This window comes from Paracoccus homiensis, assembly GCF_900111675.1.
GTDB classification, from domain to species: domain Bacteria; phylum Pseudomonadota; class Alphaproteobacteria; order Rhodobacterales; family Rhodobacteraceae; genus Paracoccus; species Paracoccus homiensis.
In genome coordinates this window covers 1-47,768 of record NZ_FOHO01000021.1, presented here as the reverse complement: position 1 = coordinate 47,768, position 47,768 = coordinate 1, and the positions used below count along the sequence as shown (strand labels likewise).

Here is a 47,768-nt window from a genome sequence, read left to right as displayed (position 1 = left end):
ATCATGTTCGGCAGGCTCAAGGACTGGAGGAGGGTTGCGACCCGCTATGATCGCTGTCCGCAAACCTTCTTCTCAGCAATAGCTGCGACCGTAATCTTCTGGCTTTGAGAGAGAACGAGCGCTGACCCTAGGCCGAAGTCCGTTCGATTGGGCTTGCCTTGGCGATTGCGCTGCCCCTTCACGGTGACGCGCACGATCCAGCGCCGGGCACCGGATGGGTCGACGACATGGTAGAGGCCATTGCCGTCGCCGTGCCGCCCTGGGCCGAGGGTGCGCACGAGATTCTTGGTCAGTTTGCCGAAGGTGAAGGCCATCGGACGTACCACCTTTCATACCACGGAACGAATAGAACCGAGCGCAATCGAAGTGAAAAGAACGCAATCAGCGAACGCGAATAAGCGAATAAGCCCATAGACTTATACGCTAGCAAGCCCCCCTAGGCCATTCAATGAAAATGGTGGGTGGCGGAGACGAAGTGACTCAGGTCAGTTTCGATGCCCCATAAATGCAATATAATTCAGTTACTTGCAACAGGTGCTCCGCACCTTGCGTGTCTCTGGCGCGTGTTTTGTGTAACCTCTCGGGCGGTGCGTTTCGTCGCTGTATCGGTGCTTTCGCTGCCGCTTGTCCTTTTTGAAGAACGCCAGAGCCTCGATAACGAACAATAACAATAAGCGACCATAACCCCGGTTTTTTGAAGTCGGTCTTCCGAAGCCCATACCCCCCTTTGGGACCCCTATGGATTTCATAAGGGGGTCGGGCCGGGTTTGCCCGTTGGGTGCGCGCTCTTGCCCCTGTCCGGTGATCTGCCATTAGGTCCTGCCCCTGTGGCACTGACCTGCCGTGTCATTTTGAGCGGACAATGGAGTGGGTTTTGGCTTTTGGCAGCCCGTCGCTCCGTACCTTTTACACCCTATTGGCAGGAGAATGACCATGACGGCAATCGTCGGATATGCCCGGACCAGCACGCTTGAACAGGTGGCAGGCTTTGAGGCCCAGCTGCGGGAACTGGCTGCGTCCGGATGCGGCAAGATGTTTCGGGAACAGGTCAGCTCCGTTGCCTCGCGCCCCCAGCTTGCCGCCTGTCTGGACTATCTGAGGGAGGGCGACACGCTGGTTGTCACCAAGCTTGACCGTCTGGCCCGCAACGTCGCCCATCTGGGGCAGCTTGTGGCAACCCTCAGTGGCAAGGGCGTCAGCCTGCGCATCCTCGATCTGGGCTTGGACACCAGCACCCCGACCGGTGAGTTGATCCTGAACATGATGGCGTCGGTTGCCCAATTCGAGCGGCAGATGATGCTGGAACGGCAGCGGGAAGGCATCGCCAAGGCAAAGGCTGACGGGAAGTATAAGGGCCGTGCTCCGACCGCCATGAGGCAGGCCCTGAGAGCCCGAGAACTGGCCGCTGAGGGGCTTCGTCGGTCAGAGATAGCCGTAAACCCTAGGGATATCGGAAAGGTCCGTCTACAGGGCTCTGAGAGGCTGAGAGAATCAACCAGAGAGGTGGGTGTTGCGGGTCTAGAGCCGCCGTTTTGCTTCCAACGAGATTCTGTAACCACTAGCGGCCCACATAGAGAAGGATGAATGCTTCCTTCTTCTTCCGCCATCAGGCGGTAAGACCACCTTTAAATCAGAACATGATGATGAAAGAACCCACCCGACTGCGCGCGGGGGAACGGCTTTGTCCTGCCTGCCGGTCTGGCTTTATGCCAAGCCGCAAGGATCAGAAATTCTGTTCCCCCGGATGCCGCAAGACCGCGTTTTCCCGGAAGGATCGCGAAAAGAATCCGCACAATTCCCAATGCAGCCCGACCAAGTGGCGTGAAAACCTTGATCTGTTCGACCGCAACATTCGCCTAGTTGATGTGATCGGAAAAGAAAAAGACCCGGAAAAACGGGGTGCAATAATCGAGCGAATAATAACGCTGGCAGAGAATGGCCACGGGCAAATCCGCTCACTGCTGACAATCAAGATATTTCTCTACCCAGACAGAACGAACAAGCTGCTGTTCTGTCCCGGATACGAACACATGGGTACGATAGCCCAGATTGCCAACAGATATAGTTGGACGATGTGGGGGTGCTCAATCACCGAAGTCCTGACAATCAAGAAAGTGAACGCTCAATGAATGATGAAGATAGTTTCATCAACGGACATTTGAACGAAATGCATAAGAGCAAGGAGGATCAGGCAAGAGCAAAAAGAAGGAAACTCAAATGCTACATCGAGTTCGGAGGCAAGCTTTCCAGACTGGCCGATGAGATTCCTTCAACGAAACTGAGGGGACCTGTGATCGCCAAGCTTTTCCCGGACAGCAAATGCTTGGACCCGGCGTTGAGAAGCAACTGCAAATGGTTGTACGAAGCATTGAATAAGCCGGGTCACGAAGCGGCCGACATTCTGACGGTGCTTAACGTCGAGTCCATCTTTGATCTGGGCTCAGAGAACCCGACCGTCATCCGCCGCCGTTTTCTTGCTGCCAAAGCCTGATAGCCGCTGACGCAACATCCTCGCCCATCCCTTCGTTTCTGCTTTGGTACAATCCAATGGAGAGCAAGGGGATGGGCATCCCAAAGCGTCTGCCCCATACTATATTACCCTTCGGAACGAACCTATCGAGTGATCTAAGAAGAACACCAAAGGTTCATAACTCAAAGAGTTCGCTCAGTTGCAGTAGCTGCTGCAAGTCACAGAGACACAGAATCCCCTTTCCGCCGTCGATCCATGACAGCATCATCGTTCCCGAGAATGACAAGAACATCGGGCGTATGTGTCTGTCCGGGGCGTTCAACAGAGTGGTCGGGCGAACCCCGGTGAGTGAGATGAAGAGCTAGAAGGGGCCGTGGCTGGCTACCGTGATGGCTATGATATTTGATGGATATCAGCAGCTAATGGGTGGATGCCCTTAGCAGGATTTAGGGGGAGCTTGTGGCATTACTGTGAACGCTAATGAGGGCGGAAAGCGCTCGTTCGCTGCGCCCCGAATGAACGGCAGCGAAGCGCAGAAACGTGGACCTTGGACAGCGCCCTCCAATCGCACGACTGCCTGTAGGAACGGAAAGTCTCTCGCATGTTTCCAACCGGAGAAAAACCGACCCACCCTAAATCAAGGGCCCGCCCTAACTTTCCCAGTCGACGAGTTGAACTCAACACTACGATCCGAAAATTACCTCCTCAGCATATTCAATAGCTCGCGGCATTCGGCTTCCACACTTTTTGACATACGTATTCCGATGAAGCTCTTCTGGAGCATCCTTGAGGAAATCTACTACTTCCCGGCAAGAGGCAACAAAGTCATTAAGGTCGTCGTTTGTCATATTGCGTTCATATCGCTCGACAAAATCCAAGTATGCACAAGCCACCCTAAAGGGATAGTGTCCTTGCTTCTTTGAAGCCATTTGTGCAGAAAGAATTTCGTGAGCTTTACCGAAGTTCTCGCGCGCCAGCTCCCAATCCCCGGAGTTTAGAGCTGATTCAATTAGAAACCGAGCGTAGTGATTGTCGATCTGGTAAGTATCGTAGTCAGTCATCCGCTCAGACTTGGCATAAGCGGTGTCAAATAGATCGCTGGCTAAGGGGTAGTCCTCGAAAGACATGCGAGCAATGGCATACTGGAGCCAGAACTGCGGATTGTTCAAACCCAGTCCATTTTGTCGAAGCGCCTCATAGTACTCTACTAATTTCTCCCTCTTTCCTCTTTCCGAAAATAGTCGCTCAATGAAGGCGTACCTCATCGGAAAGTTCTTAAGCTTTGAAAAATTCCTGTTGCTCTGCGCTGCATGGTCGAGTTGCATCGCCAACTCGGAAAGTTCATCAATAATTTCGCGATCAGCTACAAATTCTCTAAGGAGGTACTGGGCGAATATTGACGACGTGACTTTTCGACGACCATTTTCAAGTGCCAAGAGTTCATATGTCCACCTTGCCCGCCCTAAAGCAACTGTCCTTGCAAACTTAAGACCCAGTATCTCTTGAACTTCAGAAAATGAGGGATCATGGTTGGAGGAGGTAATTGCGAGATACTTCACTAGTTGAGCGGAAGAATCAGCGCCCTCCCGCTTGGCATCCAGGAAGACCGATCTAATCTCTTCCTTGATCGCCTCTTGGTCAAAGAGAAAGAGCAAAAGATCACGCTGCCTAGCACGGCAACTGATTTTAATAAATTTCTGCCGGTCGAATTCAGATTTTCCGGCATTTTCTCCCCACAAAGCGTTGCTGTCCAGAAGCCTATCCCATGCCCGGATTTCCTCAGCGCTTAGCGTCTCAAGTGAAACAACTATTACACTGCTGTCACCGTCGAACGGTTTAGTCCTGCTCAGCTCCAGGGCAGCAATGGTACTGGTCGTTATGAGTGTGGCCTTAGGTACACCTGCCCTAACTAGATTTATTAAACCCTCATGGTTATAATAGTCCGGGAAGACTATGAGAACGTCACCATTGTCACTTGCGTGACTGAGGTACTCTATGTCGTCGGACAAGTCCTCTGAGAGACCGTCAAACCGAAAGCATCGAAATTGCTCTTGGCTATATCGCAGCACAACCTCCTCAAGGAATACTTTTTTCCCACTACCGATGTCTCCAGAGACGATTACTGTAGACCCCAGCGGGAGATTGTTTGGGGAAACTACTTCGACCGCAGGGCGTTCGACGCGATAGTCTTGTTCTCCTTGTGAGATATCCCAAGAGAGGCAGTCTAGGTCTACTGTCCCCTTTGTCAGGAAGGGCCGCATCACCTCGATGCTGGGTCGCTTGGGTTGGGTTTCGTAGACCTCTTCCTCTCGGAAGTTCGCGAGAAAGCCGTGCTTGAGGCTATCGTCGGTCGACCTCACCCTCCGCCCAATCAACGTGGCAAACTCTTCGACGCCAATCCTGTGAAGCTCACCAAACCTTTCGAACTTTACTTTCTGAGATCTCCTGAGCTTATCATGCTGGATGAAGAATATCTTCTTTCTTGATGCAGCACTTTCAAATAGCACCTTTGAAATATCGAAATCGTACAGGGAATAACCTACGAAGAATATATTTCGAGCCGAATGGAAGTCTGACCTCAACCTTGCAGCCCAAGGACTGTCGCGAAGTTCATTCGTAAAATACTGTACGTCTGTAAGCATTATTTCGTCATCGAAACTCCCCTCATGAGAATTTTCGATGAAGCCGTTGAGGTGAACGCAGCACGAGCCGGCTGTCATTGCCTTTGGGTCATGGGTTCTTGTTAAGCTGATCAGGCCAGGCTTCTTTTGGGATTTCTCCACTACGTTGTCGTAGTTAGTTGTGTATATCCTCCGCCAAGGCGCATTAGCTATTTCAGTTTGGGCGGGAGTAGGCTCTACACAGGTAAACATTCCCTTCAAATGAGCGAGAAGGTCCGCGCGACTGTGATCCTCCAAATAAAGCCCGCTAATTTCCTCAAGACCCGTCTCCTCATCCTCCCCAATTTTCTCAGCGAGTATCGAAGCAAGCTTGTTGGCGGACGGCATCTTTTCGTTGTCAGCATTGGTGGCCCCCATGCTAAAACCGGCGCCGAGTACGAGGATGGATCTGCCGTCATCAATCGTGCTTAAGGCTTGGTTAAGGCGGTCGGTCGGTTGGTTTGTGGACATGGTGGTTCCTGAGCTGTTTGGAGCATGAGAGTTTCCATAGCTGCCTGATGTCAACGAAATTCACGAGGTTGATTTGTTGGTCGCGTGGTTCGCTTCTGAGACTGAGCCGCTCCGGGTTCGCCAGAGCGGCTCAGTCTTCGTCGTCCTTAGCTAGGTGAGGACATCGACTAAGGCGGCGTGCATCTGCGGTGCGCTGTGGGCTAGGGGTGTTTGTCACGTCACGCCCTTGACAAAGCCGACCACCTTTCTCTGGATGTCGCGGTTCGGTGCAATTGGCATGACCGGTAACTCTAGACTGGAAACCAGCCATCCATTGAGACTCCCACGAACGGCAGCTATGGGCCGATCCCGGGCCACTCCACACCACGCAGTGTCCGTGATCCCAGGATCAAGGCTACAGCTTGTCCATATACTCCTTCAGCTTCGCCAGTTCATACCCGTCGCCATAGCCATCCCCGACACTCTGCCTCGCCCAGCCTCCGATGGCGTCGGCAACTTCTTTAGGTGCCTCGACATGTCTCAGACGGTCCCGCATGGTGTGGCGAAAGCTGTGGATGGTCTGGCCTTCTCGGACCAGTTTATTATCCTTTAGCCACTTGTTGAGGGCTGCCGAGGCCGATGCCGCGTTGACCGGGCTGTCAGGTTGGCGCGGGGCGAAGTCAGGGAACAGCAGGTCGCCAGCAGTTTGCATCCCTTGCTGTGCTGCCCAGAGGGCCTCACCGATAAGGGGAACTTTGCGTTTGGAGGCTGGAGTTTTCAGCCGTCGCTGGGGATGGCCGGTAATGACGATATGGGGGACCGGGTCGTCTAGAACCACATCCGATTTTCGCAGCCCGACCACCTCGGCAAGCCTTGCACCCGTGTCCGACAGCATAGCAATTGCCCAGCGCCTCTGATCGTTCTTGCCCCGGCACGCCTCTTGGATCGCCCGCAATTCAGCTGTGCTGAACGAGGCGCGGGGCTTCCTCTGACCCTCGGATTTATTCGGGATGGTGACACCGATAAAAGGATTCGTGATCGGCAGCTCAAACTCCCTGATCGCGGTGGTGATCACCGGGCTGACCTGCTTCAGATAGCGTTCGACCGTGGCAGGGCCATTGCCGTCCGGCCCCTTGCCCCGGCTGATGACGGCCTTGACGAAACGGTTGGCGTGATCGCGCCTCAGATTGTCCAGCGTTATATCCCCGGTTACGCTCATAAGGATGTTCCAAGCCCGTTCAAACTGTTGGATCTGCTTGGGTTCCTTGGACAGCTTGCCCAACTCGATATGCTTATCGCGGGCATCGCTGAGCGTCCGTGGACCTGTCCCGTCATCAGGATATCGTAGGTCATCTGCTGCTGTGGGGTGGGTAGGGGGCGTTCTTCGTGCGGATCATAGCGGCCCAGCAGATCGTCCACGAAATCGGTAACAGGATCGAGATCGGGGTAGGCCTTACCATCGCCCGGACGAAGCCCTGCAGCCTCAAGCCGCGCCAGCGAAATCTTGGGGTCGATGTTGCCGTTCCTATGGGCCATCCACAGTGCATCCAGCCGCCGCGTGTGGCTGACGGCAAGCTTAGTGGCTTCAGTTTTGCTTGAGGTTTTCAGCGAAAAGTAAATCTGGTCAGGCTTCTTGCCGGTGGCAGGGTCCCGGTGCAACTCGCGACAGTACACTGGAATCCGCCGCCGGTAGTACCACCTGTTTTTCTTCGGCTCGATGTGCTGACACATGACCCGGATCGCTCCGATTTCGTAGACTAAAACCACGCTGTGTAACCTCGTGTGTAGCCTGAGGCAGCAGCGACTTCAGCCTAACTATCTGAAATTAAACAATAGATCAGAGTGGTATGGCGGAGACGAAGGGATTCGAACCCTCGAGACGGTTTCCCGCCTACTCCCTTAGCAGGGGAGCGCCTTCGACCACTCGGCCACGTCTCCGTCGACGCGTATAGCCAATGGAATGTGCGGGTTACAAGGCGAAACTGTCGGTTCGAGCGAAAAAAGCCACCCTAAATGAGAGCGCGGTTCGAGATGTCTGTTTCTTTGGCGCTGTGGCAGAGGATTAACCTGCCTTCAGGGCGTCGTTGCGTCACCGGGTTGGGGCTACAGCTTGGGCTTGGGAGTGAGAGCCTGACACCATCCGGAGGGACGACTGGTCACGCCGCGATGGCCTAATGGTACGCCCGGATCGTTGTCGCGATTTCAGTCCGACACTGTCAAATGCCAGAGAAGGGACGTCGCCAAGGAAACCTGCCTTTGCCAAGCTTCGCCGCGGGTCGCGCCGCGGGGGCGTGACGCGACCCTTGCAACTGCGAAACCATCTTTCGGCCAACAGAAAAGCCCCCCTAGCATCGCCAGAGGGGCCCGAAGTCGTCATGTTCGCAAGTTTTACTCGCGGTTGCCCATGAATTGCAGCAGGAACATGAACAGGTTGATGAAGTCCAGATACAGCTGCAGTGCGCCCATGATCGCGGCCTTGCCGATGAAATCGGCATCCGAGTTGCGCATCTGCAGGTAGGTGTTCTTGATGTTCTGCGTGTCATAGGCGGTCAGGCCAGCGAAAATCAGCACACCCAGCAGCGAGATGGCGAATTGCATCGCCGAGGACTGCAGGAAGATGTTGACGATCGAAGCCACGATCAGGCCGATCACGCCCATGATCAGGAAGCTGCCCCAGCCCGAGATGTCTTTCTTGGTCGTATAGCCCCACAGCGACAGGCCCGCGAAGGCGATGGCCGTCACAAGGAATGTCTGCACGATCGAGAACGGGGTGTATACGAGGAAGATCGAGCTGATCGACAGGCCCATCAAGGCCGCGAAGCCGTAGAACAGCATCGTCGCGCCCTGGACCGACAGGCGGTTCAGCGCCGCGCCGAAGGCAAAAACGACCAGCAGCGGGGCGAACATGATCACCCATTTCAGCGGTGAGGCATAGATCGCCATGCCAAGCGAGGTCAGCTGACCGCCGGCATCGACCGCCGCAGTGCTGATCCCAAAGGCTGCGACGGCGGTAACACCCATGCCGACCGCCATCAGACCATACACTTTGTTCATGTAGGCCCGCAGGCCTTCATCGTACACCGCCTGCCGGGTGCCGACGCCCTGCGCGGTACGGTAGTTGTTGTAATCTGCCATCGAAGTCTCCCTTTAGGATGGGTCGGCCACGCTGACCCTTATCGCCTATAATATTAGTCAGGTCGGGGCGCGTTTCAACGATTCACACCGGACAAAAGCGCGCACTCACAAGGTGATTATCACTTTCCCGACCGCTTTTCGGTCGCGCAGCAGCTGATAACCCTCGGTCAGGCGTTCAAGCGGCAGGCTGGCCCCGGCGACGGGCTTCAGGCGGCCCGCGTCGAACATCTGGAACAGGCCCTGCAGGCTGCGGCGCAGGGCAGCGGGATCGAGGCTGCGGTAGCCGCCCCAGTAGAAGCCGTGGATGGCGATATTCTTGACCAATGCGTGGTTCAGCGGCAGGCGCGGGGGCTTGCCGCCGGCAAATCCGATCACCAGAAAGCGGCCCCCGCGGCGCAGCGCACCAAAGGCCTGTTCGCCGGGTTCCGATCCGACCGGATCATAGATCACGTCGACGCCGCCCAATTCGCGCAGCGCCGCACGCAGATCGGTGCAGCTGGTGCTGTCGATCACGGTTTCTGCACCCGCGGCGCGGACGGTTTCCGCGCGATCGGCCCCGCGGGCAATGCCGATGACCCGCGCACCCATCGCCGCGCCGATTTCCACCGCAGTCAGGCCAACGCCGCCCGCAGCCCCCAGAACGGCCAATGTCTGACCGGGTCGCAGGTCGCCCGGCCCGGCCAGTGCAAGGTGACTGGTGCCGTAGGCGACCTGAAAGCCCGCGGCCTGTTCAAAGCTCATGCTGTCCGGGATCGGGATCAGCGCGGTCTCCGAGGTCACGATCAGATCCGCCATCGTGCCGGGATGCGAGATCGCGACACGCATACCCGGCGTCAGGGCGCTGTCGGCAGGGGCCTCTACCACCTCGCCCGCGGCTTCCAGGCCGGGGATGAAGGGCGGATCGGCGGGTTCCTGATACTGTCCCTTTGCCTTCAGAAGATCGGCAAAGTTCAGGGCGGCCGCCCTGACGCGGACCAGAACCTGATCATCCTGACGTTGTGGCGCGGTTTCATGCCGTAGAACGGGATCCTGTTCCAGCTTTTCAACCCTGGCGATTCGGATCATTTCGGTCATCCCGTTCTCCTGAAAATTTGAATGTAACTTCATCGCTTTGTCAGAACCTAACCGAAAGGTCAGGTAGCCAGCCTCCGGCACCTGTCTTTTTGGTCAGGAACGCCCCCGTTAACCATGATGACACTGTATAATTGAGCGGCCATGGGTTAACTCCGTTTAGGATTGTAACGAGGTGCAGTGATGAAACATGGTGTAGATGTACATGTCGGCAAACGGATTCGCCATCGCCGTTGGATGATCGGCATGACGCAGCAGCAGCTGGCTGACAAGGTCGGGATCAAATTCCAGCAGATCCAGAAATACGAAACCGGGATGAACCGCGTCTCGGCGTCGCGTCTGTGGGATATCGCCCGCGCCGTCGATGTGCCGGTCAGCTTCTTCTTCGAGGGTCTGCACGAAGGCGCAATGGCCGAAGCTGTCGAAGGTGACATTCTTGCCGACAAAGAGGCGCTGCAACTGGTTCGCGCCTACTATGCCATGCCCGAGGCACAGCGCCGCCAGATCTTTGAACTGGCGCGGGTTCTGTCCGACGCCGCCTGATTTTCCGGGCACGGACAAGGTATCACGGCTGTCAGGGCGCCTGCTCTGGCAGCCGTTTGCATTAAAAGCTACACCTTGGCCGAACGGATGCAAACGGGGGCGGGATGCAGGACGCACAGCAGATCATCGACACGGCGCATGAGATGGCCGATGCCGCGCGCGCGGCGATCCTGCCGCATTTCCGCGCCGATCACCTGGCCACGGACAACAAGCGCCCCGCCGATTTCGACCCGGTGACCGAGGCCGATCGCGCCGCCGAACGCGCCATGCGCGACGTGCTGGCCCGGCGCCGCCCGCAGGATGCTATCCTTGGTGAGGAATATGGCGCGACTGAGGGGCGCAGCGGCCTGACATGGATCCTTGATCCCATCGACGGAACCCGGGCGTTCATCTGCGGCGCGGCCAGTTGGGGTGTCCTGATCGGCCTCAGCGACGGGACGGGCATCCGCTATGGCCTGATAGACCAACCCTATACCAAAGAGCGGTTCGAGGGCGGTCTGGGCCGCGCGCGCCTGTCGATGGCCGAAGGTGGACGTCCGCTGGCCGTGCGTAAGGGTATCGCCCTGTCGCAGGCAAGCCTGATGAGCACCTTTCCCGAAATCGGCACGCCCGACGAAGCCGCCGCGTTTCGCCGGGTCGCAGAGCGCGTGCGCCTGACGCGCTATGGGCTGGATTGCTATGCCTATGCCCTGCTGGCGTTGGGTCAGATCGATCTGGTGATCGAGGCGGGCTTGCAAAGCTATGACATTGCGGGCCCGCTGGCCGTGGTCGAGGCTGCGGGCGGTGTGGTCACCGACTGGCAGGGTGGCCCGGCCATGCATGGCGGGCAGGTGATTGCCGCCGCGACCGCTGATCTGCATCGTCAGGCGCTTGATCTGTTGAACGGCTGATCGACCCCGCATATTGAGGGGCAAGCACGACAGCAAGGAGCGCCGCCATGGACGACAAAATCCCCGAAAACGCGGATCAGGTCGTCGATCAGGCGTCCGAGCGCGACGAAGATGATTTCCAGCCCCGGCGCGAATTGCTGGCCCGGATCCACTTTGCCATCGAGGCCGAGGATGGTGCGACGCTGAACGCGTTGCTGGACCCGATGCACGCGGCCGATATTGCCGATATCATCGAAAACATGGACAGCGCGGATCGGCGCGTCTTTCTGCGGCTCTATGCCGGCGAGATCGACGGCGAGATCCTGTCGGAAATCGACGAAGGCATCCGCGAAGAGGTGCTGGAACAGCTGCCGCGCGAGGTTCTGGCCGAAGCCGTCCGCGAAATGGACAGCGATGATGTCGTCGACCTGATCGAGGATCTGGACGAAAGCGACCGGGCCGAGATTCTGGCCGCGCTGGACGATTCCGACCGTGCCGCGGTTCAGCAGTCGCTGGCCTATCCCGAATATTCGGCAGGCCGCCTGATGCAGTCCGAGGTGGTCACGGCCCCCGAACACTGGACCGTGGGCGAAACGATCGACTTCCTGCGGAACGAGGAATGGCTGCCCGAACAGTTCTATCACATCATTCTGGTCGATCCGCGCCGCCATCCCATCGGCTATGTGACGCTTGGGCGCCTGTTGGCGTCGCGGCGGGATGCGCCGCTGCGTGACCTGTCCGAAGACAGTTTCCGCACCATCAGCGCCTATGCCGAGGAAGGCGATGTGGCCTATGCCTTCAATCAGTATCACCTGATCTCGGCGCCCGTCGTGGATGGTGACGATCGTCTGGTCGGCGTGATCACAATCGACGACGCGATGTCGGTTCTGGACGAGGAACACGAAGAAGACATCCTGCGATTGGCTGGTGTGGGCGAGGATTCGGCCATCACCGACACCGTGGTCGAAACCCTGCGTCAGCGCCTGCCCTGGCTGATGGTCAATCTGGCCACCGCCATTGCCGCGTCGCTGGTCATCGCCGTGTTCGAGACCACGATCCAGCAGGTTGTCGCGTTGGCGGTGCTGATGCCGATCGTTGCGTCGATGGGCGGGAATGCGGGCACGCAGACCCTGACCGTCGCGGTTCGCGCGCTGGCCACCAAAAGCCTGACCGGCAGCAATGTCTGGCGCGTGGTTCGACGAGAGGCGATCGTGGGCCTGTTGAACGGGCTGGCCTTTGCCCTCGTGATGGGGGTGGTCGCCTATATCTGGTTCGACGGTGTGTCGCTGGCCGCGGTCATCGGGATCGCGATGGTCGTCAATCTGGGCATCGCGGCGCTGGCGGGCATTCTGATCCCTCTGGGGCTGGAAAAGGTCGGCGCGGACCCTGCGTTGGCCTCGGGGACATTCGTGACGACCGTGACCGATGTGGTCGGCTTTTTCGCCTTTCTGGGCCTTGCCTCGGCGGTGCTGCTGTGAGCGCGATCGAGAAAGCCACCCTGCGTCAGCAGGCGCTGGCGCGGCGGCTGGAACAGGGCGGCGACGCGGCGGCCGTCACCCGCAACCTGATCGCTGCGCTGGCACCGCATCAGGAACAGCTGCTGGCCGGCTATTGGCCGATGCGGGGCGAGGCCGATCCCCGCCCGGCCATGGCCCGTCATCAAGGTGGTGTCGCATTGCCGGTGGTGCCGGGCAGGGCGATGCCGCTGATCTTCCGGGCATGGGATGGTCATCGCCTGGAGCCGGGGCCTTTCGGCACCTCGCACCCCCCGGCAGACGCGGCCGAAGTGATCCCGCAGGTGGTGATCGTACCGCTGGCCGCCTTCGATGCGGCGGGGAATCGGATCGGCTATGGCGGGGGATTCTACGATCGCAGCCTGCAGATTCTACGGGCGCGGGGGTCGGTGACGGCCATCGGTCTGGCCTTTGCCAGCCAGGAACTGCCGGTGATTCCCGCCGAAAGCTTTGATCAGCCGCTGGATCTGATCGTGACCGACCGCGAGACCCGGTTTTTCCAACGATAACAGCGCCGAAAACCCGCGATTGTTGCGTTTTTGCATCGGCTGTGCGCAAGCCGGGGATGGTTTCGGGATAACCCTGTGGAAAACCTATGGAGGGTGTGTCCCAGGCGTCTGATATCAATTGATAATTTGCTGATTTCGGGCGCCTGGACATCCTTGCGCGGCGCAACTTGTGCACGAATCTGCGCGCCGCCCGTGGGTTGCGCTGTCAACGGCGATCAGCGTCATCGGCGTGCAATAAATCTGTTGAAAGCCTGTCAGACTCGGGTCAGTTTGTAGGGGCGCGACGGGTCCGCACAAGATGTAGTAGTCAAAGCATCGGTGACCACGACGCGACCCAAAACTGGTTCATGGAATTCGGCGATCTTCGATCCAGCCAATCCCGGTTCTTCGCCGGGAGGGTCGGGCTGTCGCGCGGCGTTCAGGAACCTGTCGGGGGATGAGGGACAGTGGACGCAGCACCGGAGACGCAGGCATGAAGATCGAACGTCGCTTTACGACCAAGGATGGCGGAGCCTACGGCGATATCGCCTTTGCCACCACCAGCAGCGAAATCCGCAATCCCGATGGTCAGACCGTGTTCTGCAACGATCAGGTCGAGATCCCCGCGGGCTGGAGCCAGGTCGCAAGCGACGTGATCGCGCAGAAATATTTCCGCAAGGCGGGTGTGCCGGCCATCCTGAAGCGGGTCAAGGAAAAGGGCGTTCCCGAATTCCTGTGGCGCAGCACCGCCGACGAGGCCGCGCTGGACAAGCTGCCCGAGGATCAGCGGTTCGGGGGCGAAACCAGCGCCCGTCAGGTCTTTGACCGACTGGCCGGGGCATGGACCTACTGGGGTTGGAAAGGCGGGTATTTCTCCAAAGAAGAAGATGCCCGCGCCTATCACGACGAGATGCGCTTCATGCTGGCGCGCCAGATGGCGGCGCCCAACAGCCCGCAATGGTTCAATACCGGTCTGCACTGGGCCTATGGCATCGACGGTCCGTCGCAGGGCCATTTTCATGTCGATCATCAGACCGGCAAGCTGGTCAGATCTGCCAGCGCCTATGAGCATCCGCAGCCGCATGCCTGCTTTATCCAGTCGGTTTCGGACGATCTGGTGACCGAGGGCGGGATCATGGATCTGTGGGTGCGCGAGGCGCGCCTGTTCAAATACGGCAGCGGGACCGGCACCAATTTTTCCAGCCTGCGCGGTGAGGGCGAAAGTCTGTCCGGGGGCGGCGCCTCCAGCGGCCTGATGGGCTTTCTGAAGATCGGTGATCGTGCCGCCGGGGCGATCAAGTCGGGCGGCACCACGCGGCGTGCGGCCAAGATGGTGATCTGCGACATGGATCACCCCGATATCGAGCAGTTCATCAACTGGAAGGTCATCGAGGAACAGAAGGTCGCGTCGCTGGTGGCGGGATCGCGGATCCATGAAGAGAAGCTGAACGATATCTTCGCAGCGATCCGAAGCTGGGACGGTTCAGACCAGCATGCGACCGATCCCGCGGCCAACCCTGCGCTGAAAGCCGCAATCCGGTCGGCAAAGCGGGCGATGATCCCAGAAACCTATGTGAACCGGGTGCTGCAATATGCGCGGCAGGGGTTCGACAGCATCGAGTTCAAGACCTATGACACCGACTGGGACAGCGAGGCCTATGTCAGCGTGTCGGGGCAGAATTCCAACAACTCGGTGCGGGTGACGGATGCGTTCCTGCGTGCCGTGCGCGAGGATCTGCCGTGGGAATTGCTGCGCCGTACCGATGGCAAGGTCGCCAAGACCGTCAGCGCGCGTGAATTGTGGGATCAGATCGGACATGCCGCATGGGCCTGTGCCGATCCGGGGATCCAGTTCCATGATACGATCAATGCCTGGCATACCTGCCCGGCGGATGGGCCGATCCGGGGTAGCAACCCGTGCAGCGAATACATGTTCCTGGACGACACCGCCTGCAATCTGGCGTCGATGAACCTGCTGGGCTTCTGGACCGGCGAGCGGTTCGATGCGGATGCCTATGTCCATGCCGCGCGGCTGTGGACGCTGACGCTGGAGATCAGCGTGCTGATGGCGCAGTTTCCGTCGAAGGAGATTGCGCAGCGGTCCCATGATTTCCGCACGCTGGGGCTTGGCTATGCCAATATCGGCGGGCTTCTGATGAATATGGGGCTGGGATATGACAGCGATCAGGGGCGTGCGATCTGCGGGGCGCTGACCGCGATCATGACCGGCACCGCCTATGCCACCTCGGCCGAGATGGCGTCGGAACTGGGCGCCTTTCCGGGCTATGGGAAGAATGCCGATCACATGCTGCGGGTCATTCGCAACCATCGTGCGGCGGCGCATGGCACCGACAATTACCACGGGATCAATGTGCGGCCCGTCGGGCTGGATGCGGATAACTGCCCCGACCCGCGACTGGTGGCCATTGCCCGGCAGGCCTGGGACGAGGCGCTGACGCTGGGCGAGGATCACGGGTTTCGCAATGCGCAGGCCACGGTGATCGCCCCGACGGGCACGATCGGGTTGGTCATGGATTGCGACACGACCGGGATCGAACCGGATTTCGCATTGGTCAAGTTCAAGAAGTTGGCCGGTGGCGGCTATTTCAAGATCATCAACCAGTCGGTGCCGGCGGCGCTTCGGGTGCTGGGTTATGACGAGGCCCAGATCGCCGAGATCGTCGGCCACGCCGTGGGTCATGCCTCGCTGGCCGATGCGCCGTCGATCAATCATGACGCGCTGACCGGGCACGGCTTCGGGGCCGAGGAAATCGACAAGGTCGAAGCCGCGCTGGCGACCGCCTTCGATATCCGTTTTGTCTTTAACCAGTGGACCCTGGGCGAGGAATTCTGCCGCGGCACGCTGGGCATTCCGGCCGACAGGCTGGCCGATCCGACCTTTGATCTGTTGCGCCATCTGGGCTTCAGCAAGGCCCAGATCGACGCCGCCAACGACCATGTCTGCGGGACCATGACACTGGAAGGTGCGCCGCATCTGAAGGCGGAACATCTTGCGGTCTTCGATTGCGCCAATGCCTGCGGCAAGACCGGCACGCGCTATCTGTCGGTGGACAGCCATATCCGCATGATGGCGGCTGCCCAAGGCTTTGTCTCGGGCGCGATTTCCAAGACGATCAACATGCCCAACAGCGCCACGATCGAAGATGCGCTGGCCGCCTATGAGCTGTCATGGTCGCTGGGGATCAAGGCCAACGCGCTGTATCGTGACGGATCCAAGCTGTCGCAGCCGCTGGCCGCCGCGCTGATCGAGGATGACGACGAGGCCGAAGAGGTGCTGGCAACCGGCAGCCTGCAGGAAAAGGCCGCTGTCGTCGCCGAAAAGATCGTCGAGAAGATCATCGTCAAAGAGGCCGTGCGCAGCCACCGCGAAAAGCTGCCGCAGCGTCGCAAGGGCTATACCCAGAAGGCGATCGTGGGTGGCCACAAGGTCTATCTGCGCACCGGGGAATATGACAACGGTTCCCTGGGCGAGATCTTCATCGACATGCACAAGGAAGGCGCGGGCTTCCGTGCGATGATGAACAATTTCGCCATCGCGGTGTCGGTCGGTCTGCAATATGGCGTGCCGCTTGAGGAATTCGTCGATGCCTTCACCTTCACCCGCTTTGAACCGGCAGGCATGGTGCAGGGCAATGACAGCATCAAGAACGCGACCTCGATCCTGGATTACGTGTTCCGCGAACTGGCCGTCAGCTATCTGGACCGCACCGATCTGGCGCATGTAAAGCCCGAGGGCGCGCGGTTCGACGATATGGGCGGGGGCGAGGCCGAGGGGCAGAATGTCGCGCCCGTGACCGAACAGGCCGAGCTGAAATCGCTGACCATGCTGAAACAGATCAGCAGCGCGGGCTATCTGCGCAAGCGTCTGCCGCAGGAACTGATGGTGCTTCAGGGCGGCGCCAGCGGTGCGGCGATGACGACGGGCTATCAGGTTGCGTCGGCTACGACCGGGCGGATGGATGCCCGTGCCAAGGCCAGAATGCAGGGCTATGAGGGCGACCCCTGCGGCGAATGCGGCAACTATACGCTGGTTCGCAATGGTACCTGCATGAAGTGCAATACCTGCGGCGGCACCAGCGGTTGCAGCTGATCGTTGCGGATCGGGCGCAATGGAAAGAAGGGGGTGCGGGAAACCGCGCCCTTTTTTCATGTGCCGATTGCGGGGCGGTGCATGGTGCCCCGAAACACGCCCTGATCCAGGTGGCCGCGACACAGGCCCGGCCCGGAAACGCAAAACGCCGCCCGAAAGGGGCGGCGTTTCGTGAACCATGCGGTCGGGATCAGAAACCCAGACCTGCGTATTTGTTCTTGAAGCGCGACACGCGGCCACCGGTGTCCATCAGGCGCGACGAACCGCCGGTCCATGCCGGGTGGCTGGTCGGGTCGATGTCCAGGGTCATCGTCTCGCCCTCGGCACCCCAGCTGGAGCGCGTCTGGTAGACGGTGCCGTCGGTCATCTTGACTTCGATCATGTGATAATCGGGGTGGATGTCTTTTTTCATCGGGTGACCTCTCAGGCGTCAGCTTTGGGCTTGTAGTTGGTCTTTTCGGCGATACGGGCCGACTTGCCGCGACGGTCGCGCAGGTAGTACAGCTTGGCGCGACGGACTTTACCGCGGCGGACCACTTCGATCGAATCGATGTTGGTCGAGTACAGCGGGAACACACGTTCCACGCCTTCGCCGAAGCTGATCTTGCGGACGGTGAAGCTTGCACCGATGCCGCTGCCGCCCTTGCGCGAAATGCAGACGCCTTCATAGGCCTGAACACGCGTACGGGTGCCTTCGGTCACTTTGTAGCCGACGCGAACGGTGTCGCCGGCCTTGAAATCGGGGATGGTCTTGCCAAGCTCGGCGATCTGCTCGGCTTCGAGTTCTGCGATCAGGTTCATCGCTGTCAATCCTTGTCATGCTCGCGGTAGTTCCGCGATTGGTCTGATGCGCCCGAGAGCTGTCGGTCCTTTGCCGGGTCCACCTGCGTTTCCGCATGTGCCCGCCACAGATCGGGGCGGCGTTCCTTTGTCAGCCTTTCGGCCTCACTTGCCCGCCAAGCATGAATGGCCGCGTGATTCCCCGAAAGCAGAACATCCGGGATCTCGCGACCTTCCCACAAGGCGGGTTTCGTGTACTGGGGGGCCTCAAGCAGGCCCCGATTGCCGATGGAAAAGGATTCCTCGGCCAAGGACTCCTGATTCCCCAGCACGCGCGGTATAAGGCGAACCGTCGCGTCGATCAAGACCTGTGCGGCGATCTCTCCTCCGGTCAGGACATAGTCGCCGATGCTGATTTCCTGAACGTCATGCGCGTCCAGAACCCGCTGATCGACGCCCTCGAACCGGCCGCAGATCAGCGTGACACCGGGCCCTTCGGCAAGGGCGCGGGCGCGGGCCTGGGTCAGTTGCGGGCCGCGCGGCGACATATAGACGACGGGGCCGCGATTGCCGCGACGGGCCTCGCGCAGCGCCGCATCCATGACATCGGCGCGAATCACCATGCCGGCACCGCCGCCCGCGGGCGTGTCATCGACATTGCGATGCTTGCCGACGCCGAATTCCCGCAGGGGCACGGTGTTCAGGTTCCACAGCCCGCGTTGCAGGGCCTTGCCGGTCAGCGACAGGCCAAGGATGCCGGGAAATGCCTCGGGGAACAGGGTCACGACGCTGGCGGTCCAGACGCCCTGCACCTGCGGTTCGGCCATCAATTCGCGTGGCCGCAGGCTGGGCTTGGCCGACAGGCGGCCATGCGATTTTGGGGCCTCGCTCATTCGTCGCTGTCCGGTGGGTCCGCGATGATGCGGCCTGCGGTCAGATCGACGGTCGGCACGGCGGCCTTGGTGAAGGGCAGCAACAGTTGTTCCTTGCCGACCACTTCCAGAATGTCGCCCGCGCCGTGATCGAAGATCGCGCGCACCCGGCCAAGCGGGGCGCCGCCGGTGTCGAACACGTCAAGCCCGATCAGATCGGCATGGTAGAATTCATCGTCGGGAAGCGAGGGCAGGGCCTCGCGCGGGGCCCACAGGGTCACGCCCTTCAGCGCCTCTGCCTGTTCGCGGGTGGCGACGCCGGACAGGCGCGCGCCCAGCCCCCCGGTCACCGGGCGGGTCAGCTTGACGGTAAAGCTGCGCTTGCCATCCTCGGAGGTCAGCGCCCCGTAAGAGGCGATGTCGCGCGGTTCGCTGCAAAAGCTTTTCAGCCGCACTTCGCCCTGGACCCCGAAGGCCCCGGCAATGGCACCGACGCAGATCTTCTCGGACATGATTTACCTGACCCCGCAGATCCCGGCGCGCATCCACTGACCGCCGGAGGCTTCACATAATTCGCGCTGATGCGCGCGTTCCGACATCATGCCGGCCAGAAAGGCCGCCGACATCAGCACGCAGAACCTGACCAGACGCAGCATCCGTCACAGACATGACGGGCCCGGAAATCCGGGCCCGTCATGCCGATCATTCGGCGGCGTCGTCAGCGGCCGGTGCGGCGGCCTTGGCGGCCTTTTCCTCGGCGCGCTTCTTGGCCTTGTCGCCCGGAACGGCTTTTTTCAGGTTCTGGCGGGTGGCCTTTTCACGGACGCCAGCGGCTTCCAGGAAACGTGCGACGCGGTCGGTCGGCTGTGCACCCTGCGCGATCCAGTGCTGAACGCGCTCGACGTCCATCTTCACGCGCTCTTCGCTGTCCTTGGCCAGCAGCGGGTTGTAGGTGCCCAGCTTTTCCAGGAAGCGGCCGTCGCGCGGCATGCGGGTGTCGGCAGCGACGATGGCATAGTGGGGACGCTTTTTCGAACCACCACGGGCGAGACGGATTTTAACGGCCATTTGGTTTCTCCTTTAAGAATGGCAGGTCGGGCGGTTGGCCGCCCTAGGATTGGTATTGTTCGTGGTGCCGGATCACTTCGGCGATCACGAAGTTCAGGAATTTGCGCGCGAATTCCGGGTCCAGATCGGCCTCGCGCGCGAGGCGTTCCAGCCGCTCGATCTGTTGCGCCTCGCGGGCGGGATCGGACGGAGGAAGGTCGTGTTCGGCCTTGAGGCGGCCGACGGATTGGGTGTGCTTGAACCGTTCGGCAAGCGTGTAGACAAGGATCGCGTCCAGCCGGTCGATACTGGCGCGGTGGCCTTTCAGCAATTCGGCCGCACGGGTTACGGGGTCGGTCATGCGGGCTCTCCTTGGCGGTGGGCTGGCGAGGGGTGGCGATAGACAAGGCAGGCGATCTCGTCCGAGGCCGGCGCAATCGCGCCCGTGTCCAATGTCGCGCCCAACCGTTCCGCCAACGCGATCGAACGGGCGTTTCGCGGATCGATATAGCTGACGGCGGTATCCCATCCCAGCTTGTCGAAGGCATAGGCGCGGGCAGCCAGCGCGGCCTCGTGGGCATAGCCCTTGCCTTCGGCGTCGGCCGACCAGACGGTCCAGCCGATCTCGCGTTCGGGCCATCCCTCGGGATACCATGGGCCGGTCATTCCCAGCGGGGTGTCGTCATCCTGCCGGGTGAACACGAAGGATCCCCAGCCGCGCATCACCCAATGGCCGATGACATGACCGAAGGCACGCCATGATTTGCCGTCGTCGAATTCGGCGGGGCGGATGAAGCGCGCGCGTTCGGTGGCGGCAAAATCACGCCAGAACGGCCAATCGCCCGCGACGGGCGCACGCAGGCGCAGGCGCTGGGTCGTCAGGATCGGGGTGGGGGACAGCAGGATCATGCGGCCACCTGCGCGGTCGGGATGCCATAGACATCGCGGTCGAACCCGTCGGGGAACTGATCGCGGCGCAGCAGGACGCCGCCCAGACCTTCGGTCAGACGACGGGCAGCCAGATTTTCGTCGCGGAAATGCGTCTCGACCGTGGGGCAGCCAAGCGACCGACCGGCCCAGTCCAGCACCGCGCGCGAAGCCTCTTGCGCGATCCCCCTGCCGCGGGCTTCGGGCAGCAGCCACCAAGTCAGCTCATGTCCGGGCCAGCCATCCACATCCAGAATGCCGCAGCCGCCGATGGTCTGGTCGTCCAGCGTCACCACGAAACGGCCAAAGCCGCGCAGCGCGAAATGCCCGATATCCGCGGCCAGGCGGTCCCATGCCTGATGCGGCGCCAGGGGGCCGCCATAGAAATGCGACGCCTCGGCATCCGCGAAAAAGCGGGCATAGGCCGCGTGATCCCGGGATTCGGGCATCCGCAGCACCAGCCGCCTGGTCGTCAGGACCGGAATATCGGACAGGAACGCCGACATTATTTCTTGCCGAACATGCCCGAAAGTCCGCCGGGCAGCCCGGCCTTGGACAGATCGCCGCCCAGACCCTTGGGATCCTGCAGCATCTTGGTCGCCTCGGCCATTTTCGCCGGGTCCATGCTTTCCATGTCGGGCAGGCCGCCGCCCTTGCCGGTCATCGCGCGCATGGCCTGTTTCAGCATGCCGCCCTTGCCCATCTTGCCCAGCTTTTTCATCGTGTCGGCCATCTGCTTTTGCATCTTCAGCAGGCGGTTCAGTTCCTGAACCTCCATCCCGGCACCGGCGGCGATACGTTTCTTGCGGCTGGCTTGCAGGATCGCGGGATTGGCGCGTTCCTTCTTGGTCATGGAATTGATCAGCGCGATCTGGCGGCGGATCGCACCGTCATCCATGCCTGCGGCTTCGGCCTGCTTGGCCATTTTCTGCATGCCGGGCATCATGCCCATGATGGATTGCATCCCGCCCATCTTCTGCATCTGTTCCAGCTGGCCCTTCAGGTCGTTCATGTTGAACAGGCCTTTCTGGAAGCGCTTCATCATGCGTTCGGCCTGTTCGACCTCCAGCACTTCCTGCGCCTTTTCGACCAGTGCGACGATATCGCCCATGCCAAGGATGCGGCCGGCGATTCGCTGAGCGTCGAAGCCTTCCAGCGCGTCCATCTTTTCGCCCAGACCGACAAAGCGGATCGGCTTGCCGGTGACGGCGCGCATCGACAGGGCGGCACCGCCGCGTCCGTCGCCATCCATCCGGGTCAGCACCACGCCCGAAACGCCGACCTTGGCGTCGAATTCGGTGGCGACATTCACCGCGTCCTGACCGGTCAGGCCATCGACCACCAGCAGCGTTTCACGCGGGGTGGCGATGTCACGGACGGCCTGCACCTCGTCCATCAGCACCTGATCGATATGCAGGCGGCCGGCGGTGTCCAGCATATAGACGTCATAGCCGCCAAGGCTGGCCTGCTGCTTGGCGCGCTTGGCGATCTGCACGGCGCTTTCGCCCGGCACGATCGGCAGCGTATCGACGCCGATCTGCTGGCCCAGGATCGCAAGCTGTTCCATTGCGGCGGGGCGGTTGGTGTCCAGGCTGGCCATCAGGACGCGCTTTTTCTCGCGGTCCTTCAGGCGCTTGGCCAGTTTCGCGGTGGTCGTCGTCTTGCCCGAACCCTGCAGGCCGACCATCAGGATCGGCGCGGGCGGGTTGTCGATGCGCAGCGCCTCGGGGGCGTCTTCGCCCTGCAGCACCTTGATCAGTTCGTCATGGACGATCTTGACCACCTGCTGCCCCGGCGTGACCGATTTCGTGACCGCCGAACCGGTCGCCTTGGCCGTGACCGATTTGACAAAGCCGCGCGCGACCGGCAGCGAGACGTCGGCCTCCAGCAAGGCAACGCGCACCTCGCGCATGGCGGCGGTAACGTCATCCTCGGATAGGGCACCCTGTTTGGTCAGCCGGTCGAAGACGCCGCCCAAACGGTCGGATAGGTTCTCGAACATGGGCCAGGCCTCCTGCGGTCCAATGCGGTTTTGCCCCCGTGGGCGCAACGCGCTGACGGGGGGCGATCCCCGCACCAAACGGGGACCGGAAGGGTCATCCTTCCGGGAATTCCCGGCGCTGATACGCAAAAACGGCCCCCGAGTCAACGAGGGCCGTCCATATCCTGCGGCGGGCGGGATCAGGCGGCGATCTGGTCGATCACATCCTGCGCGCGGGCCAGACCGGCATCGCGATCCATGGCCAGCCTGTCCGCGGCGACGAATGTCACGTCGGTGATGCCCAAAAAGGCCAACATATGACGCAGATAGCCCGAAGCGTGGTCGATTTCCGACCCGATCGGCGTTCCGGCCGAGGCATAGCCCACGATCGCGCGCTTGCCCTTCAGCAGCCCCTCGGGGCCGGCCTCGGTATAGCGGAAGGTCACGCCGGCGCGGGCGATTTGGTCCAGCCAGTTCTTCAGCTGCGCGGGCAGGTTGAAATTATAGACCGGCAGGCCGATGACCAGCACATCTGCATCCTGCACCTCTTGCAGATAGGCGTCGGCGCGGTCGATCAACTGCTGCTGTTCGGGCGAGGGGTTTTCCGGCACCACGCGGACGGCGTGAAACCATGCGTTGTCGATGGCCGCCACGCCCTCGTTCAGGTCGCGATAGGTGACGCTGGCGGCAGGATCCTGCGCCTTCAGCCTTGCGACGATATCGGCGGTCAGCTTGCGCGAGACCGAGGCCTCGCCGGTGATGGCGCTATCCAGTTGCAGAATGTTCATGTCGGGACCTCATTGGGTTCATGTTCGTTGCGAGGTGATCTAAGGCTTTGCACAATCGAACGAAATGGTGATAATCGCGCAGGGTTTGTGCAGGGGCGCACACAATGTCCGAAAACTGGGAAGATATCCGGGCCGGTCTGGCCGTCGCGCGGACTGGAACCGTCAGTGGCGCAGCCGAGGCGTTGCAGGTCCATCACGCGACCATCATCCGTCGCGTCGACGCGCTGGAGGCGGCGCTGGGGGCGCGGCTGTTTCAGCGCCATCCCCGCGGCTATGCCCTGACCGAGGCGGGCGAAACCCTGTTGCGTGCCGCGACCGAGGCGGATGAAAGATTCGCCCAGATGGCCGCGCAGATCGCAGGCGCGGGCGACCGGATCGAGGGTGAACTGGTCATCACCTCGCTGCCCGAGCTGTCGCCTTTGGTCCTGCCGCGGCTGATCCCGCTGATGGCGGCGCATCAGGGGCTGCGACTGCGCTATCTGACAGATGTGCGGCTGTTCCGCCTTGACGCGGGCGAGGCGCATCTGGCGATCCGCGCAGGCACCCGTCCGACCGAGCCTGATTATGTCGTCAGTGAATTGTGCCGCATCCGGCAATGCCTGTATGCCGCGCCCGAATATCTTGACCGCCACGGCCCGGTCGAGGATCTGGCGCAGCATCGCTTCTGCCTGCTGGGGGCAGAGGGGCGCAATGCCCCGACCATGCGCTGGCTGTCCGAAAGGGTGCCGCCCGCGAATATCGTGATGGTCAGCAATGACGGCGCCGCGCGCGAGGCGGTGATCCGCGCCGGTCTGGCGGTCGGCCCCCTTGCGCCCGACCATGCGACGGGGCTGGTCGAGGTCATGTCGCTGCCGGATTGGGAATCGACCCTGTGGCTGGTGACCCATGTCGATCTGCATCGCACCCCCAAGGTTCAGGCGGTGCTGAAGGCCCTGCGGCAGGCAGGCTAGGACAGGCAGGCTGGGGCAGGGGGTTTCCCTCGGTGCAGGTTTCGCGCAACCTGCCCGCAAGGAGGAGCCCATGACCGAAACCCATCCCATCAGCCGCTTTGCCGTGCCCGATCTGGACAGTCTGCCCGACGATATGCGGCAGGCGATTCTGAAAGTGGCGGAAAAATCGGGCTTCGTGCCCAATGTGTTTCTGGCTCTGGCCCATCGCCCGGCGGAATTTCGCGCCTTCTTTGCCTATCACGACGCGCTGATGGACAAGGATGAGGGGCTGACAAAGGCCGAGCGCGAATTGATCGTGGTGGCCACCAGCGGGTTGAACCAGTGCCAGTATTGCGTGGTCGCGCATGGGGCGATCCTGCGGATCCGGGCCAGAAATCCGCTGATCGCGGACCAGGTGGCCGTGAACTGGCGCAAGGCCGATATCAGCGCGCGCGAACGGGCCATGCTGACCTATGCCGAAAAGGTCGCGCTGAACGCGCAGCAGATCGACGACGCCGACCATGCCGCGCTGCGTGACGCGGGCTTCGATCAGGACGAGATCTGGGATATCGCGGCCATTGCCGCCTTCTTTGGCATGTCGAACCGGCTGGTCAACGCGGGCGATATCCGGCCCAATGACGAGTTTTACATGCTGGGCCGCGGCTGATCTTCTTAACCCTTTCTTAAAATTGAACTTCGCGAATGGACTGGCGTGGTTTAATCTCTGATCATGGCCCGGTTGTCGGGCCGCTTCTGTAGGATCTTTGTCATGTTCATGCTTGCCGGGTTGATGGGGGTGCTGCTTGCCGGTCTTGCCGTCGATGTCGCCGGCACCATCGGCACGCGTGAACCCGAACATGACGATGATGATTACCCCGTCGATCCCGGCGAAGGTGGTGCCGAAGATGGCGGCGAAAAATTCATCGAACCCGAACGTCCGCTGCCCGAGCCTGAAATGCCGATCGCGGATCCCGATCCGGTTCCGCCGGAAACCGTCGGAGAGGTGATCGACCCCGGTGAAGGGACGGACCTTCGTGCACCCGAAGAGCCTTTGGACTGGGTCTGGGGCGGCGAGGATGATGACATCCTGATGGGCGGCGACGGTGACGACCGCATCGCAGGACGCGGCGGGTCTGATGACCTGCGCGGGGGTCTGGGCGATGACACCATCCGCGCGGGCGAGGGCGACGACTGGGTGCAGGGCGATGGCGCCTATGGCGCGGGCGGGGATGATTTGGTTTTTGGCGGCGCGGGGAATGACTCGCTTGCCGGGCAGGGGGGCGACGATACCATCTATGGCGGTCCCGGCTCGGACACGATTTTCGGCGGTGACGGCAATGACAGCCTGATCGGCGGGGCGGGCGATGACTGGATCGCCGGGAATGACGGGAACGACACGCTGATCTCGGGCGGTGGCGCCGATGATCTGGATGGCGGCGACGGCGACGATGTGCTGATCGGTGGCGACGATGCCGAGCGGGCCTGGCTGCGGGGCGGCGAGGGCAATGATACGCTGATGCCGGGGTCGGGCGATTATGCCGAAGGGTTGGCAGGGGCCGACACCTTCGTTCTGCGCGGTCAGGTCGAGGATGCGCCGATGATCGGTGACTACCAGCCCGATGAGGACCGGATCGAACTGCATCTGCCCAAGGATATGGACGGCGAACCGCAAATCCAGATCGTCGAGGATCGCGACGGCTCGACCCTGATCCGCGTCAATGGCGAGGCTGTCGGCCGCCTGATGGGTGCGCAAGGGCTGCGCATCGACGATATCGCGGTGATCCGCCTGCAATAGACGGGCCGTGGCTGTGAAATTTCTTTTCTTTCCGGGCGAATCCGTCTATAGGCGCCCATCCGCACGGGCTTTGCCTTTGCGGAACCTCCATGGGCCGGCACTGGACGACATCCCGGGCTGTGCCATAACCCTTTGACCCGAAAGGAGTCCCCGATGTCGATCACGGTTGAAGAAAAAGCCAAGGTCATCAAGGAATTCGGCACCAAAGCTGGTGACACCGGTTCCCCCGAAGTGCAGGTCGCCATCCTGACCTCGCGCATCACCACGCTGACCGAACATTTCAAGACCCACAAGAAGGACAACCACTCGCGTCGTGGCCTTCTGAAGCTGGTCGCACAGCGCCGCAAGCTGCTGGACTATCTGAAAGCCAAGGAAGAGGCCCGTTATCTGGACCTGATCAAGCGTCTGGGTATCCGTCGCTAAGCCGTCCTTCGGTTTCAATTCAGGGAAACGCCCGCTGCACGCGCAGCGGGCGTTTCTTTTTGGCCTGCGGGGCGATGCGTTGTGCCGCGCGCCCGGTCAGTGATGGTGGGCATGGCCTTGCCGGGCGCCTTGGCGTTCCTGCAGCGCCTGACGGGTGATCTGCCAGGCCGAGGACAGAAACAGCGTCGCCATGATCGCCGCGACGGCAAGGTCGGGCCAGCGTGTCGCCGTGCCCCACACCCCAAGCGCGGCCGCCATCACCGCCACATTCCCGATTGCGTCATTGCGCGAACACAGCCAGACCGAGCGGACATTGGCATCGCCGTTCCGATACGAGGCCAGCAGGGCGACGCTGGCCAGATTGGCGGCAAGGGCCATGAAGCCGACCCAGCCCATGACCGGCGCCTGCGGGACATCGCCCTGATAGACATGGACCACGGTCGATCCCAGGACCCACAGACCCATGATCAGCAGGCTGGCCCCCTTGACCAGCGCGGCCGAACTGCGCAGCGCAAGCGACTGGCCGATCACCGCCAACGAAATGCCATAGGTCAGGCTGTCGCCCAGAAAATCCAGCGCATCGGCCTGAAGGGCCTGCGATCCGGCCATATGCCCGGCAAGGATCTCGACCACGAACATCGTCGCGTTCAGGATCAGAACCGCGATCAGGCGGCGTTTGTAATCGCGTGAGACGCCGTCGAAATTGGCGTCATGGCTGCAACATCCGGCCATCGGCCCCTCCTTTCATCATGTCGATGAACAAGATAGGATCTCTAGTGGCTATAGCTTCAAGGGGGCTTTGCGCATGTTTTCGATTGGCCAGATGTCACGGCAGTCCGGGGTCAAGGTGCCGACGATCCGCTATTACGAACAGATCGGCCTGTTGCCCGCGCCTGATCGCAGCGCGGGCAATCAACGCCGCTATGATCAGGCCGCGCTGCAGCAGTTGCGCTTTATCCGCCATGCGCGGCAACTGGGCTTTCATCTGGATGCCATCGCCGGGCTGATCGAATTGCAATCCCTGCCGGACCCGTCCTGCCATGACGCGCGTCGCATCGCCCGCGCGCAACTGTCCGAGGTGCGGGGCCGGATCGCGCGACTGCAGGCGCTGGAAACCGAACTGGACCGCATTGCCGAAGGGTGCCACGGCGATTGCGGACCGGGCGATTGTGTCGTGCTGGCATCGGTCGCGGACCACGCGTCTTGCGTGACGGCGCATGATGCGCCACCCGATCTGGGCGATTCCCCGCGCGGGGCGCCGTGATCGCGGGGCGGGGCCGACCGATCTCTTTCCAAAAGGGCGAAATTAGGCTATGGCCCGGAAATCTGTGACGTGACGCCCGGCCCCGGGGCGACGCTTAAGGATCGGGGCGGCGGCAATGGGGCCGCCATATGACACGGGGCGATCGGAGGGCCGATCCGTCCCAAGAGGAAATCAGATGTTTGATGAAGTGAAGAAATCGATCCAGTGGGGGCAGGAAACGCTGACTCTGGAAACGGGTAAGGTTGCGCGCCAGGCCGATGGCAGCGTGATTGCGACCTTGGGCGAAACCAGCGTCATGGCCAACGTGACCTTCGCCAAGGAACCCAAGCCGGGTCAGGACTTTTTCCCGCTGACGGTTCACTATCAGGAAAAATACTATGCCGCCGGCAAGGTTCCGGGCGGCTTTTTCAAGCGCGAGGCGCGTCCGACCGAAAAAGAGACGCTGACCGCGCGTCTGATCGACCGGCCGATCCGTCCGCTGTTCGCACCGGGCTTCAAGCACGAAGTCCTGGTCATGTGCACCGTGCTGAGCCATGATCTTGTCAACGATCCCGATATCGTCGCCATGATCGCCGCCTCGGCCGCGCTGACCATCTCGGGCGTGCCCTTCATGGGCCCGATCGGCGCCGCACGCGTCGGCTTTGTTGACGGTGACTATGTGCTGAACCCTGAAGTTCAGGACATGGATAATCTGCGCAACAACCCCGAACAGCGTCTGGATCTGGTCGTCGCCGGCACCAAGGACGCCGTGATGATGGTCGAATCGGAAGCCTATGAGCTGTCCGAGGAAGAGATGCTGGGCGCGGTCAAGTTCGGCCACGAACAGATGCAGCCGGTGATCGACCTGATCATCAGCCTGGCGGAATCCGCCGCAAAAGAGCCGTTCGACTTCCAGTCGCCGGAATACGGTGCGCTTTATGCCCGCGTTCAGGAACTGGGCGAGGCCGACATGCGCGCCGCCTATGCGATCCGCGACAAGTCGGACCGTCAGGACGCCGTCGCCGCCGCCAAGGCGAAGGTCAAGGAAGGTCTCAGCGAAGAAGAACTGGCCGATCCGAACCTGGGCTCGGCGCTGAAAAAGCTGGAATCGGCCATTCTGCGCGGTGACATCATCAATGGTGGCGCCCGGATCGACGGTCGCGATACCAAGACCGTCCGCGCCATCGAAAGCCAGGTCGGCTTCCTGCCGCGCACCCATGGTTCGGCGCTGTTCACCCGCGGTGAAACGCAGGGTCTGGTTGTGACCACGCTGGGCACCGGCGATGACGAACAGATCATCGATGCGCTGCACGGCAACTTCCGTTCGAACTTCCTGCTGCATTACAACTTCCCGCCCTATTCGGTCGGCGAGGTTGGCCGCGTGGGTTCGCCCGGTCGTCGCGAGATTGGCCATGGCAAACTGGCATGGCGCGCGCTGCAGGCGGTTCTGCCGGCTGCGACCGACTTCCCCTATACCATCCGCGTCGTGTCCGAGATCACCGAATCGAACGGTTCGTCCTCGATGGCATCGGTCTGCGGTGGTTCGCTGTCGATGATGGATGCGGGTGTTCCGCTGAAGGCACCGGTTGCCGGCGTCGCCATGGGTCTGATCCTGGAAGACGATGGCCGCTATGCGGTTCTGACCGACATTCTGGGTGACGAAGACCACCTGGGCGACATGGACTTCAAGGTTGCGGGTACCGAAAACGGCATCACCAGCCTTCAGATGGATATCAAGGTCGCCGGCATCACGCCCCAGATCATGGAACAGGCGCTGGCGCAGGCGAAAGACGGCCGGATGCACATCCTGGGCGAGATGTCGAAAGCGATCAGCGAAGCTGGCAGCTTCTCGGCCCATGCTCCGCGCATCGAGACCATGCAGATCCCGACCGACAAGATCCGCGAAGTGATCGGGTCGGGCGGCAAGGTCATCCGCGAGATCGTCGAGGTTTCGGGTGCCAAGGTCGACATCAATGATGACGGCGTGATCAAGATCGCTTCGGCGAATGGCGACTCGATCCAGAAGGCCTATGACATGATCTATTCGATCGTGGCAGAGCCCGAAGAAGGTCAGGTTTACACCGGCAAGGTCGTGAAACTGGTCGATTTCGGTGCCTTCGTGAACTTCTTCGGCAAGCGCGACGGCCTGGTCCACGTGTCCCAGATCGCCAACCGCCGTCTGGGCCATCCCAGCGAAGTGCTGCAGGAAGGTCAGGAAGTGAAGGTCAAGCTGCTGGGCTTTGACGACCGTGGCAAGGTCCGCCTTGGCATGAAGATGGTCGATCAGGAGACCGGCGAAGAAATCGTCGAAAAGAAAGAAGAAACCGCCGAGTAATCGGTTGGCGCCTGACGCTTATCAAGGGGCCCCTGCAACCGCAGGGGCCCTTCGCGTTTCACGGTCTTGCATCCAGATCGGCCTGCATTCGTGCCCTTTCGCGGCGATATTCCCGGAACAACGGCCAAAAGCGCAGCACGTATTTCAGGGGCATCTTCTGCCAGGGTTTGTGGCGACCGTGGTAGTGAATGACGACTGCATCGCGGTCTGCACCTGTCGGATCGGTTGTGATCCCCGAGGCGGCAAGATTCGCCTGTTGCTGCGCAAGCCTGCGCCACGAACAGTTCCATTGCGGCTGCAGATGCAGGATGCGTCCGGCAAAAACCCGGTTTAGGTGATCCTGATCAGCCAGTGGCATCGCGGCAGCGGCTTCGACATTCTCCATCGCCGCGGCCAGCACAGGGTCGGCTGTAATAGCGTCCAGATCCATCAGGACGACACCCGCGTTTACATAGTCTTCGGGCGCAGTGATCTCACGCAGACGCGCCAGCTTTGCCTGCGCTTTCCGTTTGCGGCGTTGTCCACCTTGTCTGGCCGCGCTGATCCATTTCTGGCTCATATAATCGGGGACCGCCGCGATGGCTGCGCCCTGCAGGTCGATATAGGCAAGCGGTGACAAATCGCCCGTCACCAGAATGTCGCCATCCAGATAGAGAACCCGCCCCGACAAAAGCCGATGCAGATAAAGCCGTGCGAAGGTCGCCGAAGAAATGTAGCCCGAGGGCGAGGCGACCCCCTTCAGAAGCGTCGGGTCGAAGTCAATCGACGCCAGCGTACAATTGTCCGACAGCGCGGCAACAGCCTTCACGCGCGCCCAGTCCGCAGCCGCGAACCCTATGCCCAGAAATGCAACCCGCAGCGGTGCCTTGGCGTGGCGGATCGCCGACCACATCGCCAGCAGGGTCGGATCGAGCGCGTTTTTGTCGGTGATGAAGGCAAGCTGCAGCATGGTCGGGGACTTATTTTCCGAAGGCTTCAAGCATGGGGTCAAGACGATAGCCGATCTGTCGCAACGCGGATACCGGTGATGCGCAGCTCAGCTCGATGCCGCGTTTTTCGGCGTTGTCCCGTACCAGTGCAAAGCCATCCAGAATCCGGGGCAGGCCATCCGACAGGCCCGAGGCGGCGCGGTCCTGACCTTCGTAGAACCGGGGTTGATCATCGTTCGAAAGGTCGATCCCGGCCAGCAGGATGCGGCGTGGCGTGGCCGCCATCGCGAATTGCAGCGCGGTGAAGGCGACCGTCCCGGTAATGACGACGCCATCGTCCGGCGCGACCGAAAATGCGCCGCGCTGACCGCGCATCAGGATCTGGCGCAGGTCGGGATGGCTGATCGCGCGGCGCGGCAGGCCGATGGGTTTTTGCAGGTTGTCGATCAGCGCGATGCGGCGGTCCTGCAGGGGCCTTGGGTCGCGCTCGGCCCAGGCGCGGATCGCGGCCGCCGACAGCAGCAGCGGGATATCCCAAGGCAACGCGGCCAGCATGGCGTGATGGCGAAAGACGAAACGCTCATCCTCGACGGCGACGGCCAGCGGGCGGATCCTGTCGGCAAGGCTGGCGGCGCCGTTGCACAGGATCGCGGCGTCATCGCCCAGGGCGGAAATCTTCTGCCCTTTCAGCGACGGCCCCGATCCGACGACGGCGATCAGCGGCAGGTCGCGCGGGATGATGGCCTGCGCGGGAACCGCCTGAAACAGCGCCCGGCCGCGCCATGTGACGCGGCCGGAGGGTTTGTCGATGGCAAGGCCCGGCCACAGATCCTGCCGATGTGCCCGGTCGCGCCCCAGTATCTGAAAGCCAAGGCGCACCAGTTTGCGGCTGAACGGCCGGTCCGAGCGTGTCATGCCCGATCAGGCCGGATCTTTGGCAAAGCGCAGATAGGGCAGGCGGATATCCAGCGGGCCGTATTTTTCCTCGGCGGCCTTGTCGTCCAGCGACAGGGCGACGATCACGTCCTGACCCGGAACCCAGTTCGCGGGCGTCGCGATGGGGACGCCATCGGTCTTGATCACGGCATCCAGCGCACGCAGGATCTCGGCGAAATTGCGCCCGATCGACATCGGGTAGGTCATCATCAGGCGGACCTTCTTGTCGGGGCCGATGATGAAGACGCTGCGCACGGTCGCGGAATCGGCGGGCGTGCGGCCATCGGGCAGATAGGCATCCGCCGGCAGCATGTCATAGGCCTTGGCGACGGTCAGCGAGGTGTCGTCGATGATCGCGAAATTTGCGGGCGTGCCGGCCACCTGCGAGATGTCGCTTTTCCATTTCTTGTGATCCTCGACCGAGTCGACCGAGATGCCCAGAACCTTGGTGTTGCGGGCTTCGAATTCCGGGGCCAGCTGCGCGACGGCGCCGAATTCGGTGGTGCAGACCGGCGTGAAATCGCGCGGATGGCTGAACAGGATGGCATAGCTGTCGCCCAGCCAGTCGTGAAAGCGGATCTCGCCCTCGGTCGAGTCGGCGGTGAAGTCGGGGGCGATGTCATTGATGCGCAAAGCCATGGATCATCCTTTCCGTTTAGCTGCGTTGCCCACAACATAGGCGGCGGCGCGGCAATTGCCAGCCCGCGCGGACGCGGCAATCCGCCAAGGCTTTGCACGATCCGATCAAGCGGCGCACTTGCACAGGGCGCAAGCCGGTGCCACCTTCATGGCAAATGAAATTCAGGAGGCTGCGATGAGCACGCTGTTGGACAAGCGCAAATTCTATATCGACGGGGCATGGGTCGAACCTGCCGCCGCGCGCGATCTTGAGGTCACGGACCCCTCGACCGAAGAGGCCGTGGCCGTGATCTCGATCGGGGATCAGGCCGATACCGACGCCGCCGTTGCCGCCGCCAAGCGGGCCTTTCCGGCATGGTCCGCCACCCCCCCGGCCGAACGTCTGGCCCATATCGAGCGCGTGTTCGAGATCTACAAGGCGCGGGCCAAGGACATGGCCTGGGCCATCAGTCATGAAATGGGCGCGCCCCAGGACATGTCGCAGGAAGATCAGGTCGGTGCGGGCGCGGGCCATATCAAGAACTTCATCCGCGCCTTCAAGAATTTCGAATTCCTGCGTCCGCTTGGCGATCACGCGCCCAACAGCATGACCGCGTGGGAACCGATCGGCGTCGTGGGGCTGATCACGCCGTGGAACTGGCCGATGAATCAGGTCACGCTGAAGGTGATCCCGGCGCTGCTGGCCGGCAATACCTGCGTGCTGAAACCCAGCGAGATCGCGCCGCTCAGCTCGATGCTGTTTGCCGAGATCATCGACGAGGCCGGGCTGCCCAAGGGCGTCTTCAACCTTGTGAATGGCGATGGCGTCGGTGTCGGCACCCAGCTGTCGACGCATCAGGATGTCGAGATGATCAGCTTTACCGGCTCGACCCGGGCAGGGATCGCGATCACCAAGGCGGCGGCAGACAGCCTGAAAAAGGTTGCGCTGGAACTGGGCGGCAAGGGGGCGAACGTGATCTTTGCCGATGCCGACGACAAGGCCGTGATCCGTGGCGCGGCGCATTGCTTTTACAACAGCGGCCAATCCTGCAACGCGCCCACGCGGATGCTGGTCGAACGCTCGGTCTATGACAAGGCGGTCGAAACGGCGGCGAAGGTCGCCAACGAAACCGGTGTCGCCTCGGCGCATCAGCCGGGCAGCCATATCGGGCCGGTGGTCAGCAAGGGTCAGTGGGAAAAGATCCAGGATCTGATCCAGAAGGGCATCGACGAAGGCGCGCGGCTGGTCGCGGGGGGCACCGGCCTGCCCGAAGGCGTCAATCGCGGCTATTTCGTGCGCCCGACGGTCTTTGCCGATGTCAGCAATGACATGACCATCGCGCAGCAGGAAATCTTTGGCCCGGTGCTGTCGATCATCCCCTTCGATACCGAGGAAGAGGCGATCCGCATCGCCAATGACACGCCTTACGGCCTGACCAATTATGTCCAGACGCAGGACGGGGCGCGGCGCAATCGCGTGGCCCGGCAGCTGCGTTCGGGCATGGTCGAAACCAATGGCATGTCGCGCGGCGCGGGCTCGGCCTTTGGCGGGGTCAAGATGTCGGGCCGTGCCCGCGAGGGCGGCGTGATGGGTCTGGAAGAGTTCATGGACTCGAAGGAAATCAGCGGCTGGGACCGCGACGCCTGATTGATCACCGACGGGCCGGGGCGCGTCCCCGGCCCGTCATGCCATCCCGGCGCTGACGGAACGGACCGGAACGTCACGATATGGTAGGAACGCCGCATATGCCGATCACCGCCTACCCCCTGCGTCCGGCCCGCATGCACGAGGTGTCGGGCCCGGCGGCGGTCAGCTTTGCCTTGCGGGGGGCGCAGGAAAGCGGGGCCGATCTGCTTTGGGTGCGCGAACGCTGGCAAACCGGACAGTTGAACCCTTTGGGGTTTGACGGGTTCGACCCGGCGCGGCTGCTGATGGCGATGACCAGGGATCAGACCGAAACGCTGGCCGTCACGGAAGAGGCGCTGCGCGATGGCAGCCTGCGCTGTGTCGTGGCCGAAATCACCGCCCCGCTTGGCCTGACGATCGGGCGGCGCTTGCAACTGGCTGCGCAGGCGGGCGGGACGACCGGATTGTGCCTGACCCCCGAGGGCATGGGCAGCAACGCCGCCGAGACGCGCTGGCATTGTGCGCCGGTCTTTGATCCGGATGACTCGACTCTGCAGCGATGGAAGCTTATTAAGAACAAATCAGGAACACTTGGGACTTGGCATGTTCGATGGGATGCAGAAGCGCGTCGTATCGCTGTGGTTTCCCCGTCTGGCCACGGACCGGGTTCTCAGGGCGCGTCCGACTGATCGCCCCTTTGTCCTGACGGTTGTCGAAAAGAATGCCAGCCGCCTGCACTGCCTGAATGACATCGCCGAAGGGCAGGGCCTGTATCGCGGGATGAGCTTTGCCGACGCGCGGGCCTTTTGCCCCGATCTGGTCAGCCAGCCCGCCAGCCTTGATCAAGAAGCACGGTTTCTGGGCGGTCTGCGCCGTTGGGCGACGCGCTGGTGTCCCTGGGTGGGGATCGAGGGGCGCGACGGGCTGGTTCTGGACATCACCGGCTCGGCCCATCTGTTCGGGGGCGAGGGGCCGATGCTGGGCGCGATCCGTCAGCGGCTGTCGCGTGCCGGCCTGTCAGTGCGGATCGGGTGCGGCGACACCCGTGGCGCGGCCTGGGCGCGGGCCCATTACGGCCCCGATGCCGCGCTGACCGATCTGCCGGTGGCGGCGCTGCGGCTGGATCAGGGGGTGGTCAGCGGATTGCAACGGATGGGCCTGCGCAGCATCGGGCAGCTTGCCGCGACGCCGCGCGCCCCCCTTGCCCGCCGTTTCGGGCGGGGCCTGCTGATGCGGCTGGATCAGGCGCTGGGGGATCAGCCCGAACAGATCAGCCCGGCTGCCGAGCCGCCGCATTACGGGTTGCGCCTTACCTTGCCCGACCCGATCGGGCTGGAAAGCGATGTGATGAACGCCGCCGAACGCTTGCTGATCGGGCTGTGCGACAAGCTGCGGGCGCAGCAGGCCGGGGCGCGGGTTCTGTGCCTGACATTGCGGCGTGTGGATAGTCAGGCGCAGCAGGTGGAACTGCGACTGGCCCGGCCGATGCGCGATCCCGACCGGATCCTGCCGCTGTTTCAGCGGGGGGTCTCACAGGTCGATGCGGGCTTTGGCATCGACCAGATCCGGCTGGAGGCCGTGCGGGTCGAGCCTTTGCCGGTCGAACAGATCACCCATGCGGGCGGCCATGATCAGGGACGGATGGACGATCTGATCACCCGCATCGGCACCCGGATCGGGCTGGAACATGTGCAGCGGTTCCTGCCCGCCGAAAGCCATATCCCCGAACGCGCCTTCCTTATCGCGCCAACCGCCTATTCGCAGGCATATGGCGGCTGGGTCAGTCCGAATCCGCGCCCTGTCGTGCTGTTTCCGCCCGAACCGGTGATCGCCACCGGCAACCGTCCGCCCGAATATTTCCGCTGGCGTCGAATGGCATTGCAAACGGGGCGGGCGACCGGGCCGGAACGGATTGCGCCGGAATGGTGGCTGGACGATCCCGGCTGGCGCAGCGGGCTGCGTGATTACTGGCGGGTCGAAACCCTTCAGGGGCGGCGGCTGTGGATGTTCCATACGCCGCAGAATCCCGGCTGGTTCGTGCAGGGGGAATTCGCATGAGCTTTGCCGCCCCCGGATCAGGCCACACCGTGCCGGCATCCGTCCCGGATTATGCCGAGCTGTGCGTCACCACCAATTTCACCTTCCTGACCGGGGCCGCGCATCCCGAGGAATTCGTGACCCGCGCGGCCGAACTTGGCCTGGCCGCCATCGCCATCACCGACCGCAATTCGCTGGCCGGGGTGGTGCGGGCCTATCGCGCGCTGCAAATCCTGCAAGACGAGGTTGACGACAGCATCCGCATCCGGTCGCAGCACCGGATCGACAGCTGTTCGCGGCAGGCGATCGGCACGGCGCAGGACATCCCCCGGCCCATGGCGCCACGCCTGCCCCGGTTGATCGTCGGCTGCCGGCTGGTTCTGCGCGACAGCACCGTTCACTGGATCGCATTGCCGACCGATGTTCTGGCCTATCAGCGGCTGACGCGGCTGCTGACCCGGGGCAAGCGACGCGCGGGCAAGGGGGAATGCCATCTGGATCTGGCCGATCTGCTGTCAGGATGCGAGGGCATGATCCTGATTGCGATGCCCCCGGAATGTCCCACGGCGCTGCGCGATATCGCGCGGGTCGCGCAACGTTACCCCGGCCATGTCTTTACCGGCGCGGCCCCGCGCTATGACGGCAATGATCGCGACTGGCTCAACCGTTGCGCCGCGCTGGCGGATCAGGCGGACGCGCCGCTGGTCGCCATCGGGGATGCGCTGATGCACCACGCCAGCCGCAGGCAACTGGCCGATGTGCTGACCTGCATGCGGTTGGGCTGCACCATCGACCAGATTGGCCGCAATGCATTGCCCAATGCCGAACGCCGCCTGAAGCCCGCGGCCGACATGGCGCGGATGTTTCGCGATCACCCCGCCGCGATCCGGCGCACCCTTGATATCGCGGATCGCTGCCGCTTTGATCTGGGCCAGCTTCGCTATGGCTATCCCGAGGAAATCGCCGAGGGCGAAACCCCCATGGCGCGGCTGACCCGGCTGGCCCATGAAGGGCTGGCCCGCCGTTATCCCCAAGGGGCCACCGAACGGGCGCGGCAGTTGATGGCCAAGGAACTGGCCGTGGTCGCGGAGCTGGATTTCCCCGCCTATTTCCTGACCGTGCATGACATCGTGCAATATGCCCGCTCGCAGGGGATCCTGTGTCAGGGGCGCGGGTCCGCGGCCAATTCGATCCTGTGCTATCTTCTGGGCATCACCGATGTGAAGCCGGAAACCATCGGCATGGTCTTTGAGCGGTTCGTGTCGCGCCACCGGGGCGAGCCGCCCGATATCGATGTCGATTTCGAACATGAACGGCGCGAAGAAGTGATCCAGTGGATCTATCGCAAATATGGTCGCCACCGGGCCGGCCTGTGCGCCACGGTCATTCATTTCAGGTCACGCGCGGCCATTCGCGAGGTGGGCAAGGTCATGGGTCTGTCGCAGGATGTGACGGCGGGCCTGTCGGGACAGATCTGGGGGTATTCCAGCGACGGCCCCGATCCCGACCGCATCCGCGAACTGGGCCTTGATCCCGCCGATCGGCGTCTGGCCCAGACGCTGCGGCTGATCGGTGAGATCATCGGCTTTCCCCGCCATCTCAGCCAGCATGTCGGCGGCTTTGTCATCACCAAGGGGCGGTTGGACGAACTGGCCCCGATCGAGAATGCCGCGATGGAGGATCGCACCATCATCGAATGGGACAAGGACGATATCGATGTGCTGAAGATCCTGAAGGTCGATGTGCTGGGCCTGGGCATGCTGACCTGCATCCGCAAGGCCTTTGGCCTGTTGCAGGATCACGAGAACCGGCACCTGTCGCTGGCGACGGTGCCCGCCGAGGACGCCCAGACCTATCGCATGCTTCAGGTCGCCGATGCGGTCGGCGTGTTTCAGGTGGAAAGCCGGGCGCAGATGAATTTTCTGCCCCGCATGAAGCCACGCGAATTCTATGATCTGGTGATCGAGGTCGCGATCGTCCGTCCCGGTCCCATTCAGGGCGGTATGGTTCAGCCCTATATTCGGCGGCGGCAGGGCCTTGAAAAGGCGGAACCTTTCGGGCCCGAACTGGAACAGGTGACGCGCCGCACGCTTGGGGTGCCGCTGTTTCAGGAACAGGCATTGCAGATTGCCGAGGTGGGCGCGGGCTACAGCGCCGAAGAGGCCGACAGGCTGCGCCGCTCGCTGGCAAGTTTCCGCAGGATGGGCACCATCGGCGAACATCGCGACAAGTTCGTCGCCGGGATGATGGCGAACGGCTATTCCGCCGAGGTTTCGGCAAGGTGCTTTTCCCAGATCGAAGGGTTTGCCGATTACGGTTTTCCCGAAAGCCATGCGGCGGCCTTTGCGCTGCTGGTCTATGTTTCGGCCTGGCTGAAGCGGCATCACCCGGCGATCTTTGCCTGCGCCCTGCTGAACAGCCAGCCGATGGGCTTTTACGCCCCGGCCCAGATCGTGCGCGATGCCCGCGAACATCAGGTGCGGGTGCTGCCGATCTGCGTCAATGCCAGCCTGTGGGACAACCGGCTGGAACGCGGCGGCGATGGCGCTTTGGCGCTGCGGCTGGGATTTCGCCAGATCAAGGGGTTCCGGCAAGAGGATGCCGACTGGATCGCTGCGGCGCGCGGCAATGGGTATCGCGATCCCGAATCCGTCTGGCTGCGTGCCGGTGTCGCCCCCGCCGCACTGGAACGTCTGGCCGAGGCGGATGGCTTTGCCGGGATCGGTCTCAGCCGCCGGGACGCGCTGTGGCAGGTTCGGGCGATCCGCGCCGCCGCGCCGCTGCCATTGTTCAACGACCCTGTCGATGGCGAGGCGATAGCCGAACCCGATGTGACCTTGCCGCAGATGCAGATCGGCGAAGAGGTGGTCGAGGATTACGTCGCCACACGCCTAAGCCTGCGCGCCCATCCGATGCAGCTTTTGCGTCCCTCGATGCCCGGTGTGACGCCTCATGCGGCGCTGATCGACGCGCCGCTGCACCGCCTGACCGTCTGCGGTCTTGTCATCACCCGGCAACGTCCCGGCACCGCATCGGGCGTAGTGTTCCTGACGCTGGAAGATGAAACCGGGGTGTCCAATGTCGTTGTCTGGCGCAAGATCTTTGACCGGTTCCGTCGCGCGGTCATGGGCGGACGGCTGTTGCGTGTCACCGGGCGGTTGCAGCGTGAGGGGATCGTCGTGCATCTGATCGCGGACCGGATCGAGGATATCTCGGACCGCTTGTCGGATCTGGGCCATCCGCTGGATCACGAGGTCGGCCAAACCACCGCCAAGACCGACAGCGCCCCCCGGCCGCGTGCGACACCCCGTGCCATGCATCCCCGCGATCAGGCCAAACACCTGTTCCCCAGCCGGGATTTTCACTGACCGGGCAGGGAAAGCGGTTCGCATTTTGCGATCGGGTCTGCCCGTCGGAACGATGCGCGATCTTCCACGAATGACAGGGCGCGGCGAGGCGCCGCAATCAATTCAGGGGGAAGGAAATGGTAGCGGAGGAGGGATTTGAACCCCCGACACAAGGATTATGATTCCTCTGCTCTAACCAACTGAGCTACTCCGCCACGGGTGCGGCGGATTTACGGTTTGTGGCCGGGGGCGTCAAGCCGATTTGGCAGCTTTTTTGACGCTTTCGCAAAGTTTTTTACGCGGCCCGGATGGGGGCGTCACCGATCGGCCAGCGGCCATGACATCAAGGCGATATGGTGACCCTTGCCGCGCAGGCTTTGGATCAGCGTCAGCTGCCGGACCTGCCATGTGATCGGCATGGGCAGGGCGATCGGGTCGGGAAATCCCTTGCCCAGGGCCAGTGTCACATGCGGCCGGAATGGACGCGGCGGCCAGCGCAGGTCGGCGGGCAGTGCATCGCGCAGCGCCCGCGACAACCGGGCGGCGGGCTGACAGGCGGCATCGCAGGTCAGAACCAGCGGGTGATCCTGGCGGCCGCGCTGCGGCCATGTCTCCAGCCGGTCGAATGTGAGGGGGAATGCCGGCAGGTCGATAAGATCGCCTGCGGCCTGCATCGCGGCCTGCAACCTGTCCGGGGGCAGGTCACTTTGGGCCACCGGGATCAGGGTCAGGTGCAGCTTGTCGCGACGCAGCGGCTCGCCGGTGCCGAAACGCTGCCACGCCGTGGCGATCTGGTCTGCCACAGGCGGGGGCGGCAGGGCCGCGAAGAAATGAAACGGGCTGGGCGGGCGTCTGGCCATGCCGCGATCCTGCCCCGAAGGGCAGGCCGCGCCAAGGGGTCAACCTCTGCCCTGCCGGATCCGCCGCGCCAAGGGCAGAAGGATCAGCGCAAGCGTCGCGATCACGAAGCCGCAGGCGATCGGGCGTTCCAGAAAGATCATCGGATCGCCCCGCGACACCAGCAGCGCACGCCGAAGGTTCGTTTCGATCAGCGGGCCAAGCACGAAGCCCAGCAGCAACAGGGCCGGGCTGAACGCGGCCAGCGCCAAGGCATAGCCGATCGCGCCCACGGCGGCGACCATCACGATGTCGAAGCTGGCGCCGCGCACCGAATAGACGCCGAGGCAGATGAAGACGATGATCGCCGGATAAAGCCAGCGGAAGGGGATGCGCAGCATCGACACCCAGATCCCGATCAGCGGCAGGTTCAGGATCAGCAGGAACAGGTTCCCGATGCCAAAGCTGACGACCAGCCCCCAGAACATGTCGGGCCGCGCCTCCAGCATCATCGGGCCGGGCTGGATGCCGTGGATCACCAGCGCCCCCAGCATCAGCGCCATGATCGGATCACCGGGTATCCCCAGTGTCAGCGTGGGCACGAACGCGGTGATCGCGGCCGAGTTATTGGCCGATTCCGGGCCGGCGATACCCTCGACCGCTCCATGCCCGAATTTCTGGGGACGGCGGGACACCCGACGCTCCAGCGCATAGCTGAGGAAGGATGAGATCGTCGAACCGGTCCCCGGCAGCGCCCCGAAGAAACCGCCAAGCGTGGTGCCGCGCAGGATCGGGGCACAGATGCGGCGCAGATCGTCGCGTGCGGGGATCAGTTCGCGCAGGCCGACCCGGTTCGGCGGGCCGTGACGGTCGGCCTTGCGGATATTGGCGATCACCTCGGCCACGCCGAACAGGCCCATGGCCAGCGCGACAAGGTTGATGCCGTCCAGAAGCTGTGTCTGCCCGAAGGTGAAACGCGGCGCACCCGAATTCACATCCGTGCCCACCGTGCCAAGGATCAGCCCGACAACCACCATCGCAAGGCTTTTGGCGGGTTGCCGCGACCCGATGGTCGAGGCGGCGACCAGCCCCATCACCATCATCGCGGCGTAATCGGCGGCCCCGAACTGCGTGGCGATCGAGGCCAGCCAGCCCGCCATCAGCACAAGGATCGCGATGCCCAGCAGCGAGCCCGCGAACGAGGATATCATCGCCGTGAACAGGGCCACGCCCGCGCGACCCTGCTGGGCCAGCGGATAGCCGTCCAGCGTGGTGACCGCCGATTGCGGTGTCCCCGGCAGGCGCAGCAGGATCGACGCGACCGATCCGCCATATTGCGCGCCGTAATAGACCCCCGCCAGCATGACCAGCGCCGCCTCGGACGAGATGTAGTAGGTGATCGGCAGCAGCAGCGTGATCGCCGCCATCGCCCCGATCCCCGGCAGGACGCCGACGAAGGTGCCCAGCAGCGCGCCGAACAGGCTGTAGATCAGGATCGAGGGTTGCAGCGCGACCGACAGGCCATGCGCCAGTCCTTCCAGCGTCGTCATTCTAGCGGCTCCAGGGGAAAAGCGGGATCGGCATGTCCAGCGCGCCAAGAAAGATCGCCCAGGTCAGCGCGGTCACGACCACCGCCAGCATCAGGCGCCAGACCAGGCCGCGCCGGGCCGCGACGGAACTGGCGATCAGCACGGCGACGAAGGTTGCGGGCGCGATACCAAGCCGGGTCATGGAAAAGCCGAAGAACAGCAACGCGGCCAGCACGGCCACACCCTCGCGCCAGGCGATGGGCTCGGGCTGGGCCTGTCGCCACCATGCGGGGATGGCGATGACGATGCCCAGCACTGCAAGGATCAGCCCCAGAATGACCGGGAAGAACCCCGGCCCCATCCGACGCAGATCACCGAAATCATAGGACTGGGCGGCGTATCCCGCCACGCCCAGCCCGAACAGGGCCAGAATCCCGCCCCATAGAAGATCGTGATAGTCGCGTTGCATAAGCCCGTGTTCCGCAATTGCTTGCGGCGGGGTTTATTGCTGCGCTTCGGTCTTGTCGATCACCGCGCCCCACATTTCGGTATCGGCGGCAATGCGGTCTGCCAGATCAGCAGGGGCGCCGGGCTGAACCTGCCAGCCGATCGCCAGCAGCTTTTGCTGGATTTCGGGATCGGCAAGGATGGTCTGCAATTCGCCGTTCAGACGTTCGATCACAGCCGCATCGGTGCCTGCCGGGGCGATCATGGCGTTCCACAGCTCGGCCCGGAAATCGTCGGGCAGGCCCGCCTGACCGGCCAGCACCGGCACATCGGGAACCTGCGCGAACGGCGTGGCCGAGGTGATGCCCAGCATCTTCATCGTCCCCGCCTCGACATGCGGCAGTGCCCCGGAAGGCGCCATGAAGCCCGCATCGATTTCGCCGCCCAGAATGGCGGTCGTCACCTCGGCATAGCTTTTATAGGGGATGTGATACAGTTCGACCCCCGCCTCGCCGGCGAAAAGCTCGGCGGTCAGATGTGCGCCCGACCCCTGACCGACCGAGCCATAGCTGATCTCGCCCGGACGGGCGCTGGCATCGGCGACGAAGGCCGCGGCATCCTGGGCGGCAAAGTCCGCGGACACGGCCAGAACCAGCGGGCTGGTCGCGATCAGGCCGACCGGCGCGATATCGGCCTGCGGATCATAGCCCAGTTCCGGGATCAGGCGCGGCGCGGTGGTCAGCGGGCCGTTGATGGTGATGCCGATGCTGTGGCCGTCACCCTTCTGTGCCAGCATCTGCTGAACGCCGATGACGCCGCCCGCGCCGGGCTTGTTTTCCACGACGACCGGCTGACCCAGCGCCTCGGCCAGCGGTTCGGCCACCAGGCGCGCGATGGTGTCGGGCGAGGATCCGGCCGGAAAGCCCACGAACAGATGCACGGGCGCGGTCGGCCAGTCCTGTGCAAGGGCGGGCAGGGCGGTCAGGCCGAATGCAAGCGTGCTGGCGGCCAGCAGGCTGCGACGGGTGGTCATGCGGGTCATGGCTTTGTTTCCTCCGTGGTTTGTCACGTTGTTTCGGCTTTGACGCGGGGCGTCAATGCCGCCGCACCCGGACGATCAACCAGCAAGAGAGGGTTAAGCGCAGCCTGACACCAAACAACAGATAACATGCAACCGGGCTGCGCTTGGTTTATTTCTATGACAGCTTCGGCGTGTGCGGAATTTGTCTTTTTGGCCAGCTCAATCGCTGCTTCAGGCTGTGCAAAAAACCGCCGGGTATCCCTGCTTGCACCTGCTGCCGTTATCGCTAGCTTCGCGGCGAACCAGATTTGAGGACCGCTATGAAACGAACAACCCTGGGCGGCAGCGATGTCGAGGTCAGCGAAATCTGCCTTGGCACGATGACCTTCGGCAATCAGACCGACGAAGCGGGCGCATGTGCCCAGATGGATCGCGCGGTCGACGTCGGCATGACCTTCTTTGACACGGCGGAAATGTATCCGGTCAATCCCGTGCGCCGCGAAACGATCGGGGTGACGGAACAGATCGTCGGTCGCTGGCTGGCCCGGCCCGGCAATCGCGACCGGGTCCAGATCGCCACCAAGGTCACCGGGCCCAGCCAGATGCTGCGCGACGGCCAGCCTTATGACGGCGCGACCGTGACGGCCTGTATCGACGCCTCGCTGAAACGTCTGCAGACCGATCATATCGACCTGTACCAACTGCATTGGCCGGTTCGTGGCACCTGGGCGTTCCGCCAAAGCTGGAGCTATGCGGCCAAGCCCGGCAAGCAGCAGGCGCTGGACCATATGGCCGATGTGCTGCGGGCGGTGCAGGCGGCGCAGAAGGCAGGCAAGATCCGCGCTTTTGGCCTGTCGAACGAAACCGCCTGGGGGCTTGGCCGTTGGTGCGATGTGGCCGACAGCCTGAATGCGCCCCGCGTCGCCGCGATCCAGAACGAATATTCGCTGTTGCATCGTCTTTACGACACCGATCTGGCCGAGGCCGCAGTGCAGGAGGATGTGACCCTGCTGGCGTTTTCGCCCTTGGCGGCGGGGCTGCTGAGCGGAAAATACCACGGCGGCGCCATCCCCGAAGGCAGCCGGGTGGCCGTGGACAAGGCCACGGGCGGCATGGGCAAGCTGGGCGGTCGCCTGACCGACCGGGCCATTGCCGCGACCCAGGCATATCACGCGCTGGCGGCCGAACATGGCTGGGATCCGATCCATATGGCGGTGGCGTGGCAGTTGACCCGCCCGTTCAGGAATGTGCCGATCATCGGGGCCACCGATCTGGCGCAGCTGGACCACATGATCGCCGGGTTCGGAAAGACCCTGCCCGAGGATCTGGCAAAGGCCATCGACCGCCTGCATCGCGACCATCCCTTGCCCTATTGATGAAACCTGCCAGCCCCCTATCTTCTTGATCAGCAAGGCGATGGATATGGGGGCTGTGCATGGCAAGTGATCCGTATGCGGCATTGGGGGTCGCCAGAACCGCGACCGATGCCGAAATCAAGAAGGCCTATCGCGGGATCGCCAAGACCTCGCATCCCGATCTGAACCCGGACCCGGCGGCGCAGGACCGGTTCAAGGCGGCCTCGGCCGCCTATGATCTGCTGAAAGACCCTGAACAGCGCCGCCGCTTCGACGCGGGCGAGATCGACGCACAGGGTCAGGAACGCCCGCAACAGCGTTTCTACCGCGAGCATGCCGAGGCGTCGGGCAACCCCTATGCGCAGGGCTATGGGTTCGAAGGGGATCCCGATCTGTCCGACGTGTTTGCCGATCTGTTCGGCCGGCGCGGCGCGGGCGGGTTCCGCCAGGGTCGCGCCGGGGGTTTCGACATGCGCGGACAGGATTATCGTTTCAGCCTGCAGGTCGATTTCATGACCGCAGCCAAGGGCGGCAAGACCCGCGTGACCCTGCCCGAGGGCGGCACGCTGGAGGTCAGCATCCCCAAGGGTGTGCGCGACGGCCAGACCATCCGGCTGAAAGGCAAGGGCGGCCCCGGTGCGGGGCAGGGCGCGCCGGGCGATGCCTATCTGACCATCTCGGTCGCGGCGCATCCCGAGTTTCGCCGCGAGGGTGACGATATCCTGCTGACGTTGCCGATCTCGCTGGACGAGGCGGTACTGGGCGGCACGGTTGCCGCGCCGACGATCGACGGGCCGGTCAATCTGACCATCCCCCGTGGCGCGACCAGTGGGCAAAGGCTGCGTTTGCGCGGGCGCGGCATCAATGGCGGCGATCAGCATGTCGAATTGAAGATTGCGATGCCGCCCCAGGTCGATGAGGATCTGGTTCGCTTCATGCAGGAATGGCGCGGGACGCATGGCTATGATCCGCGCCGGGGGATGAAGACATGACCCGCTTCTATTCGGAAACCGAGGTCGTGGCCCGCATCGACGAGCTGACGCCGGGGCGGCTGCATGGCTTTCTGCGCAGCCGTGTCGTCGTGCCGGTCGAGGCCGGCGACGGCGCCCGCTATCGCGACGCGGATCTGGCGCGGCTGCAATTGTTGTGCCATCTGATCGACTGCTACGATCTTCGCGATGATGCGCTGTCCCTTGTGATGTCGCTGGTCGATCAGCTGAACACGGCGCGGGGCGACATGCGGGCGGTGATGCAGGTTCTGGCCGAACAGCCCGATGAACTGCGTCAGCGGCTGCACGCGGATATTCGCGCCCGTCGGGGTTAGCGCAGCGGCACGGCCTGCCCGATCTCGGTTTCCGGAGTTTCGTCGGAAATCGTCAGGTTGGCTATCGGCGCCGTCAATGTGACGCACAGGCCGGTGGCGGTGAAATCCTGCGTGACCTCGCCGCCGAAAGCCTCGGGCAGGGCGCCCGCGATGATGGTCGAGCCGAAACCTATGGCATCGGGCTGTCGGGCCGCCGGTCCACCCGTCTCGCGCCAGATCAGCACCAGATCGTCGCCCTGCTTGTCCCATGTCAGCGTCACCCGGCCTGCGGGGACGGACAGCGCGCCGTATTTGGTGGCATTGGTCGCCAATTCGTGCAGCGCAAGGCTGAGCGTGGTCAGCTGTCCACGGGCGATGGCGATATCGGGGCCGCTGACCGACAGCCGATCGCGGTGATCGGCGAAACCGTTCAGCGTATGGCGCGCCACATCCGCCAGCGTCCCCGTGGCCGAATTCCCCTCGATCAGCACGTCTTGCGCCCGCACCAGCGCCGCGATGCGCCGCAGCAGCACGTCGCGCAATTCGGGCAGGGGGCGGTCGCCACGCAGGCTTTGATTGACCAGCGCCGAGACCAGCGCATAGGCGTTGCGCGACCGGTGCACCAATTCGCGGTTGCGCAGTTGCGACAGCTTTTCGGCCCGCACCTTGCCCGAGGTTTCGACAACCGTGTTCAGCATCCCCTGCACCTGCCCGAACTGATCGCGGATCGGGCTGTAGCAGAAGGTGAAATGCGCGTTTTCAAGCGCGCCGCTGCGGATGGTCTGAACCTCGAAATCCTCGATGAAGGTCGCCTCGCCGGCCATGGCGCGTTCGGCGATGGGCGCGATGGAATGCGCGGTTTCTTCCCAGACCGACAGGAAGGGCTGACCAAGGCAGGGATGCTTGCGCGACAGGATCGGCACGAAACCGTCATTATAGATCATCATCAGGCCCGGTCCCCAGCACAGGCATTTGGGAAAGGCCGAATTGACCATCGTGCCGACCGCGATCTTCAGGGTCAGCGGCCAGTCGGCAATCGGTCCCAGCGCGGTCTTGGACCAGTCAAAGCGCGCGATCTCGGCGGCCATCTGGCCGCCGCCCTGCAAAAAGGCGGTCGCATCGTCGGTCATGGCGGCATCCGGAAAATATTCAGGCGCCAGTCATCACATGAAAGTCCCGCCCCGCCAATAGAATAAATGCGTGGCGCCTAAGGTCAGGATTCATAACCAATAGATTACGGTCGCTGCGAGGGCGATGGCCGATAGGAACACCATGTGGCATCGGTCATGGCGGGTCGCCACACGCCGCCAATCCTTGAGCCTGCCGAACATGATCTCGATACGATTTTTCC

47 protein-coding genes, 2 tRNA genes and 2 pseudogenes are annotated in these 47,768 nt (G+C 62.5%); 23 read left to right on the top strand and 28 right to left on the bottom strand.

Features of this window, described 5'->3' with window-relative positions; genetic code table 11:
* From BMX67_RS19415 to BMX67_RS17835, 5 genes and pseudogenes are all read left to right on the top strand, one after another.
* Nucleotides 1-108, top strand: a pseudogene (locus BMX67_RS19415) (IS5/IS1182 family transposase); the annotation flags it as partial.
* A 50-nt stretch (nucleotides 109-158) separates the two neighbouring features.
* Nucleotides 159-398, top strand: coding sequence for a hypothetical protein (locus tag BMX67_RS20080; protein ID WP_245739513.1), 240 nt, complete (start codon nucleotides 159-161; stop codon nucleotides 396-398).
* 535 nt (nucleotides 399-933) lie between these two features.
* Nucleotides 934-1,584, top strand: coding sequence for a recombinase family protein (locus BMX67_RS17845; RefSeq protein WP_139206573.1), 651 nt, complete (start codon nucleotides 934-936; stop codon nucleotides 1,582-1,584).
* Nucleotides 1,585-1,643: 59 nt separating this feature from the next.
* Nucleotides 1,644-2,129 (top strand): hypothetical protein, encoded by a 486-nt coding sequence (locus BMX67_RS17840; RefSeq protein ID WP_139206572.1) that lies wholly within the window; start codon nucleotides 1,644-1,646, stop codon nucleotides 2,127-2,129.
* Complete coding sequence (locus tag BMX67_RS17835; RefSeq protein ID WP_090737849.1) at nucleotides 2,126-2,491, top strand: hypothetical protein; 366 nt, start codon at nucleotides 2,126-2,128, stop codon at nucleotides 2,489-2,491. Before BMX67_RS17840 ends, BMX67_RS17835 begins: the two co-directional genes overlap by 4 nt.
* Before the next feature lie 662 nt (nucleotides 2,492-3,153).
* Here BMX67_RS17835 and BMX67_RS17830 read toward each other — a convergent pair.
* From BMX67_RS17830 to BMX67_RS17810, 6 genes are all read right to left on the bottom strand, one after another.
* Nucleotides 3,154-5,601: an SIR2 family protein gene (locus tag BMX67_RS17830; RefSeq protein ID WP_090737847.1), complete on the bottom strand. Its 2,448-nt coding sequence runs from the start codon at nucleotides 5,599-5,601 to the stop codon at nucleotides 3,154-3,156.
* Between the two features lie 394 nt (nucleotides 5,602-5,995).
* Nucleotides 5,996-6,862 carry a tyrosine-type recombinase/integrase gene (locus BMX67_RS17825; protein ID WP_090737845.1) on the bottom strand — a complete coding sequence of 289 codons (867 nt, stop codon included), beginning with the start codon at nucleotides 6,860-6,862 and terminating at the stop codon, nucleotides 5,996-5,998.
* Nucleotides 6,796-7,347 (bottom strand): DUF6538 domain-containing protein, encoded by a 552-nt coding sequence (locus BMX67_RS19410; protein WP_139206571.1) that lies wholly within the window; start codon nucleotides 7,345-7,347, stop codon nucleotides 6,796-6,798. Before BMX67_RS19410 ends, BMX67_RS17825 begins: the two co-directional genes overlap by 67 nt.
* 81 nt (nucleotides 7,348-7,428) lie before the next feature.
* A tRNA-Ser gene (locus BMX67_RS17820) sits at nucleotides 7,429-7,518 on the bottom strand.
* Nucleotides 7,519-7,968: 450 nt separating this feature from the next.
* The gene (locus tag BMX67_RS17815; protein WP_090737843.1) at nucleotides 7,969-8,715 is read right to left on the bottom strand and encodes a Bax inhibitor-1/YccA family protein; all 747 of its coding nucleotides are present in this window, start codon (nucleotides 8,713-8,715) and stop codon (nucleotides 7,969-7,971) included.
* Between the two features lie 105 nt (nucleotides 8,716-8,820).
* Nucleotides 8,821-9,789: an NADPH:quinone oxidoreductase family protein gene (locus BMX67_RS17810; RefSeq protein WP_090737841.1), complete on the bottom strand. Its 969-nt coding sequence runs from the start codon at nucleotides 9,787-9,789 to the stop codon at nucleotides 8,821-8,823.
* 180 nt (nucleotides 9,790-9,969) lie between these two features.
* Between BMX67_RS17810 and BMX67_RS17805 the strand changes: the two genes are divergently transcribed.
* From BMX67_RS17805 to BMX67_RS17785, 5 genes are all read left to right on the top strand, one after another.
* Entirely contained in the window at nucleotides 9,970-10,329 is a 360-nt protein-coding gene (locus BMX67_RS17805) for a helix-turn-helix domain-containing protein (RefSeq protein ID WP_090737839.1), read from the top strand.
* Between the two features lie 104 nt (nucleotides 10,330-10,433).
* Nucleotides 10,434-11,219: a histidinol-phosphatase gene (gene hisN / locus BMX67_RS17800; protein WP_090737837.1), complete on the top strand. Its 786-nt coding sequence runs from the start codon at nucleotides 10,434-10,436 to the stop codon at nucleotides 11,217-11,219.
* A 47-nt stretch (nucleotides 11,220-11,266) separates the two neighbouring features.
* On the top strand, nucleotides 11,267-12,676 hold the full coding sequence (gene mgtE / locus BMX67_RS17795; RefSeq protein WP_090737835.1) for a magnesium transporter: 1,410 nt from the start codon (nucleotides 11,267-11,269) through the stop codon (nucleotides 12,674-12,676).
* Nucleotides 12,673-13,221 (top strand): 5-formyltetrahydrofolate cyclo-ligase, encoded by a 549-nt coding sequence (locus tag BMX67_RS17790; RefSeq protein WP_090737833.1) that lies wholly within the window; start codon nucleotides 12,673-12,675, stop codon nucleotides 13,219-13,221. Before mgtE ends, BMX67_RS17790 begins: the two co-directional genes overlap by 4 nt.
* A gap of 472 nt (nucleotides 13,222-13,693) precedes the next feature.
* A complete protein-coding gene (locus BMX67_RS17785; RefSeq protein WP_090737831.1) occupies nucleotides 13,694-17,311 on the top strand; it encodes a vitamin B12-dependent ribonucleotide reductase in 3,618 nt (1,205 codons plus the stop codon).
* Between the two features lie 190 nt (nucleotides 17,312-17,501).
* On the opposite strand, the gene rpmE is transcribed toward BMX67_RS17785, so the two are convergent.
* The 11 genes from rpmE to BMX67_RS17735 all read right to left on the bottom strand — a co-directional run bounded on the left by rpmE (nucleotide 17,502) and on the right by BMX67_RS17735 (nucleotide 23,706).
* A complete protein-coding gene (gene rpmE / locus BMX67_RS17780; RefSeq protein WP_090737829.1) occupies nucleotides 17,502-17,723 on the bottom strand; it encodes a 50S ribosomal protein L31 in 222 nt (73 codons plus the stop codon).
* A gap of 11 nt (nucleotides 17,724-17,734) precedes the next feature.
* On the bottom strand, nucleotides 17,735-18,112 hold the full coding sequence (gene rplS, locus BMX67_RS17775) for a 50S ribosomal protein L19 (protein ID WP_090737827.1): 378 nt from the start codon (nucleotides 18,110-18,112) through the stop codon (nucleotides 17,735-17,737).
* Between the two features lie 5 nt (nucleotides 18,113-18,117).
* On the bottom strand, nucleotides 18,118-18,984 hold the full coding sequence (gene trmD, locus BMX67_RS17770) for a tRNA (guanosine(37)-N1)-methyltransferase TrmD (RefSeq protein WP_090737825.1): 867 nt from the start codon (nucleotides 18,982-18,984) through the stop codon (nucleotides 18,118-18,120).
* Nucleotides 18,981-19,475, bottom strand: a complete 495-nt coding sequence (rimM, locus tag BMX67_RS17765) for a ribosome maturation factor RimM (RefSeq protein WP_090737823.1) — start codon at nucleotides 19,473-19,475, stop codon at nucleotides 18,981-18,983. Before rimM ends, trmD begins: the two co-directional genes overlap by 4 nt.
* A gap of 3 nt (nucleotides 19,476-19,478) precedes the next feature.
* Nucleotides 19,479-19,619, bottom strand: a complete 141-nt coding sequence (locus BMX67_RS19695; protein ID WP_175479968.1) for a hypothetical protein — start codon at nucleotides 19,617-19,619, stop codon at nucleotides 19,479-19,481.
* Between the two features lie 46 nt (nucleotides 19,620-19,665).
* Nucleotides 19,666-20,031, bottom strand: a complete 366-nt coding sequence (rpsP, locus tag BMX67_RS17760; RefSeq protein ID WP_090737821.1) for a 30S ribosomal protein S16 — start codon at nucleotides 20,029-20,031, stop codon at nucleotides 19,666-19,668.
* Between the two features lie 43 nt (nucleotides 20,032-20,074).
* Nucleotides 20,075-20,371, bottom strand: coding sequence for a chorismate mutase (locus BMX67_RS17755; RefSeq protein WP_090737819.1), 297 nt, complete (start codon nucleotides 20,369-20,371; stop codon nucleotides 20,075-20,077).
* Nucleotides 20,368-20,919 carry a GNAT family N-acetyltransferase gene (locus BMX67_RS17750; RefSeq protein ID WP_090737817.1) on the bottom strand — a complete coding sequence of 184 codons (552 nt, stop codon included), beginning with the start codon at nucleotides 20,917-20,919 and terminating at the stop codon, nucleotides 20,368-20,370. Before BMX67_RS17750 ends, BMX67_RS17755 begins: the two co-directional genes overlap by 4 nt.
* Complete coding sequence (locus tag BMX67_RS17745) at nucleotides 20,916-21,443, bottom strand: GNAT family N-acetyltransferase (RefSeq protein WP_090737815.1); 528 nt, start codon at nucleotides 21,441-21,443, stop codon at nucleotides 20,916-20,918. Before BMX67_RS17745 ends, BMX67_RS17750 begins: the two co-directional genes overlap by 4 nt.
* Nucleotides 21,443-22,939, bottom strand: a complete 1,497-nt coding sequence (ffh, locus tag BMX67_RS17740) for a signal recognition particle protein (RefSeq protein ID WP_090737814.1) — start codon at nucleotides 22,937-22,939, stop codon at nucleotides 21,443-21,445. Before ffh ends, BMX67_RS17745 begins: the two co-directional genes overlap by 1 nt.
* Before the next feature lie 179 nt (nucleotides 22,940-23,118).
* Entirely contained in the window at nucleotides 23,119-23,706 is a 588-nt protein-coding gene (locus BMX67_RS17735; RefSeq protein WP_090737812.1) for an FMN-dependent NADH-azoreductase, read from the bottom strand.
* A gap of 104 nt (nucleotides 23,707-23,810) precedes the next feature.
* Here BMX67_RS17735 and BMX67_RS17730 point away from each other — a divergent pair, with 104 nt between their 5' ends.
* The 4 genes from BMX67_RS17730 to rpsO all read left to right on the top strand — a co-directional run bounded on the left by BMX67_RS17730 (nucleotide 23,811) and on the right by rpsO (nucleotide 26,853).
* Nucleotides 23,811-24,656: a LysR family transcriptional regulator gene (locus BMX67_RS17730; protein WP_090737810.1), complete on the top strand. Its 846-nt coding sequence runs from the start codon at nucleotides 23,811-23,813 to the stop codon at nucleotides 24,654-24,656.
* Between the two features lie 70 nt (nucleotides 24,657-24,726).
* Nucleotides 24,727-25,302: a peroxidase-related enzyme gene (locus BMX67_RS17725; protein WP_090737808.1), complete on the top strand. Its 576-nt coding sequence runs from the start codon at nucleotides 24,727-24,729 to the stop codon at nucleotides 25,300-25,302.
* Nucleotides 25,303-25,404: 102 nt separating this feature from the next.
* Nucleotides 25,405-26,430, top strand: coding sequence for a calcium-binding protein (locus BMX67_RS17720; RefSeq protein WP_090737806.1), 1,026 nt, complete (start codon nucleotides 25,405-25,407; stop codon nucleotides 26,428-26,430).
* Nucleotides 26,431-26,583: 153 nt separating this feature from the next.
* Nucleotides 26,584-26,853 carry a 30S ribosomal protein S15 gene (gene rpsO, locus BMX67_RS17715; RefSeq protein WP_090737804.1) on the top strand — a complete coding sequence of 90 codons (270 nt, stop codon included), beginning with the start codon at nucleotides 26,584-26,586 and terminating at the stop codon, nucleotides 26,851-26,853.
* 96 nt (nucleotides 26,854-26,949) lie between these two features.
* Here rpsO and BMX67_RS17710 read toward each other — a convergent pair whose 3' ends face one another.
* Nucleotides 26,950-27,585 carry a cation efflux transmembrane domain-containing protein gene (locus BMX67_RS17710; protein ID WP_090737802.1) on the bottom strand — a complete coding sequence of 212 codons (636 nt, stop codon included), beginning with the start codon at nucleotides 27,583-27,585 and terminating at the stop codon, nucleotides 26,950-26,952.
* Nucleotides 27,586-27,658: 73 nt separating this feature from the next.
* Between BMX67_RS17710 and BMX67_RS17705 the strand changes: the two genes are divergently transcribed.
* Both BMX67_RS17705 and pnp read left to right on the top strand, forming a co-directional pair.
* Nucleotides 27,659-28,117 (top strand): MerR family transcriptional regulator, encoded by a 459-nt coding sequence (locus BMX67_RS17705; protein ID WP_090737800.1) that lies wholly within the window; start codon nucleotides 27,659-27,661, stop codon nucleotides 28,115-28,117.
* A 175-nt stretch (nucleotides 28,118-28,292) separates the two neighbouring features.
* The gene (pnp, locus tag BMX67_RS17700) at nucleotides 28,293-30,431 is read left to right on the top strand and encodes a polyribonucleotide nucleotidyltransferase (protein ID WP_090737798.1); all 2,139 of its coding nucleotides are present in this window, start codon (nucleotides 28,293-28,295) and stop codon (nucleotides 30,429-30,431) included.
* 58 nt (nucleotides 30,432-30,489) lie between these two features.
* On the opposite strand, the gene BMX67_RS17695 is transcribed toward pnp, so the two are convergent.
* From BMX67_RS17695 to BMX67_RS17685, 3 genes are read right to left on the bottom strand one after another with little or no spacing between them, the layout of a single operon-like run.
* Nucleotides 30,490-31,380 carry a glycosyltransferase family 8 protein gene (locus tag BMX67_RS17695; protein ID WP_090737796.1) on the bottom strand — a complete coding sequence of 297 codons (891 nt, stop codon included), beginning with the start codon at nucleotides 31,378-31,380 and terminating at the stop codon, nucleotides 30,490-30,492.
* Nucleotides 31,381-31,390: 10 nt separating this feature from the next.
* Nucleotides 31,391-32,275, bottom strand: coding sequence for a hypothetical protein (locus BMX67_RS17690; RefSeq protein ID WP_090737794.1), 885 nt, complete (start codon nucleotides 32,273-32,275; stop codon nucleotides 31,391-31,393).
* A gap of 6 nt (nucleotides 32,276-32,281) precedes the next feature.
* On the bottom strand, nucleotides 32,282-32,935 hold the full coding sequence (locus tag BMX67_RS17685; protein ID WP_090737792.1) for a peroxiredoxin: 654 nt from the start codon (nucleotides 32,933-32,935) through the stop codon (nucleotides 32,282-32,284).
* A 184-nt stretch (nucleotides 32,936-33,119) separates the two neighbouring features.
* Between BMX67_RS17685 and BMX67_RS17680 the strand changes: the two genes are divergently transcribed.
* The 4 genes from BMX67_RS17680 to BMX67_RS17665 all read left to right on the top strand — a co-directional run bounded on the left by BMX67_RS17680 (nucleotide 33,120) and on the right by BMX67_RS17665 (nucleotide 39,946).
* Nucleotides 33,120-34,562 carry an aldehyde dehydrogenase family protein gene (locus BMX67_RS17680; RefSeq protein WP_175479969.1) on the top strand — a complete coding sequence of 481 codons (1,443 nt, stop codon included), beginning with the start codon at nucleotides 33,120-33,122 and terminating at the stop codon, nucleotides 34,560-34,562.
* A 98-nt stretch (nucleotides 34,563-34,660) separates the two neighbouring features.
* Entirely contained in the window at nucleotides 34,661-35,230 is a 570-nt protein-coding gene (locus BMX67_RS17675; RefSeq protein WP_090737789.1) for an ImuA family protein, read from the top strand.
* Nucleotides 35,145-36,599: a Y-family DNA polymerase gene (locus BMX67_RS17670; RefSeq protein ID WP_090737787.1), complete on the top strand. Its 1,455-nt coding sequence runs from the start codon at nucleotides 35,145-35,147 to the stop codon at nucleotides 36,597-36,599. The genes BMX67_RS17675 and BMX67_RS17670 overlap by 86 nt, the downstream gene beginning before the upstream one ends.
* Nucleotides 36,596-39,946 carry an error-prone DNA polymerase gene (locus BMX67_RS17665; RefSeq protein WP_090737785.1) on the top strand — a complete coding sequence of 1,117 codons (3,351 nt, stop codon included), beginning with the start codon at nucleotides 36,596-36,598 and terminating at the stop codon, nucleotides 39,944-39,946. Before BMX67_RS17670 ends, BMX67_RS17665 begins: the two co-directional genes overlap by 4 nt.
* A gap of 117 nt (nucleotides 39,947-40,063) precedes the next feature.
* Here BMX67_RS17665 and BMX67_RS17660 read toward each other — a convergent pair.
* From BMX67_RS17660 to BMX67_RS17640, 5 genes are all read right to left on the bottom strand, one after another.
* Nucleotides 40,064-40,140, bottom strand: a tRNA-Met gene (locus BMX67_RS17660).
* Between the two features lie 102 nt (nucleotides 40,141-40,242).
* Complete coding sequence (locus tag BMX67_RS17655) at nucleotides 40,243-40,785, bottom strand: 2'-5' RNA ligase family protein (RefSeq protein WP_090737784.1); 543 nt, start codon at nucleotides 40,783-40,785, stop codon at nucleotides 40,243-40,245.
* A 39-nt stretch (nucleotides 40,786-40,824) separates the two neighbouring features.
* The gene (locus tag BMX67_RS17650) at nucleotides 40,825-42,312 is read right to left on the bottom strand and encodes a tripartite tricarboxylate transporter permease (RefSeq protein WP_090737782.1); all 1,488 of its coding nucleotides are present in this window, start codon (nucleotides 42,310-42,312) and stop codon (nucleotides 40,825-40,827) included.
* A gap of 1 nt (nucleotide 42,313) precedes the next feature.
* Nucleotides 42,314-42,760 (bottom strand): tripartite tricarboxylate transporter TctB family protein, encoded by a 447-nt coding sequence (locus BMX67_RS17645; protein ID WP_090737780.1) that lies wholly within the window; start codon nucleotides 42,758-42,760, stop codon nucleotides 42,314-42,316.
* A 33-nt stretch (nucleotides 42,761-42,793) separates the two neighbouring features.
* Complete coding sequence (locus BMX67_RS17640) at nucleotides 42,794-43,780, bottom strand: Bug family tripartite tricarboxylate transporter substrate binding protein (protein ID WP_090737778.1); 987 nt, start codon at nucleotides 43,778-43,780, stop codon at nucleotides 42,794-42,796.
* Nucleotides 43,781-44,079: 299 nt separating this feature from the next.
* Here BMX67_RS17640 and BMX67_RS17635 point away from each other — a divergent pair, with 299 nt between their 5' ends.
* From BMX67_RS17635 to BMX67_RS17625, 3 genes are read left to right on the top strand one after another with little or no spacing between them, the layout of a single operon-like run.
* A complete protein-coding gene (locus BMX67_RS17635) occupies nucleotides 44,080-45,135 on the top strand; it encodes an aldo/keto reductase (RefSeq protein WP_090737775.1) in 1,056 nt (351 codons plus the stop codon).
* 59 nt (nucleotides 45,136-45,194) lie between these two features.
* Nucleotides 45,195-46,106 carry a DnaJ C-terminal domain-containing protein gene (locus BMX67_RS17630; RefSeq protein ID WP_090737773.1) on the top strand — a complete coding sequence of 304 codons (912 nt, stop codon included), beginning with the start codon at nucleotides 45,195-45,197 and terminating at the stop codon, nucleotides 46,104-46,106.
* Nucleotides 46,103-46,438 carry a MerR family transcriptional regulator gene (locus BMX67_RS17625; RefSeq protein ID WP_090737771.1) on the top strand — a complete coding sequence of 112 codons (336 nt, stop codon included), beginning with the start codon at nucleotides 46,103-46,105 and terminating at the stop codon, nucleotides 46,436-46,438. The genes BMX67_RS17630 and BMX67_RS17625 overlap by 4 nt, the downstream gene beginning before the upstream one ends.
* Here BMX67_RS17625 and BMX67_RS17620 read toward each other — a convergent pair.
* Both BMX67_RS17620 and BMX67_RS19405 read right to left on the bottom strand, forming a co-directional pair.
* Nucleotides 46,435-47,547 carry an HWE histidine kinase domain-containing protein gene (locus BMX67_RS17620; protein WP_090737769.1) on the bottom strand — a complete coding sequence of 371 codons (1,113 nt, stop codon included), beginning with the start codon at nucleotides 47,545-47,547 and terminating at the stop codon, nucleotides 46,435-46,437. The two genes, BMX67_RS17625 and BMX67_RS17620, sit on opposite strands and share 4 nt — an antisense overlap.
* A gap of 90 nt (nucleotides 47,548-47,637) precedes the next feature.
* Nucleotides 47,638-47,768: pseudogene (locus tag BMX67_RS19405) on the bottom strand (IS5/IS1182 family transposase); the annotation flags it as partial.

Bases quoted from the DNA above. Each gene is read 5' to 3' on its own strand.
- rimM (WP_090737823.1), bottom strand. From the start codon at position 19,475: ATGTCCGAGAAGATCTGCGTCGGTGCCATTGCCGGGGCCTTCGGGGTC.
- BMX67_RS17840 (WP_139206572.1), top strand. From the start codon at position 1,644: ATGAAAGAACCCACCCGACTGCGCGCGGGGGAACGGCTTTGTCCTGCC.
- BMX67_RS17645 (WP_090737780.1), bottom strand. From the start codon at position 42,760: ATGCAACGCGACTATCACGATCTTCTATGGGGCGGGATTCTGGCCCTG.
- BMX67_RS17755 (WP_090737819.1), bottom strand. From the start codon at position 20,371: ATGACCGACCCCGTAACCCGTGCGGCCGAATTGCTGAAAGGCCACCGC.
- BMX67_RS17745 (WP_090737815.1), bottom strand. From the start codon at position 21,443: ATGTCGGCGTTCCTGTCCGATATTCCGGTCCTGACGACCAGGCGGCTG.
- BMX67_RS17730 (WP_090737810.1), top strand. From the start codon at position 23,811: ATGTCCGAAAACTGGGAAGATATCCGGGCCGGTCTGGCCGTCGCGCGG.
- BMX67_RS17805 (WP_090737839.1), top strand. From the start codon at position 9,970: ATGAAACATGGTGTAGATGTACATGTCGGCAAACGGATTCGCCATCGC.
- BMX67_RS17750 (WP_090737817.1), bottom strand. From the start codon at position 20,919: ATGATCCTGCTGTCCCCCACCCCGATCCTGACGACCCAGCGCCTGCGC.
- BMX67_RS17630 (WP_090737773.1), top strand. From the start codon at position 45,195: ATGGCAAGTGATCCGTATGCGGCATTGGGGGTCGCCAGAACCGCGACC.
- BMX67_RS17815 (WP_090737843.1), bottom strand. From the start codon at position 8,715: ATGGCAGATTACAACAACTACCGTACCGCGCAGGGCGTCGGCACCCGG.
- BMX67_RS17625 (WP_090737771.1), top strand. From the start codon at position 46,103: ATGACCCGCTTCTATTCGGAAACCGAGGTCGTGGCCCGCATCGACGAG.
- BMX67_RS17705 (WP_090737800.1), top strand. From the start codon at position 27,659: ATGTTTTCGATTGGCCAGATGTCACGGCAGTCCGGGGTCAAGGTGCCG.
- BMX67_RS17830 (WP_090737847.1), bottom strand. From the start codon at position 5,601: ATGTCCACAAACCAACCGACCGACCGCCTTAACCAAGCCTTAAGCACG.
- BMX67_RS17725 (WP_090737808.1), top strand. From the start codon at position 24,727: ATGACCGAAACCCATCCCATCAGCCGCTTTGCCGTGCCCGATCTGGAC.
- BMX67_RS17710 (WP_090737802.1), bottom strand. From the start codon at position 27,585: ATGGCCGGATGTTGCAGCCATGACGCCAATTTCGACGGCGTCTCACGC.
- BMX67_RS17685 (WP_090737792.1), bottom strand. From the start codon at position 32,935: ATGGCTTTGCGCATCAATGACATCGCCCCCGACTTCACCGCCGACTCG.
- BMX67_RS17845 (WP_139206573.1), top strand. From the start codon at position 934: ATGACGGCAATCGTCGGATATGCCCGGACCAGCACGCTTGAACAGGTG.
- BMX67_RS17675 (WP_090737789.1), top strand. From the start codon at position 34,661: ATGCCGATCACCGCCTACCCCCTGCGTCCGGCCCGCATGCACGAGGTG.
- rplS (WP_090737827.1), bottom strand. From the start codon at position 18,112: ATGAACCTGATCGCAGAACTCGAAGCCGAGCAGATCGCCGAGCTTGGC.
- rpsP (WP_090737821.1), bottom strand. From the start codon at position 20,031: ATGGCCGTTAAAATCCGTCTCGCCCGTGGTGGTTCGAAAAAGCGTCCC.
- pnp (WP_090737798.1), top strand. From the start codon at position 28,293: ATGTTTGATGAAGTGAAGAAATCGATCCAGTGGGGGCAGGAAACGCTG.
- BMX67_RS17655 (WP_090737784.1), bottom strand. From the start codon at position 40,785: ATGGCCAGACGCCCGCCCAGCCCGTTTCATTTCTTCGCGGCCCTGCCG.
- BMX67_RS17635 (WP_090737775.1), top strand. From the start codon at position 44,080: ATGAAACGAACAACCCTGGGCGGCAGCGATGTCGAGGTCAGCGAAATC.
- ffh (WP_090737814.1), bottom strand. From the start codon at position 22,939: ATGTTCGAGAACCTATCCGACCGTTTGGGCGGCGTCTTCGACCGGCTG.
- hisN (WP_090737837.1), top strand. From the start codon at position 10,434: ATGCAGGACGCACAGCAGATCATCGACACGGCGCATGAGATGGCCGAT.
- BMX67_RS17695 (WP_090737796.1), bottom strand. From the start codon at position 31,380: ATGCTGCAGCTTGCCTTCATCACCGACAAAAACGCGCTCGATCCGACC.
- BMX67_RS17650 (WP_090737782.1), bottom strand. From the start codon at position 42,312: ATGACGACGCTGGAAGGACTGGCGCATGGCCTGTCGGTCGCGCTGCAA.
- BMX67_RS17620 (WP_090737769.1), bottom strand. From the start codon at position 47,547: ATGACCGACGATGCGACCGCCTTTTTGCAGGGCGGCGGCCAGATGGCC.
- BMX67_RS17835 (WP_090737849.1), top strand. From the start codon at position 2,126: ATGAATGATGAAGATAGTTTCATCAACGGACATTTGAACGAAATGCAT.
- rpsO (WP_090737804.1), top strand. From the start codon at position 26,584: ATGTCGATCACGGTTGAAGAAAAAGCCAAGGTCATCAAGGAATTCGGC.
- BMX67_RS17720 (WP_090737806.1), top strand. From the start codon at position 25,405: ATGTTCATGCTTGCCGGGTTGATGGGGGTGCTGCTTGCCGGTCTTGCC.
- BMX67_RS17670 (WP_090737787.1), top strand. From the start codon at position 35,145: ATGTTCGATGGGATGCAGAAGCGCGTCGTATCGCTGTGGTTTCCCCGT.
- BMX67_RS17640 (WP_090737778.1), bottom strand. From the start codon at position 43,780: ATGACCCGCATGACCACCCGTCGCAGCCTGCTGGCCGCCAGCACGCTT.
- BMX67_RS17810 (WP_090737841.1), bottom strand. From the start codon at position 9,789: ATGACCGAAATGATCCGAATCGCCAGGGTTGAAAAGCTGGAACAGGAT.
- BMX67_RS17665 (WP_090737785.1), top strand. From the start codon at position 36,596: ATGAGCTTTGCCGCCCCCGGATCAGGCCACACCGTGCCGGCATCCGTC.
- rpmE (WP_090737829.1), bottom strand. From the start codon at position 17,723: ATGAAAAAAGACATCCACCCCGATTATCACATGATCGAAGTCAAGATG.
- trmD (WP_090737825.1), bottom strand. From the start codon at position 18,984: ATGAGCGAGGCCCCAAAATCGCATGGCCGCCTGTCGGCCAAGCCCAGC.
- BMX67_RS17690 (WP_090737794.1), bottom strand. From the start codon at position 32,275: ATGACACGCTCGGACCGGCCGTTCAGCCGCAAACTGGTGCGCCTTGGC.
- mgtE (WP_090737835.1), top strand. From the start codon at position 11,267: ATGGACGACAAAATCCCCGAAAACGCGGATCAGGTCGTCGATCAGGCG.
- BMX67_RS17785 (WP_090737831.1), top strand. From the start codon at position 13,694: ATGAAGATCGAACGTCGCTTTACGACCAAGGATGGCGGAGCCTACGGC.
- BMX67_RS17735 (WP_090737812.1), bottom strand. From the start codon at position 23,706: ATGAACATTCTGCAACTGGATAGCGCCATCACCGGCGAGGCCTCGGTC.
- BMX67_RS19695 (WP_175479968.1), bottom strand. From the start codon at position 19,619: ATGCTGCGTCTGGTCAGGTTCTGCGTGCTGATGTCGGCGGCCTTTCTG.